We start from the raw sequence: 54,556 nt of genomic DNA, 5'->3' as shown, positions 1-54,556 counted from the left end.
GCCTCGTGATCCAGCGGCTTCGCCACGAACCAGGCGCGATTTGCCTCCAGCGCCAGCGGCGCGCGGCGGGAGATAATGCGGTAGAGATAATGCCGACGCACGGCGGAAAAGCGGGCGTCGAAATCGTCCGCCGCCTCAGTCGCGTCGAGGATCGCCACGCGCTCGCCCGCCTGCGCCAGATGTGCATTCAAGGCATTGCGCAGCGTGTGCTCCTCCCAGGGTCGTGAGAGATCGACATGGGCGACCTGGCCCATCGCGTGAACGCCGGAATCGGTGCGGCCGGCACCGCGGATCGAGACGGTCTCGCCGGTCAGCGACAGGATCGCCTTCTCGACCGCGCCCTGCACGGAATGTCCGTTCTCCTGCCGCTGCCAGCCGACATAGGGCGTTCCGTCATATTCGATGATCAGGCGATAGCGCGGCATCAGATAATCACCGTGCCTGGGGCGACGGGGGTGCCGCGCAGGAAGTCAGCGACGTCGAGCGGCCTGCCGCCGGCCTTCTGCAGCCGTGTCAGGGAGACGGCGCCGTCGCCGCAGGCGACAACGAACCCGTCGGAGGCCAACACCGTTCCCGATTGCCCCGATCCCGTGGCAAGTCGCGATCCGAGCACCTTGATCCGCTCCGGCTTGCCGGCGAGCGAAAGCTCGAACCAGGCGCCGGGGAAGGGGGAAAGCGCACGGATATGGTTGTGCACGTCGGTGGCCGGCCGGTCAAAGTCGATGCGCGTCTCGCCCTTGTCGATCTTGGCGGCGTAGAGCACGCCCTGTTCGGCCTGCGGCGTCAGCGGCAGGTCGCCGGCTTCGAGGCGCGCCATCGCCTCCACCATCAGATCGCCGCCGGCCTGCATCAGCGCATCGTGCAGCGCGCCGCCCGTCATGTCCGGGCCGATCGGCACACGCCTTGTCAGCGCCACCGGGCCGGTATCCAGCCCCTTGTCCATCTTCATCACCATCATGCCGGTTTCCGCGTCGCCGGCCATGATCGCGCGCTGGATCGGTGCCGCACCACGCCAGCGCGGCAGCAGCGAAGCATGGCCGTTGTAACAGCCGAGCCGTGTGCCGGTGAGGATCGCCTCGGGCAAAAGTAGGCCGTAGGCGACGACGACGGCGACATCAGCCTCCAACGCCCGAAAGACGGCGCGGTCTTCCTCCGCCTTGAAGTTCAGCGGCGTGAACACGGGGATCCCGAGCCTCTCCGCCGCCTGGTGCACCGGGGATTTCTGCAATTCCAGCCCGCGCCGTCCGCCCGGGCGCGGCGGTTGCGAATAGGTCGCGACGATCGTATGTCCGGCCTCGGCCAGCGCCGTCAGCGTCGGCACCGAAAACTCCGGCGTACCCATGAAGATGATGCGAAGCGCCATGCGGCGATGCTCCCGTTTTAGCTCGTCGGGTCCCTTCAAACGGGTTTGCGAGCGTCAATCAAGCCCTCGCGCGCGGTGATGTCAAACCGCAGTTCGGGTCAGATCGCCTTGGCGCCGCGTGTCTTTGCCGCCTTGGTGAACTTGCGGATCACCATGTCGCGCTTGAGCTTGGAAATGTGGTCGATGAAGAGCACGCCGTTCAGGTGGTCGATCTCGTGCTGCAGGCAGGTTGCGAGAAGTCCGTCGGCGTCGATCGTCTGCTCCTTGCCGTCGCGATCCAGATACCGGACGGTGAGCGTGGCGGGGCGCTCTACTTCGGCATAGTAATCCGGGATCGACAGGCAGCCCTCCTCGTATACCGACAGTGCATCCGAGGTCTGGACGATTTCGGGGTTGATGAAGACGAGCGGCGTCTTTTCTTCGCCGTCCTTCGACACGTCCAGCACCAGCATGCGGCGCGGCACGCCGATCTGGATCGCCGCAAGCCCGATGCCGGGCGCGTCGTACATCGTCTCCAGCATGTCGTCGGCGAGGCGCCGTGCTTCGTCGTTGATGGTCTCCAGCGGTGCGGAGACCTGCCGAAGGATGGGATCGGGAAGGATAATCAGCGGTTTGATCGTCATTCGCCTCACTTAGCGGTTTGCTGGATCGCTTTCAATTGCCTTGCGTCGAACGACAACCATGTTTGTTCACGTTATGATCTATTCTTGGCCGCAAATGCTGCTATGTTTGCCGCATGAATCCGGAACCATCCCTTCAGGCCGCGATGATTCGGCTTTTCGATGCGCTTGCCCGCGACCCGGCGCTGCAGCTTGCCTGCTTGTTCGCCGCGATCGTGGCGTCCGGCTGGATCATCCTCGTCCGCCGTGCTGCAAGCCGCCAACGGGCGACTGCGGCGGCCGAAGAAATGCGTCTGACCGAACTTTTGCGCGCGCAAAACGAGATGCAGGGTCGGATCGCAGCCATGGCCGAGGTATTTGGCGCGCGCCAGGCGGAGACAAACCAGGCGATCAACCAGCGTCTCGACGGGCTGACGCAGCGCCTCGGCCAATCGATCAGCGAACAGACCCGCGCCACGCACGAGAACCTTCGCCGGCTGCAGGAGCGGCTCGCGGTTATCGACACGGCGCAGACGAACATCCAGTCGCTGGCGAAGGACGTGGTCGGCCTGCAGGCGATCCTGGCAAACAAGCAGACCCGCGGCGCCTTTGGTCAGGGGCGAATGGAGGCGATCGTGGCCGACGGCCTGCCGACCGGCGCCTACCAGTTCCAGGCGCAGCTTCCAAACGGGGTGCGGCCGGACTGCATCATCCGCATGCCGAACGGCCAGCCGCCGCTGGTCGTCGACGCGAAGTTTCCGCTGGAGGCATGGAACGCCATGGGTGCGGCTGCCAACGCGGAAGCCTCCAAGCTGGCCGCACAGCAGTTCCGCCGGGACATGGAAGTTCATATCCGCGACATCGCCGAAAAATACTTGTTGGCCGGCGAGACGCAGGATACCGCCTTTCTCTTCGTCCCCTCCGAATCGATCTTCGCCACCATCCACGAGAGCTTCGAGGCGATTGTTCAGCGGGCGCACCGTGCCCGCATCGTCATCGTCTCGCCGTCGCTCCTGCTTCTGTCGATCCAAGTTCTGCAGGCGCTGCTGAAGGATCAGCGCATGCGCGAGCAGGCGCACGTGATCCAGGGCGAAGTGATCCGGCTGATGGAGGATCTCGGCCGTCTCGACGACCGTGTCCGCAAGCTGCACGGGCACTTCACATCGGCGCAGAAGGACGTCGACCAGATCCTGATCTCGACGGACAAGCTTGTCCGGCGCGGCGCGCGGATCGGTGAGATGGAGTTTGAGGCAATTGCGCCGCAAGGACCGGGACAAGCGCAAGCGCCGTCTGCCGCCGCCGCAGAGCGTGCGGTCGAAAGCCGCACCGGCCAATTGAAACTGAGAGTGGTTGACGAGGACTGATCCACTCGGGCAGTGTCGACCGAGGCATACCGGAGGAACACACCCCCATGATCACCGTCTTCGGATCCATCAACATGGATCTCATCGCCACGACCGAACGCCTGCCGAAAGCGAGCGAAACCGTGCCGGGACACAGTTTTACCACGGCGGCTGGCGGCAAGGGGGCCAACCAGGCGCTTGCGGCCCGGCGTGCCGGGGCAACGGTCCGCATGGCGGGCGCCGTCGGCGGGGATGCCTTTGCCGCCGAATCGCTGGTGCTTCTCACCCATGCGCGCGTGGATCTCGATCTTGTCAAGGTCGCGGACGAGCCGACCGGTACGGCCCACATTTTGGTGGCCGACGACGGCGAGAACGTCATCGTCGTCGTCGCGGGTGCCAATGGCGACGTGACCGCAGCGGATGCCAAGGTCGCCGTGTCGCAGATGTCGACCGGCGACATCCTGGCGCTGCAACTCGAAGTGCCGGCTGAGGCCGTCGAAGCGGCGCTCGATGTCGCCAAAGCGCGACGCGTGACGTCGGTGATCAACCTCGCGCCGATGACGGCGGATGCCCGCAGGCTCGGTGCCAAGGCGGACATCGTCGTGACCAACGAGATCGAGTTCGAACAGTATGCCGGCAAGTCCGGCCTCTCCGACGCGGAGCGGGAGGCGGAGATGCGCTCGCTCCACGAGCGGACCGGGCAGACGATCATCGTGACCCTCGGCGCCGACGGCGTCATCGCCATCCGCAAGGGCAATGTCTTCCGCGCTCCTGGCCTGAAGATCGAGCCGGTCGACACGGTCGGCGCAGGCGACAGCTTTTGCGGCTATCTGGTCGCTTCACTCGACGCGGGCCTGCCCTTTGCCGATTGCCTGCGCCGAGCCGCGATCGCCGGCTCGCTCTCCTGCCTCAAGCGCGGCGCCCAGCCGTCGATTCCCGAAGCGGCCGAAGTGGATGCGCGGATGCGAGAAGGCTGATATTGCCTTGAATGCATGCGAATGAAGATCGGCCGTTCGCTGAAGGGGCCGATCTTTGGACGGCGGGTGTTCGGCGGTCGTCAGACTTGATACGGTTGTCGATCGTGTGTCCGCCTTTAATCGGGTCATCGGGAGGAGACATCCTTTGCAGTTCGCCCGGATAAACGACATCAGCCTTCACCATCAGATCATCGGCGGCCCGCAGGACAAGCCGGTCCTTGTTTTCGCCAATTCGCTGGGAATGGACTTCCGCATCTGGCGTGACGTCATCGTGCGGCTTGCCGGCGATTTTCCCATGATCCTCTACGACAAGCGCGGCCACGGGTTGTCGGATGTCGGCCAGGTACCCTATTCCATCGATGACCACGTCAGCGACCTGTCCGGCCTGCTTGATCTTTATGCCGTAAAGGAGGCCGTCATCGTCGGGCTCTCCGTCGGCGGCCTGATCGCACAGGGTCTTTACGCGGCGCGGCCGGAACTGGTGAAGGCGCTGGTCCTGTGCGACACCGCCCACAAGATCGGTTCGGCCGAAAGCTGGAATGCGCGCATTGCCACCGTCGAGCGTGACGGCATCGAGAGCATCGCTGACGCCGTCATGGGGCTCTGGTTCACGCCCGCCTTCCGCCGGCCGGAGAATACCGCCTATCATGGCTATCGCAACATGCTGGTCCGTCAGCCGGCGATCGGATACGTCGCCACCTGCGCCGCCATCCGTGACGCGGATTTCACGGACGCGGTGACGCGCATCGCCGTGCCGACGCTGTGTGTCGTCGGTGATCAGGACGGCTCGACACCGCCGGCTGTTGTTCTGTCGACCGCCAAGCTCATCCCGGCTGCCCGCTACGAAGTCATTGCCGATGCAGGCCATCTCCCTTGCGTCGAGCAGCCCGAGGCTCTGACTGCGATCCTCCGGGCATTCATCGATCCGCTTGTTCATGGTGACAAGCCAAATGGCTGACGATGCGGCGTGATGACTGCCGAAGCACCGGTCGCCCTGCGCCACCTTACCTCCTTCGAGTGAACGGGGGCGATATCGACAGTTTCGCACGGCAAGCGCTACATTCTCGCCCTCTAATGTGAGAGGTGGAGAAAATGGCGACCTATACGGTTTTCTTTCCCAATGGGAAGTATCCGCAGAGCTATTCACCGGCGATCGCGGGGCTCGACTACAACCCGATGTTCGGGGAGTTGGTGGATCTTTCGACGGCAACAGTCGTGACCAGGACGTCGACCAAGATGGACCTGAAGCTGGACAACGGCCTTCGGTTGCGGTTCAGCGGGACCGATTTCGGCTTCGATTCCGAGGGGAATCCGATTGGCGGCAAGGTGGCCAGGATTGAACTGTTCCAGTCGGACGGCACCACTCTGGTGTCGAAGATCGAGGGGCTCAGCCTGTCCCTGGAGGCACTCGACAACGCCGCCCATACATTTGATCCCTGGAACCTCCAGGCCTGGATAATGAAGGGCAACGACAGGCTGAACGGGTCGGCCGGGAACGACGACCTTGAGGGCTTCGCCGGCAACGACATCATCAACGGCGGTGGCGGGGATGACTTCGTCATCGGCGGTGAGGGAAAGGACAGCTATGACGGCGGCGCGGGGTGGGACAATCTGAGCTTTCAGGATGCCCGCTATAATTCCAACGCGCGCGCCGGCATAAGGCTGGATGCCGCCGCCGGGACGGTGACGGATCCCTACGGCAATGCCGAGACCTTCCAGAACTTCGAGACCTTCCGCGGCACCCAGTTCCGGGACGTCATGAAGGGCTCCGCCCGAGACGAGGATTTTCAGGGCATCGGCGGTCGCGACGTCATCGATGGCCGCGGTGGTTTCGATACGGTCAGCTATCATCGCGACCAGAGCAACAGCGGCGGCAAGGTCGGCGTCACCGTTAACCTGCAGGCCGGAACGGCAGTCGACGGCTTCGGCAAGACCGACACGTTGACGAGCATCGAAGGGGTTCGCGGTACCGCGTTCGCCGACAAGCTGACGGGGAGCTCGGGCAGCAATTGGCTGCGCGGCGACGCTGGCAACGACAAGATCGCCGGCGGTCTCGGCAATGATCTGCTGCGCGGCGACAGTGGAAAGGACTGTTTCGTGTTCAACACGAAGCTCAGCGCCTCGAACAATGTCGACGAGATCGACGACTTCAACGTGGCTGCCGACACGATCTGGCTCGAAAATGCGATCTTCACCAAATTGACGGGCACGGGCGTGCTTAGCGCCGCGCAGTTCTGCGCCAACAATAGCGGCATGGCCGGCGACGCGAGCGACCGCATCATCTACGAAAAGGACGCCGGCAATCTCTACTACGACTCCAACGGAAGTGCGTCCGGCGGCCGCGTGATCTTTGCAACGCTGGACGCCGGACTCGCGATGACGGCAGCCGACTTCTTCATCATCTGACGCTGGCACGTTGAGGCAGGGCAGGGACGTCTGGAGAAGACGTCCCTCTCGGATCATGTGGGCAGGAAGCCGATCGCCCGTTGTCGGCACCAAAGCATGTCTCCCGAAAGTGGCCACCGGTTTCGGGGGCCAAGACGTGCGAAAGAACAAGGACCTAAAGCGCGGCAAGCGAATCTGAAAATTCGCGGCGCGCTCTAGACTGAAAATGCCGCCTCATACAGGTCGGGCTTGAAACCGGCGAGATACCTGCCGTCGAGATCGAGGATGGGGCGCTTGATCATCGAAGGCTGCGCGAGCATGAGTGCGGCAGCCTTTTGCGCGGTCAGGTCGGTCTTGTCGGCTGGCGCAAGGGCGCGGAAGGTCGTTCCGGCCCGGTTCAGCACGGTCTCCCAGCCGAGCGCCTCGATCCAGCGCTCGACGGAGACCGCATCGATGCCCTCCGCCTTGTAGTCGTGGAAGCGGTAGGCGATCTGTCGGTCGTCCAGCCAGGTCCGCGCCTTCTTCATCGTGTCGCAGTTCTTGATGCCGTAGAGGGTGATCGTCACCATATGCTCCTTTGGGTGCCTTTCGACGTCGGCGGCGACGAAGCTTCGCCGCCGGCCGCCATTTTGCTATGGCACCACGTCGTCAGAGGCTGAGGAACTTCTCAACGACGGCATCGACCTCGGCGGTCTTGAGACCGGCGATGTTGATGCGGCCGGAACCGGGCATGTAGATCCCATGCTCGGCGCGCAGGCGCATGACGTCGGCCTCCTCCAGCGGCAGCAGCGAGAACATGCCTTCCTGCCCGGCGATTGCCGTCATCACCTGCCAGCGGCGTGCAAGGCCGGCGGCAAGCCGCTCGCGGATCGATGCGACGCGGCCGCGCATCGTCTCCAGTTCCGCCATCCAGTCCGCCGTCAATGCGGCGTCGCCGAGGATCGCGCTGACGATGGCTGCGCCATGGTCCGGCGGCATGGAGTAGCTTGTGCGGGCGAGGCCGGCGAGGTTGGTGCGCACCGCATCCGCAGCCTCCTTGGACCTGGCGACGGCGAAGATGGCGCCGGTGCGCTCGCGGTAAAGCCCGAAGTTCTTCGAGCAGGAAATGGCGACAAGAGCTTCCGGCACGGCGGCAAGAAGGGAGCGCAACCCTTCCGAATCTGCCTCCAGCCCCTTGCCGAAGCCCTGATAGGCGCTGTCGACGAGCGGCAGCAAGCCGCGCTCGGCAATCAGCCTGGAAACGCCGGCCCATTGCTCGGGCGCGAGTACACCGCCGGTCGGGTTGTGGCAGCTCGCATGCAGCAGCACGGCGTCGCCCGCCTTTGCACCCTGCAGTGCCTCCATCATCCCGTCGAACAGAACAGTCTGCGAAGGGACATCGAAGAACGGGTAGGTAACGACCTCGAGGCCCGACCCCTTGAAGATGGCGGCGTGGTTTGGCCAGGTGGGCATACCGAGCCAGATTTTCTTGACACCCATCCGCACCAAAAGGTCGGCGGCAAGGCGCACCGCTCCCGATCCACCCGGTGTCTGCACGCCCGCAGTGGCAAGGCTGCGGCCGGCCGGTCCGGTGGTCAGGTTCCACAACCGCTCGAGGAACACGGGATCGCCCTCGGGGCCGACATAGGTCTTTGTGGTCTGGCCCTCCAGCAGGCGCCGCTCGGCCTCCTTGACCGCGCGGAAGATCGGTGTGGCGCCCTGTTCGTCGCGGTAGACGCCGACACCGAGGTCGACCTTGCCGGGTCTCGCATCGGCTCGGTAAAGGCCGATCAGGGCGAGTAGCGGATCATCGGGCTGGCGGGCGAGTGTGTCGAACATGGCGGAACCCCTGCTGCTTGAGACTGCTGACGGTTTACGGGAAATGGTCACGGATTTCGAGCGTGATCTTTCGTGCCCGTTCGGTTTGCCGTGAAGGCACATTTTATCGTTTCGCAGTTGCGGCGCGCCGAAGCGTTCCCTATCTTCGACCTGCACGACCGTGCAAAGGAAGGTTCGTTGAGAAAGCTGAACGAGAAGGTGAGCACCGCAGCCTTGTCTGCGATCCGCAACCGCCGTGGGCACCGGCCGCTATCCGCCAATCGCGGTGGTGGCGACACGGTCATCGCCTCCTACAACGTCCACAAATGCGTCGGTGTCGACCGAAAATTCGATCCGGAGCGCGTGGCCGAGGTCATTTCCGAAATTGATGCGGACATCATCGCGATTCAGGAGGCGGACAAGCGCTTCGGCTGCCGTTCGGGCTTGCTTGACCTTGCCAGCCTGGAGCGGGACTGCGGCCTCGTGCCGGTACCGATAACGACCTTGTCCAGCACCGGCCACGGCTGGCACGGCAATATGCTGATGTTTCGCAAGGGCACGGTTCTCAAGGTTCAGCAATTGAAATTGCCGGGCGTCGAGCCCCGCGGCGCGCTGGTGGTCCACATCGACTTTCCGACCGGCAGGCTCCGGGTCGTCGCCGCCCATTTCGGCCTTCTCAAGCGATCGCGCGAAATGCAGGCCAAGCACATTCTCGCATCCGTCGCCCAGGAAGAGGAGATGCCGACGATCCTGATCGGCGATCTCAACGAATGGCGCGTCGGGCGGCGCTCCTCGCTTTCGCCGCTTTCGCCGGTATTCGACCCCGCCTCCGGCGCCGTCCCGAGTTTCCCATCGCGCTTTCCGGTTCTGGCACTCGATCGCGTCCTCGGTCACCCACATGATCTCGTCGCAACCGTCGAGGTTCATGACAGTCCGCTCGCCAAGGTGGCCTCCGACCACCTGCCGATCAAGGCGCACATCGACCTGAAGGCGATCTGGGATCGCAACTATTGCTCGCCGGAGCCCGCCGCGCTGCGATCCGCATAACCTTTGTAACTGGCATTACAGGTAAGGCGACCCCAGCCAGGTGATCCGTTCGATCAGCCGGCGCGAGAAGGGGCGGGCGCGCAACGCATGCAGATCGACCGCTTCGGCGGTTTTCAGCACGGCGCCGATCCGCGCCTCGATCGCGGCGGCAAAGAAGGTGTCGAACACCTCGATGTCGATCTCGAAGTTCAGGCGGAGCGAGCGCGGATCGAAGTTCGACGAGCCGATATAGGACCACACGCCGTCGACGACGGTCAGCTTCGAGTGGTTGAAGCTGCCGCTCGAACGCCAGATGCGGCAGCCGGCTGTCAACAACTGGTCGAACTGCGCTGTCATCGCCAGGTCGACGAGCATCAGGTTGTTGGTGCCGGGCACGACGATGTCGATCCGAACACCGCGCCGCGCCGCGGTCACCAGGGCGCTGATCAGGTCTCGCTCGGGCAGGAAGTAAGGCGACATGATGCGGATGTGGCTCTTGGCGATCGATATCGCCCCCATCAGCATGCGCAGGTTTGTTTCGATGCTCTTGTCCGGACCGGAGGGCACCACGCGGGCCATCAGTTCCGTCCCCGGCTCGGCCTTTGGCGGTTCGATCCGCCAGGCATCGCCGTCGAGGGCCTCGCCGCCGGAGAAGCGCCAATCCTCGTAGGCGATATGAAAGAGGTCGCCGACGATCGGACCGGCAACGCGAAAATGGGTATCCTTGGCGACCAATTCACCCGCGAATTCGCTCGTAAAGTCCGAGCGAATGTTGAGGCCGCCGGTGAAGGCAATCTGCCCGTCGATCACCAGGATCTTCCGGTGGGTACGCAGGTTCGCATAGGGCAGCCGCAGTCCCATGATGATGTTGCCGTTGAACACCCGCACCGAAACGCCGGCGTGCCGCAGCGAAGGAACGATGCTGGGCGTCGAGTAGCGGGCGCCGACCGCGTCGATCAGCACATGAACGTCGACGCCGCGTGCGGTTGCCACGGACAGAGCTTCGACAAACCGCACTCCCATGCCGTCGCGATCGAAGATGTAGGTCTCCAGCAGAATGCTGCGCTTGGCGCTGCCGATGGCCGCGAGCATGGCCTCGTAGGCCACATCGCCGGATTCGAGCAATTCGATCCGGTTGCCGGAGGTGAGGGGGAAGCGCCCGACATTGTCGCCGAGATGCTTCATCGCCGCCAGCGCTCCGCCATATCGGGCATGCACCGTTTCGTCGGCGATGTCATAGGAAGCCGGATGATGACGGCCCTTTTGCGTTATCGGGCCAGCGCGTTGAAGCGTCAGCGTCTTGCGGTGAATGCGATTGACGCCAAACGCATAGTAGATGGCGGCCCCGATGATCGGCGAAAGCAGGATGACGCCGACCCAGCCGATCGCGGCGCGCACCTCTGCCTTCGTCATCGTTGCATGGATTGCAGCAGGCGGGCCGAGCAGGATCGACAGGACAACCAGAATGTGCGGCCAGTAGTCGGAGATCGTCTGCAACATATCGGCCCGGACACCGCCCCTAGTGATTGAACGCGTTGGTGAATTCACCTTAGAGCGGGGACGGGGGCAATGAAAGTCGCTTCTGCCAAGCGCCGGCAGACGGGACGGGCCGGTCAAAGCCGGCCCGTCCCGTCGTCTGTGCGCGTCTTGCAGTTGAGGAAAACAGTTCTCAGTCCTCGAGCGTGCCCGGCTTTCGGCCCAAACGGGTCGGCTCGCCGCAGGCAATCTTCATCAGATCGCCACCGCTGCGGACGAAGCGATCGGACGTGCGGGTTGCAATAAACCCGGCGCGGGCGGCACGTATCTCGACGGAGCCGTCCGCTGCACCCGGCTCTGTGATCAGGGTCGCAAGCAAGTCGTCCGCCTCGACCGTGTCGCCGATGTCCTTGTGGAACAGGACCGTGCCCGGTTCGACCGCACGAACCATCTCGATGTTGTCGAGCGGCACCGCCGGCCCGGTGTAGTCGGCCAGGCGCACGGTTTCGTCGCGAACGGCGCCACGTGCGGCAAGGAAGCGCCAGAGCCCGTGTGCGTCCGCTTTCGCCATGTCGGGATAGACGTCGCGCCGGCCGCGCAGCTCCACGGTCACGGCAAGCCGCCCCGGCACCCGTGCCAGCTTCTCTTCGCCCTGCCGCTTGAAGGCATAACCGACCGCCTCTTCAAAGGCGGTGCTTTCGCCGTCCGAGAGGAAGACCGCCTCCATCGCCAGCGCGCTGGCGAGATCAGAAGCCTCCGGCCAGAAGGCCTCGTCGATATAGGCGTACTGGACGGATTCATCGTCGCAGTGCAGATCGAGCACGAGATCGGCACCGAGCGCCATGTGCAGCAGGCTACGCTTCAGCCGGTTGACCGCCGTCTGCCCGCCGAGGTCGGCAAGCAGGCTGTCTCGTTCGGCAAGCGTGACCAGCGGGAAGTCGCGGTTGAAATTGGTTCGCGAGGCAAGGTCGAAGCGGCCCTGCATCTCACCGAAGTGCGATTGTGCGGCACCGATCGGGTTGGCCTGCGGCACGACCACGATGTCGCCGAGGATTGCCCCTTCGGCCTCCGCGCCGCGCAGGCGCTCGCAAAGGTAATGGACCAAGGCCGTGCCAGGCAGCTCGTTGGCATGCAGCGCAGCCTGGATATAGACCTTCGGTGCGGTGGCGGAGGTGCCGACGAAATGCAGCACCGGAATCCGCCATTCGATGCCGGGAGTGTCGCCGGGGATGATGAGTTCGGAAATGTTCATGTCTTTGTTCGCTGATGCTTGAGCTGACTTCGGCTGGACAATTGTCGCAGTGCTGCATGGTTAGCTGACCGAGCATCGGTCGACAAGAAGGTTCCATTCCTTGTGGTCGCGAAGTCAAGATTCGGCAACTTCAGCACGAATTACCGTCCCGGCGATCCGGCCTGCCTCGGAAATTGACCGGGCGGGGTTCGTCCGATGCTGGGCCGGAACGGGAACCAAGGTTTCGCCGCAGAGCCGTGCCGACAAGGGCCCATGCCGGCGGCGGCGGTAATCGGGTTGAACTCCTGTCGGGGAAGCCTAATCTGGGGACATACGCGAGCACGGAGCTTTTTCGCCATGTCCGACGCGGTTAGCTATCTGGTCTTCGAAACGCCGAGCGGTCATTGCGCCATCGCCTGGAACGCCGCCGGTGTCATGCGCTTCCAACTGCCGGGTCAGGATGCGGACACGACGCGCCGCCTGCTCCTGCGACGTCTGCCTGCCGCCGAACCCGCGGAGCCTCCGCCTGCCATTGCGGAGGCAGTCTCGGCGATCGGTCGCTATTTTGCCGGCGAGGCGGTCGACTTTACCGGCGTACCCGTCGACCTTTCCGGCCAGTCGCCCTTCATCAAGGCGATTTACGATGCCGTCCGGCAAGTCCGCTGGGGGGAAACAATCACCTACGGCGCGCTCGCCCGCCAACTCGGCGCCGGCCCGGAAGCCGCGCGGGATGTCGGTCAGGCCATGGCGAAAAACCCGGTCGCCCTCATCATTCCCTGCCACCGGGTGCTCGCCGCCGGCGGCAAGATCGGCGGCTTCTCCGCCCCGGGCGGCGCCTCGTCCAAGCTGAAGATGCTGGCGCTTGAGGGTATTTCCTTCGCCCCGCCGGAACCCGCCCAGCAGTCGTTCGGGTTCTAGGCAATGGGAAGGACGGGCGTCTAGGGGGTGCCCGTGCGTCATTGTCAGCCCGCCTGCCGCTTCATCAGGCGAGCGCAGGCGATAGATGTGACCGTCACCATGCGACGGCGTGCCGATGGCACGGCTGCGCTGACTCCCAGTCGATCGTGCCCTTCGCTTAACCGTACTGACGCTGGATTGACAACGGTACGCGCATCGACCAGATCACTACTAAGGCTTCGATGTTGAGCCGCAGAGTCCCCAGGTCGGGCAACCGAACGAACATCTGCGGAATCGGCGTCGGGCTGGCGGCCAGTAGAAGGATGATCCTGGGGCTTCGTGTCGTGCTCGCCCTGCTGGTCGCCACCATTTGCCCGGAGGTCGGGCTGGAGCGCCGGCAGGTGCGCTTGCGGATCAACCTTTCCAAGCCAACCGGCCTCCTGGCACGGGCAGTTGAAGGACGATCCTGCCCTTGCTGCGTCTACGTCAGCAGGTCTCTCCCAAGACAAAGATGCCCAGCATGAAAAAGCCCGCGATTTCGCGGGCTTAAGCTCAGGGCGTTCAGCCTAGAGTGAAGAAATTATTCGCTGAGTAGCTATTCTCACTCCCACTCGATCGTGCCCGGCGGCTTGCTCGTCACGTCGTAGACGACGCGGTTGATGCCGCGCACCTCGTTGATGATGCGGGTCGCGGCACGGCCGAGGAAGTTCATGTCGTAGTGGTAGAAGTCGGCCGTCATGCCATCCACCGAGGTGACGGCGCGGAGCGCGCAGACGAACTCGTAGGTGCGCCCGTCGCCCATCACACCAACGGTCTGTACCGGCAACAGCACGGCAAAGGCCTGCCAGATCTTGTCGTAGAGACCGGCCTTGCGGATCTCGTCGAGGTAGATGGCGTCGGCTTCGCGCAGGATCTCCAGCTTGTCGCGGGAGATGTCGCCCGGGCAGCGGATGGCCAGGCCCGGACCCGGGAAGGGGTGGCGGCCGATGAAGCTGTCCGGCAGGCCGAGCTCGCGGCCGAGCACGCGCACCTCGTCCTTGAAGAGCTCGCGCAGCGGCTCGACGAGCTGCATGTTCATGCGCTCGGGCAGGCCGCCGACATTGTGGTGCGACTTGATGGTGACGGACGGGCCGCCGGTGAAGGAGACGCTCTCGATCACGTCCGGATAGAGTGTGCCCTGCGCCAGGAACTCCGCGCCGCCGAGCTTTTTCGCCTCTTCCTCGAACACCTCGATGAACAGCCGGCCGATGATCTTGCGCTTGGTTTCCGGATCGGAGACGCCCTCCAGCTCGCCGATGAAGCGGTCGGAGGCGTCGACGTGGATCAGGTGCAGGTTGTAGTGCTCGCGGAACATGGCGACGACGTTCGCCGCCTCGTCCTTCCGCATCAGGCCGTGGTCGACGAGGATGCAGGTCAGCTGCTCGCCGACGGCCTCGTGAATGAGGAGGGCCGCAACCGAGCTGTCGACACCGCCCGACAGCCCGCAGATGACGCGCTTGTTGCCGACTTGCTCTCGGATCGCCTCGACGGCGCGGGCGCGATAGGCCGACATCGACCAGTCGCCGTTGATGCCGGCGATCTTGTGTACGAAGTTCGACAGCAGCTTCGCCCCGTCCGGCGTGTGCACCACCTCAGGATGGAACATGGTGGTGTAATACTTCTTCGCCTCGTTGACGCTGACCGCAAACGGCGCGTTTTCGGAGACGCCGATGACCTCGAAGCCTTCGGGGGCGACGGTGACGCGGTCGCCGTGGCTCATCCAGACCGGATACTTCTCGCCGACTTCCCAGACGCCTTCGAACAGCGGGCTATCCTTCAGGATCTCCACGTCGGCGCGACCGAATTCGCGGGCGTGTCCGCCCTCGACCTTACCGCCGAGCTGGGTTGCGAGCGTCTGCTGCCCGTAGCAGATGGCGAGGATCGGCAGGCCGGACTCGAACACGATCTGCGGCGCGCGCGGGCTGCCGTGATCGAGCACGGATGCCGGGCCGCCGGAGAAGATGATCGCCTTCGGCTTCATCCGGTGGAACGCCTCTTCGGCGGACTGGAACGGGATGATCTCGCAGTAGACGCCTGCTTCGCGCACGCGCCGGCCGATGAGCTGGGTCACCTGGCTGCCGAAATCAATGATGAGGACGCTGTCGGGATGGGGTGTCTGGGTCATGGCGAGCCTTTAATGAAATTTGCCGCAGCGCGCAACCGGGCAGCCCGGATTTGCGGTTTCAAACCGCGATCGATCCGTCCGCCACAGCCCGTTCCAGATCGTCGACGACATCGGCGAGTTTCTCATCGATGACGTGCAGGTATTCGGTCCAGTCGCCGACATGCTTCAGTTCGGCCTTGCCGTCGGAGATGCCGCGCAGGCCGATCAAGGGCACGCCGAAGGCCTGGCAGGCGCGGAGCACGGCGAAGGTCTCCATGTCCACCATGTTCGCGTCGATCGCGTCATAGGCGGCGCCGCTGACGACGTTCGCGCCCGTCGACAATGCGGCGCCGGCGATGCCGGGCACGCGCAGCGGCATCGGCACCACCACCGGAAGATCGAGAAGTGGCGTAGCGCCCTTGGTGAACCCGAGGGGCGAGGCGTCCATGTCGCGGTAGGAGACGCTGGTCGCCTGGTAGATTTCCGTCTGCTCCAGCGTGGCGGAGCCGGCCGAGCCGAGGCAGACGACGAGGTCCGGCAGGCTGTTGCTCGCGTCCAGCTGGGCGAGCGCCCGTGTCACCTGCACCGCAGCCTCGACCGGGCCAATGCCGGTCAGCAGCGGCGATATGCGGCTTTGCAGGTGCTCGCCATATTCCGAGGCGACCGCCATTACGTAGAGCAGCTTTCGCCCGGCGACGTTTTTCAGCTCATAGCTCATCCGGCCACGTCCTCCCGGCCGCGCACCACCATCATCGTTCCGGTCATCGAGGCGATCAGCTTGGCCGGTCCGTCACTGACGGCATATGCCCGTCCGTCCGCGACAATGATGTTCGATCCCGGCTTCGTCACCTCGCCGCGGAATAGGAACCAGTCGCCGCGGCCGGGCGACATGAGGTTCACCTTGAATTCGATCGTCAGAATGGAGGCGTCGGGGTCGATCACCGAATAGGCGGCGTAGCCGCATGCGGAATCGAGCGCGGCCGAGATGATGCCGGCATGCAGGAAACCGTGCTGCTGCGTCAGCTTTTCGTCGAAGGGGAGCTCGATTTCGACGGTGCCGTGCTCGATGCGCGTCAGTTGCGCCCCGATCAGGCGCATGGCCGCCTGGCGCTGGAAACTCGAGGTGATGCGTTCGCGGAAATCCGCGGGTGGAAGGTCTGTCATGTCGCTCGTTTCGCTTTACCGGATACGCCCGGCGCGAGACCCTCGCACGCGTGCTTTCGCATCGCAAGGCGTCAATTGCACGCAAATCCGGACGCGTCCCGACGGCGGGGAGATTTGCATGCGCGGGCCGGTGCCCTACATCTTTCAAATGGACGATGCGATCGAAATCCGGCACGGCCGGACCGCGGACGTGTTTGCAATCGGCCGGGTGCTCGTGGAGACCTGGAGGGCGACTTTCCGCGGCCAGCTCGACGATGCCTATCTCGACCGCATGTCGCCGGCGGAGCAGGCGGTGCGGCACATGTCCCGTCGTAACGCGACGGGCGTTGGGCATTACGTCGCGATCGATAACAGGAGCGATGCCCTGGTCGGCTTTGCGAACTATGGCCCCGCCCGCTACAACGCGTCGACGCCCGTCGGAGAGATCTATGCGCTCTATGTCCTGCCGGCCTATCAGGGCCGCGGCATCGGCGGCGCGCTGGTGCGGGCAGTGGCGAGGCGGATGGTCGAGGGCGGCACGGTCACGCTGATTGCCTGGGTTCTTTCGACCAATCCCAACCGCGCCTTCTACGAGCGCCTGGGGGCGACGCCGGTCGAAACCAGCATCATCGGACTGGGTGGCCACCGCTACGAACAGGTGGCTTACGTCTGGCGGGATCTGCACCTGCTGATTTCGCGGGACGCAGGCGCGGCCTGACCCTGCTTACGTCCGCCCGAGGCGGACGATGTGCTGGTCCCAGGCGAGATCGGCTTTCATCCCCTTGAACCGCCCATCATAGGAGGAGACGGCGAACCCGTGTTGCGACGGCGCGATCCCGGCTGCGTCGGCAATGGCCTCTTGGCGCAGGACCCGCCCGGTCGCGGCCTCGACCGTGACCGCCACCCCACCCTTCGGCGAGGTAAGCCCGACCAGTCCTTCCGCACGGTTGACGGCAATCGCGCCGACATAATTGGCAAGCCGCGTCGTCGTCTCCGGCGGCAGATCAAGGAAGCGGATGTCCTCGCCCCTGGCAAAATGGCCGGCGAGCGGCGGCAGATCGCTGCGTGATCCTTCGTACTGGCAGGCAAACCAGACGCGCCCTTTGTCGTCGATGTCGACGTGGCGGGTCGAAAGCTGGCGCAGCGCCGGCGGCAGTGCATGCCGTTCGATCAGCGCGCCGGCCGCGGCATCGACGAGAGCCAGCGACGGCTCCATGTGGTCGAGGTTCAGCTTGGTGCGGCCGAAATCCGGATGCGTCTCGATCCCGCCATTGGCGATGACCAGCGTCCGGCCGTCGTCCGACACCGTCATGTCGTGTGTGCCGAGGCCGTAGGTGTCGAATTCGCCGATGCGGCGATAGCGGTCGGTCGCGTCGTAGAGGCCGATCACCCCGCGGTTGGCGTCGAAATCGTTCTCGCTCGCATAGAGCAGCCGCCCGTCCGGCGAGAAGCTGCCATGGCCGAAGAAATGCCGCTCCGCACCGGCCGCGATGACGATCGGCTCTGCCTGCCGCCGTGTATCGAAGATCAGGGCGAAGGTGCCGGGCCTGCGGGCAAAGACGACGGCATGCCCGGTCGTGGCGCTGTAGGCCATGCCGTGGCCGCGCGCCGGCAACGGCACCCGGTCGATGATCGCACCGTCCTCGCTAAGGGTGGCGACGCCGTAGCTTCCATCTGGCGCCATGAAGCCGGAAGCAAACACGGCGTCGGCGCGCTCCAGCGCAAAAAGCGAGGAGGGCGCAAGTGTTGCTGCCCAGGCAGCGCCGGCCGCCTTCAAGAAGTGCCTGCGATCAAGTAGCGGTGTGCGCATGGCGCCTTTCCTGCATTCGCCGTAAAGAAAGCTTCTCTAATCAGTCGCCGTCCGAAAATGAAAAGCCGGCCCCCAGGCCGATCGCCCCGCCGTACTCGTTGCTCAACCGCAGAACGAGGTCGCGGGCATTGACGATGAGGAAGTCCATCTTCTTCCGCTCGGCCGGATCATGGACGGCGTTTTCGATATCAGGATCGATCTTCGGTACGACCCGTTCCAGCGACCGGATAACGAATTCGACGTTGCCTGCGATGGAGGCTGCCCCCGGATCCAGCAGACCTTCCATGCCGGATTTCGTGAACAAGGCGCGCAGTCCTTCGAAATTGCCGTGGATCGAGTTCCAGGTATTGCCGGATCGCCAGTAGACGGCCGACTTCGGCTTCGGGCTGGCATCCTCGCCCTTGTAGAAGGCCTCGATGCGCTGGTCGCGCACTGTTTCCGCGCCGTGGACGAGAATGCCGAGGAGGGCAGTGATGGCTTCCTTGCTGTCGCGGAACACCGGGTTGTCCGGTCCCGGGTGCTTCCAGTCGTTCTGGACGCCGGCGGCTCGTTCCCAATCGGCGCTGAGCGCGCCCGCCGTCGTGGCGATGTTTTCGGCAACAGCGGCGCCATAGCGGCAGCGAAAGCTGTCCTTGGTTTCGTCCAGCGTTTCCGAGCCTGTGCCGTAGAGGACGAATTCCAGCGCGCCCAGCCCCTGAACGGCAACGCTCTTTCCCGGCAGGGCGGCAGGATCGGCATCCTTCTCGTCCGCCTTCGCCAACAGCGCCTGCACCTGTTTCAGCCCCGTGTTCTTGCGGTCAGGATAGAAGAGGATGCGCTCGAAGCGGTTGTGCTCAAGCACCGGCCCGTCGCGGACGATCTCGATGAACGACCACTTCGCCACCACATCGTCGAAGGCGGCATGGGCGGCGGTCTTGCTCTCGGCGGACGGGGTCGCGCAAAAGGTCGAGACGGCTGCGGTCAGCGCGGTCGCCGATGCGTGCAGGTCGCGATAGCCGGGGCGAATGACTTCGTCGACTGCCCGCGCCATCACGGCGGAGACCGCTTCGTCGGTCAGGACGGCCGGCGGCAGCGGATTGGCGTCCTGGGCCTGTGCGGGCAACGCCAGGGCGGCAAAGGCAAGGCCGGCAAGAAGCATCCGGCGCAGGCCGGTGTGGTGCGGCAGGGTCATCAAAGGGTCTCCAGGAAGCTCAGCAAGGCGTCACGGTCGGCCTTCTCCAGATCGGCAAAGCGGTTTTGGGCGGCTTCCGCCTCGCCGCCGTGCCAGAGGATGGCCTCGGTCAGATTGCGCGCCCGCCCATCGTGCAGGAAATAGGTGTGGCCGCTGACCGTCTCCGTCAGGCCGATACCCCAAAGCGGCGGTGTCCGCCATTCGCGGCCATCGGCGAGACCCACCTGTTGCCCGTCGGCCAGTCCGTCGCCCATGTCGTGCAGCAAAAAGTCCGAGTAGGGCCAGATGAGCTGGAAGGACTGCGCCTTGTCGCGCGCGTCGCGGCGGGTGACGAATTTCGGATTGTGGCAGGCGATGCAGCCAATCTCGTAGAACACCTTCTTGCCGGCCAGCGTCTCGGCAAAGCTCGCCTTGCGGCGCGCCGGAACGGCGAGGTTCTCCGCATAGAAGGTCACGAGGTCGAGGACCGGGTCCGGCGCCTCGGTGTCGCCGAGCCGCTTCTGCACGCCTACGGGCATGGCGAGACAAGCCACCTGGGCCGGTGTGCAGTCGCCGTGGCTGGCAGGGGTGTCCGGCGTGGAAATGCCGATGTCGTTCATGAAGGCTTCGGCGCTCTGTTGCCGGACGGTCGGATTCTGCCCCTTCCAGCCGAACCGGCCAAGCAGGAGTTTCCCCGTCTTGTCGCGAACCAGCGCGGCCTTGCCGCTGATGCCGTTGCCATCCGCATCGTCCGGATCGGCGAGCGCCAGGATATCCGCCTCGTGGACCGCCTCGATCAGGCCAAGCCCGATCATCGGCGGTGTCATTCGCGGCGAAAGCGTGGTGGCCGGGTCCAGGTCGCCATAGGCGAGATCGGTCACGAAGTAACGGGGCTTGCGCAAAGAAACCGTCTCGCCGCCGCGAAGCGCCACGGCCTCCTCCGTGTACTCGACCTGCATCCGCCCTTCTGCCGCCAGGCCGGGAACGGCGAAATCCTGAAACTGGCCGCCATAGACCGGGTCGGGAAAGTTGAGAACGTCGAGCTTGTCCAGCCTCGCCTGTTCGGCCTCGTCTGCCGGCGGGCGGGCAAGGCGCAGGAAGGTGGTGCTCGTGTTGTCGCCGGGTTCCGGCGGGTGGCCGCGGCCGTCCTTCAGGTGGCAGTTCTGGCAGGCGCGCGAATTGAAGAGCGGTCCCAGCCCGTCGGAGGCCTGCGTCGACGAGGGCGAGGACACCCAGACCTTGCGGAACAGCGCGTTGCCGAGCTTGAACCCCTCTTCCTGCTGGAAGGTGAGGTTTTCGGAGAAATGGGAGAAGCTGTCTGCGTTGACGGCTGCCGTCGAGGTCGCCGCGCCGCCGGACATCGCCTCGTATTGTTCCTCCTTGGAGAAGTCCGCCGTCGGCTTCGTCACCGCTTCGACCCTTGCCTTGTCCTTGGCGGAAAGGTCTGTGCGGCCTTCGCTGCCGGGCAGTTCGCCCGAGCAAGCCGGTGCGGCGCCGGCGAGCGACAGCAGCAACGCGCCGAGTGCGGGCAAAAGGGCGTGGGGTGGCCTCATGGTTGAGATCGGGCCGCGTCGTGAACGTGCGCGGCCCGCCTTTGCATTCTTATTGGAAGACAGCGTTAGGATTATCCAGGCTGTCGGAACCTTCAAGCTCGATCTTACCCAGGTCCAGCGCCGAGATGACCCGCTCGATCGTCTTGGTCTGGTCGATGAGCCCGTCGATTGCCGCCTGCACCACCGCATTGCCCTCGGCATTGCCCTCACCGATCATCTGGTCATAAGCCTCGACCGACTCGGCGCGCTTTACCATCGCCTGCATGGCCGCAATGGTCGTGTCGAGCTTCGCCTTCATCTCGGTGTCGAGGCCCGCATCCTTCGCGGCAACCAGTTTAGAAAGCGACGGGCCGGTCAGCTTCGTGCCGTCGGGACGGATGTATTCGCCGGTATAGGCGCTCTGGATGCCGACCGCGTCGTAGTAGTGCGAGTTGTGCGTGTTGTCGGAGAAGCAGTCGTGCTCCTCTTCCGGGTCGTGCAGCAGGACGCCCAGCTTCATGCGTTCGCCGGCAAGTTCGCCATAGGACAGCGAGCCCATGCCGGTGAGGATGGCCGAGAGGCCGGCCTTCGGATCGGCATTGACGGTTTTCGCAGCCTCGCCCTCCGGTGCCCACTGCGCGACCATTTCCTCCAGGTCGCCGACCAGCAGATCGGTCGCGGATTTGAGATAGGCGACACGGCGGTCGCAGTTGCCGCCGGTGCAGGTCTTCGTGTCGAAGTCGGTTGCCGGACGATTGCCCGCGCCCGGGCCGGTGCCGTTCAGGTCCTGACCCCACAGCAGGAACTCGATCGCGTGATAGCCGGTCGCGACGTTTGCTTCCACGCCGCCGGCCTCCTGGAGGGTGCCTGCGAGGAATTCCGGCGTGAGGTTGGTGGCGTCCACGTCCTTGCCGTCGATCTTGATCTTGGCATTGGCGATCACGTTGGCGACGAACAGCGCGTTTTCGTCGCTTTCCGTGCCGTAGCTTGCGTCGACGTAGTCGATCAGCCCCTCATCGAGCGGCCAGGCGTTGACCTTGCCCTCCCACTCATCGACGGCGGCATTGCCGAAACGGTAGACTTCCGTCTGCTGGTAGGGCGCGCGGGCCTTGATCCAGGCGGCGCGCGCAGCCTTCAGCGTGTCCTCGGTCGGGTTGGCGATCAGCGCGTCAATAGCGGCTGCGAGGTCCTTGGCGGTGGAAAGCGAGTCGGAAAACTTGGCATGCGCGATCTCGCTGTAGTGCTTGACGACTGCAGCCGCGTCGGTCGCGGCGGAGGCGGGCTGGACGGCGAACGCGGAGGTGGCGGCCAGAAGCGCCAATGCGGCCGTGCGAAGAAAGGGCGTCTTCATGATGTCTCCCGGGATTCCATTTGAGTTTCGTTCCCTCCCGGCGCACCTGCCCAAGCGGGCACGAGGCGTCGGGACGTCGCCCGCGGCCGGGCGTACAAGCCGGAGTCTCTTCTCTCAAAATTAAACTGGTGTCAAAAGGTATAGTTTAGAATCGTTCGACAGTTCGGCCAGGAGGTTGCCGCCAAATTGCCGAATGTCAATTCTTGCGGCCCATGGCGCAGAAGAAGAAGCCGTCCGTGTCGGTCGAAGCCGGCGTCAGCGTCACCGTCTTCATGTCCGCCGACCATGGCTGCGGCTTGTCCGTACCGAACAGGTCCATCCACACTTCCGCGGCGGAAAGAATCTCGAAGGACGGATTGTCCTCGCAAAACCCGTAGACCTGGTTCTCGTTTTCCTCAGGCAGCACCGAGCAGGTAACATACAGCAGATAGCCGCCCGGGCGCACGAAGTCTGCAGCGCTCGCCAGCGCCTCTTCCTGCTGGGCGAGCCGCTCTTCGAGGTTTTTGTCCGTCAGCCGCCACTTCGTGTCCGGCCTGCGCCGCCAGGTGCCGGTGCCGGTGCAGGGCGCATCGACCAGCACGCGGTCGAAACGGCCGGCGAGCGGTGCAAGGCTGGAGAAATCCTCGTGCACCTGGACGTTGCGCGTGCCCGCGCGCTTCAGTCGCTCGATGATCGGCGCCAGCCGCTTGCGGTCCGCGTCGTAGGCGTGCACCTGTCCCTTGTTGTTCATGGTGGCAGACATCGCCAGCGTCTTGCCGCCGCCGCCGGCGCAGAAATCGAGGATCTGCTCGCCGTCCTGCGCGAAGACCAGGTCGGCCACGATCTGCGAGCCTTCGTCCTGCACCTCGAACCAACCGTTTTGGAAGGAGAGTTCGGCGGTAACGTTTGGCAGCCGTGCGGGGCCCTCGCCAGCGGGAATGCGGATGCCGTTGCGGGCGATCGTGGTCGGCACGGCGCCGCTGCCGTCGAGCGCCTTCAGCACCTTCTCGCGCGACGCTTTCAGCGTGTTGGCGCGGAGATCGAGGGTCGGACGCCCTGTGAGCGCCTTGGCCTCCTCGAGCCAGTCTTCGGAGAAATTCTCTTCAAAGGAGGGTTGGACCCAGGCGGGAATGTCGCCCTGCACATGCAGCGGCGCGTCCTTCAGTCGGCGCGTGGCGAAGGCCTTCAGCCGCTCGGTGGGAATTTCCGGGGCGAACTTGTCGCCGTCCAGTTCCCGAACCAGCGCCTCGGCGGTCAGGCGCCACTGCCGCAGCATGACACCCAGGGCCAGAGAAGTAGCGCTGTCATCGTCCATCAGGTAGGCGTGCGACAGCTTCATGCGCAGCGCGTCATAGACGATGTTGCCGATCGCCGCCCGATCCCCGGAGCCGGCGAAACGGTGGGCGTGGCCCCAGTCCTTCAGCGCGTCGGCCACCGGACGACTGCGCGTCTCGATATCCGCCAGAACCTCGATGGCTCCCGCGAGCCGTCCACCCAACCGCATTGCTCAACTCCATTTTGACGCCGTGGTAACGGCGATGGGCGGCAAGAGCAAGCCGAAGGTGGAGAAATGCGTCAGCTGACGATCTGGTAGCAGACCTTGGCGTGGCCGGCGCCGATCATGCCGATTTCAGAGGCGGCCGCCTTCGACAGGTCGAGCACCCGGCCGCGAATGAAGGGGCCGCGGTCGTTGATGCGGACGACGACGCTCTTGCCGTTGTTGGAATTGGTGACCTTGACCTTGGTGCCGAAGCGCAGGGTCTTGTGGGCAGCCGTCAGCTTGGTCGGGTTCATGCGTTCCCCGGAAGCGGTTTTCGACGTCAGGGCGTACCACGAGGCACCGCCGCAGCCGGCGGCTTCGGCGACGGATGCGAAGGTAACGGGCGCAGCGATGACGATTGCCGCAAGTGCTGCAGCAGAGGACTTGAAAGACATGTTGACCCCCTCAGAGCTGGTGTCCAGTTTCTTCTGACAGGTCTGTGTATTCGGGCCAAAAATGGCAAAAAATCGCACGCCTCGGGGCGGTTTACTTCGTTAAGATGTTGGTAACGATTTGAATAAAATGCCGATGACTTCCGTTTGACCACCGTCGGGTCGGAAAAAGTCGTTTAGAATCAGTGATGATCTTGAAGTGTTGACAAGCGTGGAATTTTCCGCCTCGATCGCCCGGGGGCGACGAAAAAAAATTGCACATACGTCGAAAAGAGTACCCTAAACCGAATCTAACGAGGACTCTTTTCCCGGAAAAGTGGTGCAAAAGAGACGAAACTTGGGCGGGTGCGGCCCCGTTTTGGCAACCTTTTGTTAACCGTCCTGGCGGCCTCAACCGCCCCAGACGTCGTCGGTCAACATCTGTGCCAGTGACATGCGGTAGTTCGGGTACCGGAAGGTGAAGCCGAGCGAGCGGATTTTCGCATTCGAGACGCGCTTGTTTTCGCCGTAGAACGACCGCGCCATCGGCGACAGCTCGGCCGTTTCGAAGGGAATCTCCGGGGGCATTTCGGCCCCCATCAGCCGGGCCGCTTCCGCCACGACATCCTGGGGCGGCCCGGGCTCGTCGTCGGTGATGTTGAAGATCCCGCCGTGCCCGCCCTGAGCCAGAAACAGCGCCGAGCCGCCGATGTCCTCGACACGGATCCGATTGAAGACCTGATCCTTCTTGATCAGCCGTCGTGCCGTGCCCTCGGCGACGTTGCGCAGCGCGTTGCGACCGGGGCCATAGATGCCGGCGAGCCGCAGGACCGCAACCGGAACACCGCTCTCCGCAGAAAAGGCGAGCCAGCGATTTTCCGCCCCGACCCGCTCCACCGAGCGCGTCGAAACCGGATGGATAGGCGTGTCCTCATCGACCCAGGCCCCCTTGTGGTCGCCATAGACGCCGACGGTCGAGAGGTAGCCGGCCCACTGCAGGTTCGGCATCAGATCCAGCAGTGGCATGACGCCCGGGCGGAAAAGCGGATCGCCGCTCTTGCCCGGAGCGATGGACTGGACAAGGTGGGTGGTTTCCCGCATGCACGCTGCAAGCTGGCTGGAGATCGCTTCCCCGTCGTAGACCAAAGGGACGATACCGAGCGCCTGCAGAGCCGCCGCCTTGTCTGCGGAGCGTGTCGTTCCCGCGGCTGAAAAGCCCGCGGATTTGAAGGTCTGCGCGATGGCGCGACCGGAAAAGCCAGCCCCCAGAACCAGAAGACGCATCAGATAGCCTCCATTGCCGCTTCATACTCCGATCGCACCTCGGGATCGGTTTCGCCGGCTGCTCGTCCGGCAAAAACTTGAAACTCGGTTTCACTCATCAGCCGGCGCAACGCCCACACCGCCATGCCGCGCACGGTCGGCGAGGGGTCGTCTGTCAGCCTCATGCAGATCGGTATCAACGTCGGATCGGCGCTGTTGCCAGCGGCGATCAGCACGTTGCGTATAAACCGGTCGCGCCCGACCCGCTTGACCGGCGAGCCGGAAAACAGCGTGCGGAAGGCGGCGTCGTCCAGGTCCAGCAATTCGGCGATACGCGGCGCCCGTAGGTCCGCGCGGGCGTGGAACTTCATTTCCGAAGCGGTCGCGGCAAACTTGTTCCAGGGACACGCCGCCAGGCAGTCGTCGCAGCCATAGATCCGGTTGCCGATCAGCGGCCGCAAATCCCGGTCGATCGCGCCCTTGTGCTCGATGGTGAGGTAGGAGATGCAGCGCCGTGCGTCGATCTTGTACGGCGCGGGAAAGGCGTTGGTCGGACAGGCATCGAGGCAGGCGCGGCAGGAGCCGCAATGGTCGCGCTCGGGTTCGTCCGGGGCAAGCTCGGCGGTGGTGAACATGCTACCGAGGAAGAGCCAGGAGCCGAACGTGCGGCTGACGAGGTTCGTGTGCTTTCCCTGCCAGCCGAGGCCGGCCTGCATGGAAAGCGGCTTTTCCATCACCGGAGCCGTATCGACGAACACCTTCACGTCCTCGCCGGCGCGCGCGGCAAACCGGGTGGCGATCTCCTTCAGCTTGCCCTTGACGACGTCGTGATAGTCGCGATTGCGGGCGTAGACCGAGATCGCCGCCCGGTCGGGCATGGTAAGCACGTCGCGCGGGTCCTCCTCGGGCCCGTAGTTCATTCCGAAAAGCACGACCGAGCGCACATCGCCCCAGAGCACCCGCGGATCGGCGCGCCGCTCGCTCGTCTCCGCCATCCAGTCCATCGTTCCCTGGTAGCCGGCGTCGATGAACGCCTTCAGCCGTTCTGGTGCATCCGGGATGGAATCCGGCCGTGCCACGCGGCAGATGTCGAACCCCTTCTCGATCGCCTCGGAGAGGAGGAACGCCTTCAGCTTTTGGCGTGCCTTGTCGGATCTGTCCGCGCTGTCGACGGCGCCGGGCATGGGTCCTGGCCTCAGAAATCAAGGTCCGCGTAGTGCGAGACCGGAGTTACGCCGCGCACACGCTCGGCCAGCATGGGGCGGAAGGAGGGGCGCGACTTGATCCGCTGATACCAGTCTTTTGCCTGCGGTGCGTCCTGCCAGTTGATCTCGCCGAGATAGTCGAGCACGGACACCGCCGCGGCCGCGGCGAGATCGGCATAACTGAGCCGGTCGCCAGCGAGATAGGTGCGCGACCCGGCGAGCCAGGACAGATACTTCATGTGCTGGCGGATGTTTGCGCGCGAATTGCGCAGGATCTTGCTGTCGGGCGGGCCGCCGCCCTGGTCCGGCGTCATCTGCAGTTTGAAGATGCGCTCCCGCACCAGCGGTCGTGTCACGTCCTGCTCCATCTTTTGCAGGAACCATTCGACCAGCCGGCGAATCTCCGCCCGCTGGAAAGGATCCTCTGCAAGCAGCCGCCGGTCGCGCTTCAAGACGCCATGGGTCTCGTCGAGATACTCGGAGATCACGGTGGCCCCGCACAGCGCGCGCATGCTGTCATCGACATAGACGGGCAGCGTGCCGGCCGGGTTGAGCGCCAGGAAATCGCGCCGGTTCTCCCAGGGCTGTTCCTCCGCGAAATCGGTCTGGTAGCCGTATTCGGCGAGAATCAGCCGGACAAAGCGCGAGGCGGAGGACATCGGGTGATGATAGAGGGTCGGCATTCTGGCTTTTCTTTAGATGACAGGCGGAGGAAGTGGACCGGCCGAAGGGCCGGAGCGGCGGTTTGCACTGGTCACGACTCCTGCCACAAAGCTATAGGAAGATGGCGACCTAAACACAAGCGAATCAGTTTCCGTGTTCGCGTGTGACACCATCTCTTCAAGGATTTTCCATGGCCGACCAATCGATAGTCAGTGCCCTCGTTCTCGGATTGATCGAGGGGCTGACCGAGTTCATCCCCGTTTCCTCAACGGCCCATGTCCTGCTTGCCGGGCATTTCCTCGGCTTCAAGTCGCCCGGCAACACCTTCGCAGTGTTGATCCAGCTCGGCGCCATCCTGGCCATCCTCGCCGTCTACGCGACGAAGCTGATCCAGATCGCGATCGCACTGCCGACCAGCGCAAAGGCGCGGCGGTTCGTGCTCTGTGTCCTGGTCGCCTTTCTGCCGGCAGCGCTCATTGGCGTGATCGCGCACGACTTCATCAAGACGGTGCTGTTCGAGACCCCACAGTTGATCTGTGTCGTGCTGATTGTCGGTGGCGTCATACTGTACGCGATCGATCGGTTGCCGCTGAACCCGCGCTACAAGGACGTCATGGATTATCCGCCGTCGCTGGCGCTCAAGATCGGCCTGTTCCAATGCCTGGCCATGGTGCCGGGAACCTCGCGCTCGGGCGCGACGATCGCCGGTGCGCTGCTGATGGGCACGGACAAGCGTTCGGCGGCGGAGTTCTCGTTCTTCCTCGCCATGCCGACCATGCTCGGCGCCTTCACGCTCGACCTCTACAAGAACAGGGATGCGCTGAGCTTTGACGATGGGATGCTGATCGTTGTCGGCTTCGTGGCCGCATTCTTCGCAGCGTTGCTGGTTGTCCGCTCGCTGCTCGACTTCGTCTCGCGGCGCGGCTTTGCACCTTTCGCGCTCTGGCGGATCGTCGTGGGCGTGGCCGGATTGATCGGCCTGGCGCTTTGGGGGTAGGGCGGGCCCTAAAGCAGACCCAATCTCGTAAAACGTAAAGCAAAGCCGGGCGTGATCGTCCGGCTTTTGTTTTGCCGGCTCAGCGGCCGATCGAAGCGGTCGTGCAGGGATCGACGCCATAGGCGGGCGCACAGCCATGCTTGCCGGCAGCGACAGTGGTCGGGGCCATGAAGGAGCCAGCCAGGATCACCAGTGCTGCGCAGCCGAAGAAGAGTGCAATTGCCTTGCCCATGTCGAAGAGGTCCTTAAAGGAGAGATCCGCGCCGGTTCTGCCGCACTGGCCCGTCACGCGAGGCGGTGTGTATGTGCCGCCCTGCAAAACATCAATAAGCGAATATGCTGAATGTCACGTAAATACAGTACGGACTTTTTTACTGCGGCAGAACTGCAACGTTCCGCCGTCCAAGCAAATGATGGGGTGGCTGCCGGATGCGCAAGGGGCGCCGGAACGGCTTCGGAAAGGGGCGTAAGCTCCCGACCCGTGGGTCCCGTTTCGGCTACAAGGTGCCGCGCGTGAACTGCCCCTTGGGGCGGTAGCGAACGAGATAGGACGGCAGGATCGCTTCGGCGAGCGCGGGCGTAATCCCGAGCGACTGGATCGTGCGCCCCTCTTTCTTTGCCTCGTCGGACACGATGTTGTCCGAGCGGAGCAGCTTCACCTGGTCGGCAGTCAGCGGCGGCGTGACGAAGGGGACGAGCGAGGAGATGGAGCCGATCAACGAGGCAATGCTGAAGGGAATGGAGACCATCGGCCGTTTGCGGTCGATGACCTGCAGCATCAATTCGAGACACTGGTGGAAGGTCAGCACTTCCGGACCGCCGAGTTCGTAGGTCGTCCCCTTCGCCACCTTGCCGTCGACCGAGAGCGCCACGGCTTCGGCGACGTCCGTGACATAGACCGGCTGGAACTTGGTGTGGCCGCCACCGATCAGCGGCAAGGCCGGCGCAAAGCGCGACATCTCGGCGAACTTGTTGAAGAAGCTATCCTCCGGCCCGAAGATGATCGACGGGCGCAGGATGACGGCGTCCGGCAGCGCCTGGCGGATGCCAAGTTCCCCGCGCCCCTTGGAACGGGCGTAGCCCGAGGCCGAATTCGCATTTGCGCCGATGGCCGAGATGTGCGTGAGGGTGGCGCCGCGGGCACGGGCGGCTTCCGCCACCGCGCGGGCGCCGAAATCCTGAACGGCGTCAAAGCGGTTGCGTCCGCTCTCGAAGAGGATGCCGACGCAGTTCACGACGTGGTCCGCATCCTGCACTGCGCGTTCGACCGAGGCGCGATTGCGCAGGTTCGCCTGCACGAAGGAGATCTGGCCGAGGCCGCCGATCGGCTGCAAGAAACCCGCCAGGTCCGGCCGCCGCACGGCGACGCGGATTCGGTAGCCCCGCTTCGCCAGTGCTCGCACCACATGACGTCCGACGAAACCGGAACCACCGAACACGGTGACCTGCGGCGGAAGGTTGGAGAGTGTCATGCGGGAAGCTCCTGGAATAGGCGAGGTGGGTGCGGCCTACATATCCCAAAGAAACCGGCAGGTGAAGGCTTGTCTGCACACACCCGCCAGCTTCGTCCGAAGATGTCCCGCGCTGGGTTTCAGACCCCTTCGACCACGACCATCTCGGCCTCGGCCACCTCCTGGCGGATGGCTGCGGCGATCTGGTATTCGGGCGAATTGTAGCAGTCGATCGCTGCCTGGAGGGACGGGAACTCGATCACCACGTTACGGGCGCGTGGCTGACCTTCCAGTTCCTGGAAAGTGCCGCCGCGGGCAAGGAAGTTTGCACCATACTTTTCGAAAGCGGGCTTTGCCGCTGCGACATAATCCTTGTAGCGTTCGGTATCGCGAACATCGACGCGCGCGATCCAGTACCCCTTGGCCATGTTTTCCTCCTCTTCGTTTGTCGATTATGTGCCGGGCACGCCGGTCATTTCGGCGAGAATCGCCTCGGCGGCAGCACGCGGATCCGCGGCATTGACGATCGGTCGCGCGACGACCAGGTGGCTCGATCCGGCCTTTAGTGCTTCCGCTGGCGTCATGACCCGCTTCTGGTCACCCCTGTCGGCGCCCGCGGGTCGAATGCCCGGCGTGACGATCGCCATGTCGGGGCCGATGACTTTGCGCACCGCGCCGGCTTCCTCGGCAGAGCAAACGATGCCGCCCATGCCGGCCGCGCGCGCCTGCTCGGCCCGGCGCAGCACCAGCGTGTGCGGATCGTATTCGTATCCGGCCTCGATGACGTCCTGCGCGTCCATCGAGGTGAGCACGGTGACACCGAGCAAGCAGAGATCGGAGCCCCTGGCTGCCTCCACGGCCGCCCGCATCGCTTTCGGATAGGCGTGCAGCGTCAGCATCGACATGCCCATCTTGACGATGTTTTCCACGCCCTTCGCCACCGTGTTGTCGATGTCGAGCAGCTTCATGTCGAGGAAGACCTTCTTGCCGTCCTTGGCCAGGTCGTGGGCGAATTCCAGCCCGCCGGCGAAGACGAGCTGGTAGCCGATCTTGTAGAACAGCACGCTGTCGCCGAGCGCGCGGACTTTCGCCTCGGCCTCCGTGATGGTCGGGACGTCCAGCCCGACGATCAGGCGTTCGCGTGCGTTCATGATCCCATGCCTTTCCAGAACTCCATTGCCGTCCAGTCGCATGTGACGGTTCGATCCGCAAGCCGGAAGGCGAAAAGATCGCCGCCGCTGGTCGGCTCGTGGACCCGGGCCGTCAGTGCGTTCGGCGATAGGTCCAGAGCTGCGCCGGCGGAATGTTGCGCACGACGAAATCCAGATGGCTGATCCGGTAGCGGCCAGGCATGGCGGGGACCGGTGAGACGGGTCCGTAGGAGATCTGCACCACCGGACGTCCAACGGGAATTCGCCGCAGCAGATCCTCGATCAGGGCCACCCGGCGGTGCATGGGGAAGTTCAGGAGCGGGACCGCGGAGATGACGCTGTCGAACTGCTGGTCCTTCAGTGCGCCAAGGGTGTTGTCGAGGTCGAAAGCATCACCGTTGATGAACTTCACGCCCTCGAACCGCTCGACCAGATGGTTGTAGAAGTCCGTTGAATATTCGACCGAGACGATCTTGGCCGATGCGACGCCCGCCTCCAGGATCGCCTTCGTGATTGCGCCCGTTCCCGGCCCGAGTTCCAGAACAGGCAGGCCCGAACTCGGGTTGATCACGCTGGCCATCCGCCGCGCGGTGACCGAAGATGTTGGGATGATGGAGCCGACGGCACGCGTGTTGTTGATCCAGCCCTTGAAGAAGCGGATCTCCTCGCCGAATTTCCGTCCGAGGTGTTCTTTGACCTTACCACGCAAATTCATGTCCACTCCCCCGACTATGACGGCTGCTGCTTAGGCGCCTTCCTGGTGATTCGGAAGATGCTTCTGGAGTATTTGTTTCCGCGTGCGGCAAAAACAAGTCATCTTGCGACGGTTTCACGCTCCGCTTGCGACTGTTCAGGTGCGCGCTCACCCCGTTTTGCGGCAGCCAGACCCGGAGAAACGCCCAGTCGCCTTGCCAGAGACGATGCATCGAACGGCGCTCTGAGTTTTGCGTCCGTATTGTCGAAATAGGCGAACACATCGCGCCCGTGGCGCAGCAGTCCGTAGAAGGTGCCGTTGATCTCGATCGATCGGAACTGCCTGGAGGCGTAGAAGAGTTCGCTACTTTGGACGAGAGAATGCGGATAGAAGACGCCGCGCCAGGAGTTGTAGAAGCAGCAGAGATGCCGATCCGAACCGTCCCGGTCTTTCCCACGCCCGCTCCTCAGCCACTACTGCGCTAGACCGCCGGCGGCAAACGAGAAACCGGCTTGCGCATCTCTTCGTTCCGAGGCGCGGATCAGACGCGCATCGGCATCAGCACGTAGAGCGCATCGTCGCCGGCAAGGTCGCGCACGAGCGTCGGCGAACCGGGATCCGCCAGCAGGAACACGGCTTCCTCGCCGGAAAGCTGGGCGGTGATGTCGAGCAGGTATTTCGCGTTGAAGCCGATCTCCAGCGGGTCGCTGTCGTACCCGACCGGGACTTCTTCCGTGGCGCTGCCCGAATCCGGATTGTTGACCGTCAGTGTCATCTGGCCTTCGGCGAGCGACAGTTTGACCGCGCGGCCGCGCTCGGACGAGATGGTCGACACCCGGTCCACCGCTTGGGCAAAGGACTGGCAATCGATCCGCAGTTCCTTCTCGTTGTTGGTCGGGATGACGCGCTGGTAGTCCGGGAAGGTCCCGTCGATCAGCTTCGAGGTCAGCACGACCGAGCCGATGGTGAAACGGATTTTTGCATCCGACACCTCGACCGTCACAACCAGGTCCGGATTGTCGACCAGCTTCTGCAGCTCGCCGACGGTCTTGCGCGGGATGATGATGCCCGGCATGCCCTCCGAGCCGGAGGGCGCCTCGACGTCGGCGCGCGCCAGGCGGTGGCCGTCGGTGGCGACGGCCCGCAGCTTCAACTGGCCGGCGTTTTCGATCGTGTGGATGAAAATGCCGTTCAGGTAGTATCGCGTCTCCTCCGTCGAGATCGCAAACTGCGTGCGGTCGATCAGCATCTTCAGGTCCGTCGCCTTGAGGCGGAACGTATGGCTGAAGCTGCCCGCGGTCAGGTCGGGGAAATCGGACTGCGGCAGGCACTGCAGCGAAAACTTGGAGCGGCCGGAAGTGACGGTCATGGCCGCGCCGTCCGGCGTATTGGCGAGCAACACTTCCGAACCGTCAGCCAGCTTGCGGACGATGTCGTACAGCAGGTGCGCGGGCACGGTCGTGGCGCCGGCCTGTTCGATCTGTGCCGGCGTTGCCTCGGTGACCTCGAGGTCCAGGTCGGTGGCCTTCATCTCGAGGCTCCCCCCATCCGCGCGCAAGAGCACGTTGGAGAGGATCGGTATCGTGTTGCGCCGCTCGACCACGCGATGGACGTGGTTCAGCGATTTCAGAAGGTTGGACCGTTCGATGGTGATGCGCATGGACGTACCGCTTTCGACCCTGCCCGCCGGCTCGCCGGCGCGGCGTCTTTTCTGTTGCCGGCTGGCGCCGGAAGATGTGGAGGGGCAAATTGGCAGATTTTCGTGTGCAAATGCAAGAGGCTCGGCGATCGTCACCGGGGAAACCGATGCCGCGCGCAAACCTTGCGGGCTTGCCGCGCGCTCCGGCCTCGCCCATAAGGAGGCGGGATCGCGCATTTGCGCCGGATGATAGCAGGAACGCACGCTTCAGATGCAGGAAGAACCGCACAAGGGGAGCGCCTCCGCGGCCCGCAGTTACCGCCTCCACGGGGTGATGGTCCCGGCGCGCCCACTCGAGCCGGCGCTCTATCTGGTGGCGACGCCGATCGGCAATCTGGGCGACATCACGCTGCGCGCGCTGGAGACGCTGGCCGGGGCCGACGTGCTTGCCTGCGAGGATACCCGCGTCAGCCGCGTGCTGCTGGATCGCTACGGCATCGCCACGCGTCCTTACGCCTACCACGAGCACAACGCCGATGAGGTCGGTCCCAGGCTGGTCGCGGCGCTCGAACAGGGAAAATCGGTGGCACTCGTCTCCGATGCGGGCACGCCGCTGGTGTCCGATCCCGGCTACCGTCTGGGCCAGCTGGCGCTTTCCGCCGGCTGCAAGGTCGTGCCGATTCCCGGGCCGTCGGCGCCCCTGGCCGCCCTAGTCGGATCCGGCCTGCCGAACGACGCCTTTCTCTTTGCCGGCTTCCTGCCGGTCAAGGACAAGGCGCGCCGCGATCGCCTCGGCGAGTTTGCCCGTGTGGATGCGACCTTGATTTTCTTCGAGTCGCCGCATCGGATCGCGGCGACGCTCGCTGCCGCGGCTGAGGTGCTTGGAGATCAAAGACAGGCGGCCGTCTGCCGCGAACTGACCAAGACGTTCGAGGAGTTTCGCCGGGGATCGCTCGCCGAGCTTGCCGCGCACTACCAGGCAAATCCGCATGTCAAGGGTGAAATCGTGCTGGTGGTCGGCCCGCCGACCGAAGCGGCTGTCCCCGAAATCGCCGACGTCGATGCGCTGCTTGCCGCCCTGGCGCAGGAGATGCCCGCCGGCAAGGCCGCAACAGAAGCAGCGCGCCAGACCGGCCTGCCGCGCCGCGATCTCTACCAGCGCCTGGTCGGCATGAAGGCGCGCGATGGGGACTGAAGCGGAACGCAAGCTCCGCCGAAGGGCCTTTCGCCGTGGCCATGTCGCGGAATTCGTCGCCGCCCTCTATCTGCTTGCCAAAGGCTACCGCGTGCTGGCCGTCCGTTACCGCACGAAGGTCGGAGAGATCGACATCATCGCCCGCAAGCGCGACCTCGTCATTTGCGTCGAGGTGAAGGCGCGGCGGAGCGAGGAGAGCGCGGTCTTCGCGGTGACGGGGACGGCCCAGCGACGCATCCGCGCCGCAAGCGACCTGTGGCTCGCCCGCCAGCGCGATGCGCATCGGCTGTCCGTCCGATACGATATCATCGCGGTTCTGCCGTGGCGTGTCCCGCGGCACCTGCCGGATGCGTTCTGACTGCCGGCGACGACCGATGCGCCGATCGATAAAATGCGACCGAACATCTGCACTCCGTCCTTACCTCCGCCCGCTATGGTTGCCGATGAACCATCGTGCGGAGTTGTAATGGTCTGGAAACTGATGCTTGCGGGCGTGATCGGCATGGCGGCCAAGACGCTGCCGCTGCCAATGGCGCCGTCGCGGCCGCTGATCGCGGCCTCCATGGACGAGATGGAGATGGTCGATGCGCCGATCGAGCCGTCGTTGATCGTGGCCGGTGAGCCGCACGCCCGGGTCGCGCTGCATTCGCGCGGCCATGACGATCAGTCGACCACGGCAGTCTGGGATTGCACTGCGGGCACCTTCCGCTGGTATTTCGGCTGGGACGAGACGGTGATGATCCTTGAGGGCGAGGTGCATGTCATCGCCGAGGACGGCAGCGAACGCACGCTTCGCGCCGGCGACATCGCCTATTTTGGCGGCAAGACCTGGGCGACATGGCAGGTCGATACATACGTTCGCAAGATCGCCTTCTGCCGCAAGCAGTTTCCAGCCCCGATCGCCACGGCGCTGCGGCTGCGCGACATGATGCGCGCCGGACGTGGCCGGGGCGGGCTCGCCGCCTGAGGCATCGATCGTGCCATTTGAGGGCAGGCGGCGTGCAGGCGCCGCCCGTTGCGTTTGCCGGGGCGCAAGCCTAAATGTGGGCGGCAATCCGTGAGGAAAACATTCCATGGCAAAGATCAAGAACGTCGCGGTCCAGATGGACCACGTGTCCACCATCAATATCAGCGGCGATTCCACCTTCGCCATGAGTCTCGAAGCCCAGGCTCGCGGCTACCAGCTCTTCCACTACACGCCCGACAAGCTCAGCCTTCGCGACGGCAGGGTCTTTGCGACCGTCGAGCCGATGCAGCTTCGCGACGTCAAGGGTGACCACTACGATTTGGGCGAACCCGAGCGGGTCGACCTGTCGACGATGGACGTGGTGCTGTTGCGCCAGGACCCGCCCTTCGACATGGCCTACATCACCTCCACCCATCTGCTGGAGCGCATCCATCCGAAGACACTGGTGGTGAACGATCCCGCCTGGGTGCGCAATTCGCCGGAGAAGATCTTCGTCACCGAATTCGCCGACCTGATGCCGGCAACGCTGATCACCCGCGACCCGGCCGAGATCCGCCGCTTCCGCGAGGAGATGGGCGACATCATCCTCAAGCCTCTCTATGGCAATGGCGGCGCCGGCGTCTTCCACTCGACCCGCGACGACCGCAATCTCTCCTCGCTGCTCGAAATGTTCGGGCAGATGTTCCGCGAGCCCTTCATCGCCCAGGCCTATCTGCCGGACGTGCGCAAGGGCGACAAGCGCATCCTGCTCGTCGACGGCGAGCCGGTCGGCGCGATCAACCGCGTGCCCGCCGAGCACGATGCCCGCTCGAACATGCATGCCGGCGGCCGCCCCGAGGCGACCGAGCTGACCGCCCGCGAGATCGAGATCTGCAAGCGGATCGGCCCGTCGCTGCGCGAACGCGGCTTCCTGTTCGTCGGCATCGACGTCATCGGCGACTACATGACCGAGATCAACGTCACCTCGCCGACCGGCATCCGCGAGGTGCGGAAATTCGGCGGCGCCGACGTCTCGAGCCTCCTGTGGGATGCGATTGAACGCAAACGCGCCTGAGCGACTTGCGCCGGCGTCTGATCGAAGAGGCGCCGGCACCACTATCCATCCGCTCTCCGCGATCCCCTATTCGCTTCGGTCGTAGGAGAACTGGATCCCCGCCGTGCCGCCCGTTTCGATGAACAGGTTCATGAAGGCGGGCACTGTTTCCTTGCGCGACCAGTCGCGTTGCAATTCACAGAAGAGTTGCGGCACGCTGATCATCTTGCCGCCCGCCTGCTCTATGCGGTGCAGGCCCGCCTCGTGCGCGGCGACGACATAGACCTCATAGCCCGCCTCCAGCGCGTCGATGGCCGGAAACGTGAGGCACGCCTCGGTCCACAGTGCCGTCATGATCAGTTTCTTTCGACCGGTTTCCTCGACCGCGCGCCGGAATTCCACGTCTTCCCAGGAGATGATCGTCGTGCGATCGTAGGTCGGGTATCGTTCCAACGCCTTGCGCACTTGCGGAATTGGCGGCTTGTTCAGGCCGGTTTTGACATTGACCGTCGAGTGCACGATCGGCAGCCCGTACACGACAGCCGCCTTGGCAGCGCCGACGACGTTGTTGACCAGAAGTTGACGGTCCATTGAGGCGATGGAGTTCACCTGGACCGGCTGGTAATCGATAAGATGAAGGCTGAATTCTTTGGTGTCAGAAGGTGATCGGTGCTCGGATCGCGGATAGGTTCACTGACCATGACTTCCTCCCTTGGGTATGCGGTGGATGTCTGTTGGATACGCGGGGGCTTGACTTGGAGCATTCCGCCACGGGCGATGGCCGTATAGCTCTTGGATATTACGCTGCCTTCTTGTTCTCGAATGCATTGCTCCGGTCGCATTTCGCCCGCGGACTTGAATAGGCGGTCGCGTTTGTTCTCATGCGTGCGGTGTTTGCAACCGGGCGCAACCGGTTTGCACGGCCTGGCTGAAAATTGTTCCGTAAATGTTCTTGTTCCATTCCATTTTCTATGACAGATTGTGATGACGTCGGGTGAGGCGATCGGCGGCAGACTGTTTGGGGGACGGTCATGGTGGCACGGGTCAGTACGGTGGCGTTTCAGGGCATTGACGGCGTTCCCGTCGAGGTCCAGGTGATGGTGGCGCCCGGCAGGGTCGGCATGCAGATCGTCGGGCTCCCTGACAAGGCCGTCGCCGAGAGCCGGGAACGAGTCCAGGCCGCGCTGCACGCATCGGGTCTCGCCTTGCCCGCCAAGCGGGTCACCGTCAACCTGGCGCCGGCAGACCTGCCCAAGGAGGGAAGCCATTTCGATCTTCCGATCGCGCTCGGCCTGATGGCGGCGCTCGGCGCCATTCCGGCCGACGCTCTGGAAGGTTACGTCGTCATCGGCGAACTCAACCTCGACGGTACGATCGCGGCAATCGCCGGCGCTCTGCCGGCGGCCATCGGCGCCAATGCGCTCGGCAAAGGCCTGATTTGTCCAGCCGACAGCGGTGCCGAGGCGGCCTGGGCCGGCGCGGAGATCGACATTCTGGCGCCCCGCAGCCTGATTGCGCTCGCCAATCATTTTCGCGGCACCCAGGTGCTCAGCCGGCCTGAGCCCGCCATTCGCGCCGCACCCGCCAACCTGCCGGATCTTGCCGACATCAAGGGACAGGAGAGCGCGAAGCGCGCGTTGGAGGTGGCTGCGGCCGGTGGACACAACCTCCTGATGGTCGGGCCGCCCGGCTCCGGCAAGTCGATGCTGGCCGCCCGCCTGCCGTCGATCCTGCCGCCGCTCGCACCGGCCGAACTGCTCGAAGTCTCGATGATCCATTCGATCGCAGGCCAACTCGCTGGCGGCAAGCTGTCCGATCGCCGCCCCTATCGGGCGCCGCATCATTCGGCGACGATGGCCGCACTTGTCGGCGGCGGCTTGCGCGCCCGGCCCGGAGAGGCGTCACTCGCCCACCACGGCGTTCTCTTCCTCGACGAGTTCCCGGAGTTCTCGCCGCAGGTGCTTGATGCGCTGCGTCAGCCGCTCGAAACCGGCGAATGCGTGATTGCCCGTGCCAATCATCGCGTCAGCTATCCGGCGGCGATCCAGCTAGTCGCGGCCATGAACCCCTGCCGGTGTGGCATGGCGGGTGAGCCGGGTCAGGTCTGCGCGCGCGGGCCGCGCTGCATGGCGGATTACCAGGGTCGCATCTCCGGTCCGCTGATGGACCGCATCGATATCCGCATCGACGTGCCGGCCGTATCGGCGAGCGATCTCATCCGCCCGATGCAGGCAGAATCGAGCGCGACGGTGGCGGCTCGCGTCGCGCGTGCCCGCGAGGTCCAGCGCGATCGTTTCGTGGCCCTTGGCAGCGCGGAGGTTTCCATCAATGCGCGTGCTTCGACCGCGCTGATCGAGCGCATCGCGGAGCCGGACCCCGGCGGCCTGCAGCTCTTGCGGGATGCTGCGGAGAAGATGCGGTTTTCTGCCCGCGGCTACCATCGCGTGCTCAAGGTCGCCCGCACCCTGGCCGACCTCGACGGAAAGGATAGTGTCGGCCGCATCCATCTTGCCGAGGCGATCTCCTATCGTATCGCCGGCGAACGGCTGACGGCCGCCGCCTGAGGCCAGTTTTGACGCCGGGACGCGGCCGTCGCAGGCGGGTCACGACAGGCTAGGCCCGCAGCCACGACGGGGCTGGTATGAAGGCAGACTTGCGCGCGTTCTCGGAAGGCATTGTCCGGACGGATTGTGTTGCCGGCTTGAGAGCACCTTCGGGAACCGCGCCGCTTTCAGGCAACGATTGGCACACAATGCCCGACACACAGTAATCAGCACACAACGGTCGCGCCGACCGCAATGACAATGGCGGTACGTGCATGGCTGCGACCGCGCAATGGCCAGCAGGGCACACCGACGGTGTGCCCTGCAATCGTTCGTCGCTTGCTGAAGCGATCAGCCGCCAAGGCCCTCGAACAAAGCGGTCGAGAGATAGCGCTCGGCAAAGGAGGGAATGATGACGACGATGGTCTTGCCTTCGTTCTCCGGCCGTTTGCCGACCTTGATGGCGGCGGCGAGTGCTGCACCGGCGGAGATGCCGACCGGCACGCCCTCGAGCCTTGCCACCAGGCGGGCGTTCTCGAACGCCTCGTCGTTGGCCACGGTGACGACTTCGTCATAGATCTTGGTGTCCAGTATCGCCGGTGCAAAGCCTGCACCAATCCCCTGGATCTTGTGCGGGCCGGGATTTCCGCCGGACAGAACGGGGCTGTCCGCAGGCTCGACGGCCACCACCTTGACGCTCGGCTTCTTCGCCTTCAGCACCTGTCCGGCGCCGGTGATCGTGCCGCCTGTGCCGATGCCGGAGACGAGAATGTCGACCTGACCCTCGGTGTCGTTCCAGATTTCTTCCGCTGTCGTCTTGCGGTGAATCTCCGGATTGGCCGGGTTCTCGAACTGGTGGGGGATGATCGCGTCGGGAACCGTCGCCGCCAGTTCCTCGGCCTTGGCGATCGCGCCCTTCATGCCTTTCGACCCTTCCGTCAGCACGAGCTCCGCGCCGAGCAGCGCCACCATCTTGCGCCGCTCCACCGACATGGTTTCCGGCATGGTCAGGATCAGCCGGTAGCCCTTGGCCGCTGCGGCGAAGGCGAGGGCGATGCCGGTGTTGCCGGAGGTCGGCTCGATCAGCGTCGATTTTCCGGGGGTGATCTTACCCTGCGCCTCGAGCGCTTCGATCATCGCCACCCCGATACGGTCCTTGACCGAAGCGATCGGGTTGAAGAATTCGAGCTTTGCCAGAAGGTTCGCCTTCACGCCCTTTTCCTTGGCCAGCTTGTCGAGCCGCACGATCGGAGTGTCGCCGATCGTCTCGATGATCGAGGCGTAGACGCGGCCACGGCCGGGTTTGCGGGGTTCAGACATATTCGGCTCCCTTTCAATCTTCGAATGTTGTGCGGAGAATAGGTTCTAAGACGTGCGGAAGCCAGTGCCGCATCATCCACGGATTGTCCGCGAATTGAAAAAATCGCATTCCAATGCGGTTGAAGACGGATCTTTATTTCACGCTGCGCGGGTTGCGATGTAGGCTGCGGTGCTTGCCAGTATGCCTGCCGCCACGCGGTTGAGGCTCCGAAGGGCGCTCGGCCGCTTCAGAAGCGTCCGGGCGCGCGATGCCAGCGCCATGTAGGGAATGAGCACCACCAGGAGCACGATGAAGGTCGCGCCGAGCAGCAAGCCGTAGTCTTCGAGACCGATCGCGCCGAGGTCGATCAGCGTTGGCACCAGCGCCACGTAGAAGAGCATCGTCTTGGGATTGCCGGCCGTTACAAGCAGTCCGGACAAAAACGACATGGCCATGCTGGAGGAGCGGCGGGCCTCGATCTCCTGCGGCACCAGGCCCGTGGTCCAAAGCTTCCAGGCGATGTAGCAGAGATAAAGCGCGCCGGCGATCTTGATCGCCATGAAGGCCGTTGTGAAGGTCTGGGCAATGAAGGCCAGGCCAAGGATGACGGCCGTCAGGTAGATCATGTCGCCGAGGATCAGGCCGAGTCCCATGAAGAAGGTTTCGCGGAAGCCGGAGCCGAGCGCACGCGCGACGATGGCGGTGATGCCCGGACCCGGGATCACCGCAGCGATGAAGAGCGCGCCGCTGTAGGCAAGCAAGGCTGCAAGTGTCATGAGATACCTCGCTTTCGCGCGATCTCTACGCCTGTACGAACGCGCATTCAAGCCGGTCGCCGAGACGCGCGGTTGACGATCGGGCGCGCCGCTCTAGCTTCTCCATCGCCACCGCAAGCACGGCTTTGCCGGGATAGGCAGAGCTTCGTCGCGCCGATCGACGTCTTTTACCCGTCCTCAAAAGGAGGAACCGCATGTCGCCGACCTCAGCCGAAAAACGCAGGCTCGCGCCCCTGAAGACGCCTTCGGGCCTCGCTTCGAACGCGATCACCGACATTTCGCACGCGCTGACGGCGCTTCTCGCCGATATATTCGCGCTTTACCTTAAGACCAAGAATTTCCACTGGCACGTGTCTGGTCCGCATTTTCGCGACTATCACCTGCTGCTGGACGAACAGGCCGAGCAAATCTTCGCGACGACCGATGACATCGCCGAGCGTGCCCGCAAGATCGGCGGCACGACGCTGCGCTCGATCGGTCACGCCGCGCGCCTCCAGCGGATCCCGGACAACGATGCCGACTACGTCACCCCGGAAGACATGCTGGCCGAACTTCTGGAGGACAACAAGCACCTCGTTTCGCTTTTGCGCGAGACGCATGGTCTGTGCGACGAGCACGGCGACGTTGCGACCGCGAGCCTGCTCGAGAACTGGATCGATGAGGCCGAGCGCCGCACCTGGTTCCTGTTCGAAACGACGCGGCAGGCCAAGTAGCACGACCGTTCGTGGGTCAATGCAAGGTGCGCCGTAGGCAGGCGCAGCCGCTCTCCACCTAACTGGCGTTCCGCCGCAGCACGCGCGCCGGCGACCAGCCGAGATTCATGCCCATCGCCGCAATCAGGATCACGGCCGCGCCGGCAACCTGCATCGGCTGCAGGGCATGGCCGAAGGCCACGCGGTCGACGAGGATCGCTGCCACGGGGTAGATGAAGGAAAGTGCGCCGGTCAGATGAGTCGGCAGCTTCTGGATCGCCCCGTAGAGCAGCACATACATCAGTCCCGTGTGGACGATGCCGAGCGTTGCAAGGCTCGACCAGGCGGCAGGGGACGACGGCAGCGCCGAAAAATCGGCAGACGGCAACAGCATCACGACGCCGGTGGCGACCTGGATCAGGGCGATCAGGTGTGGCGGCGTGCCCTTCAGCCCCTTGGCGGCGATGGCGGCCAGCGCGTAGAAGAAGGCGGCACCGAGCGAATACGCGATCCCCAGAGCGTAGTCGGCGCCGACGAAATCGCCAGCCGGCTTGGCCTGGACGATGGCCACCATTCCGGCAAAGGACAACGCCAGCCAGGACAGTTTGGCCGCCGTGATCTGCTCCCTGAAGAACGGCGCGCCGAGCGCCAGCAGCATGAACGGCTGGGTATTGTAGACGGTGGTGGCAATCGAGATCGAAGCCAGCGGATAGGCGGCGAACAGCAGCAGCCAGTTAGCGACGATCGCGACGCCGCCAAGGACGGCAAGGGCAAACCGTCGCCGCGTGAGCAGACCGGGGCGCAACAACCCGAGGACCCCGCAAATGGCAGCAAGGGCGACCGTGCCGATCGCGCAGCGCCAGAACACCACGTTCAGCGTCGGCTGGCCGGAGACCAGCACGAACCAGCCGATCGTTCCGGAAATCAGCATGGCCGCGGTCATTTCGACCGAGCCGGTGCGAATTGTCTTGTCCATGGGGCCGTGTCTCCTTCAATGTGATGTGCGAAGAATAGGAGTCGCGGTATCAGATCTCCATGGAGTTTATTAGGGTATATGCTATCATCGCTTCATAATCTTAGGCGTTTTGAGCGGATTTATGATTATGGATGATACAGACAGGCGAATTCTGTTGCTTCTGGCGGAGAACGCCCGGTTGTCGTTGAAGGAGTTGGCCGCAGCGACGGAGCTGTCGTCCCCGAGTGTGGCCGAGCGGCTGCGCAAGCTGGAGGATCGCGGGGTCATCGACGCCTTCACCATCGACGTCAATCCACAGCATTTCGGCTATTCGCTGCAGGCGATCGTGCGGGTACGCCCGCTGCCCGGCCAGTTGCATATCGTCGAGCGCCTGATCCAGGAGATGCCGCAATGCGTCGAGTGCGATAAGGTCACCGGCGACGACTGTTTCATTGTCCGGCTCTACCTGCGCTCGATGGAGGAGCTCGACACGTTGCTCGACGGCATCGCCGAACGGGCGCAGACGAACACTTCGCTGGTGAAGGCCACGCCCGTCAGGCGGCGGCTGCCGGGACTGTTGCCGTAGCCACGGCCTCGGGGGGCCGTGGCGATCAGAACTCGGCCATTGGCGATAGCCGGCCGGGTCCTGATGGCATGGGTCCGGCCTTGCTGCGGAGCATGAACCGCAGTTCACCCTCTTCGGCCACCGCCTCGCCCTGCCAGTCGAGCCTGTCGGGCGGAAACGCCACGTCGACCTTTGCCGGTCGGATGCCGAGCGCCTGCAGGATCGCCGTCAGTGCAGGGAGCTGCGCGGCGACGACGTCGAGCAGTTCGAAGGTGCCATCTTCCCGATCGCGCCAGGCGACGATCGCATGTTGCTCCGGCAAGTGGCTTAGCTTTAGTCCGTCGAGCATCGCGGCGTTCAGCAGGAACATGGTGGACTGCTGCGTGACGGCAAAGCGCTGTGAAACCGCTACGCGATCCGCCAGAAGACGCCGAGCCAGCGCGAGGTCATCCGCATGGCCGAGGTTGATCGTCCGCGCCGATGGCGGTTCGTCTGGAATTTGCGGTGCCGGGCCGAAAAAGCGGTGCTCCTGCACGATCGCAAATCCATAGGGCTCATAGAGGGCCGGCTTGTCGGTGTAGAGCGCAACTGCCTCGAAACCGTGTGCATCGCAGCGTTCGAGGGTGCGGCGAATGAGGTCCCTGAACAACCCGCGGCCGCGATACTCCGTCCGCACGGCGCCGGACTGCAGGCCGGCCGCCTTCACCATCCGCCCGTCGATCATGAGCGGCATGGAAAATGCGGTGAAGTTGGCGATACACCGTCCGCCCGCATCGAAATAGGCCGACGGCATGCTGCTGGGGTCTGGACCGCCCAGCTGGTCGAGCGGGTCAAGATCGATGCCGAACACGTCATCGAGCAGATCCTTAAGGGCTGCCCATCCGGCGGGGTCGGCCAAAAAGTCCTCGCGATAGATCAAGCCGGTGCGGTCGTTCATTGCACGCCGGTCGAGCCGAAGCCGCCGGCGCCGCGGCCGGTCTCACCGGCCATGTCGGCCTCCCGCACCGCCACCTGCACCACCGGCGCGATTACCATCTGGGCGATGCGCATGCCGCGTTCGACGACGAACTTCTCGTCGCCCAGATTGATCAGTAGCACCTGGACCTCGCCGCGATAATCGTTGTCGATGGTGCCGGGCGTGTTGAGGCAGGTGATGCCGTGCTTGAAGGCCAGCCCGGAGCGTGGCCGAACCTGCCCTTCGTACCCCGCGGGGATTTCGAAGACGAAGCCGGTCGGCACCAATACCCGCTTGCCCGGACGGATCACCAGGCGGTCGCCCTCGCTGATCGCTGCCCGCAGGTCCATCCCCGCCGCGCCGGCGGATTCATAGGCCGGCAGGTCGAGGCCGTCGCCATGCGGCAGGCGGACAAGATTGAGGGTCGGAATGGCGGTCGCTTTGGTCATGGTCATGAATGCATAAACCGTCCGCGGGTTTCCTCCGTCAATTTGCAAATCGACGAGGAAACCAGTAGAAGGCGCGCGATCAACAGGAAATTCAGAGAGCATGGCCGAAAGTCTCGCCGAGGCGGTCTCCCGCCGCCGCACATTCGCTATTATTGCGCATCCGGATGCCGGTAAAACGACCCTCACAGAAAAGCTGCTCTTGTTCGGTGGCGCGATCCAGCTTGCCGGCGAGGTCAAGGCGAAGAAGGACCGCATCCAGACCCGTTCGGACTGGATGAAGATCGAGCGCGAGCGCGGCATCTCGGTCGTCACCTCGGTGATGACCTTCGAGTACGAGGGCAATGTCTTCAACATCCTCGACACGCCCGGCCACGAGGACTTCGCCGACGACACCTACCGCACTCTGACGGCGGTCGACGCGGCCGTCATGGTCATCGACGCCGCCAAGGGCATCGAGCCGCGGACCTTGAAGCTGTTCGAGGTGTGCCGCATGCGCGACATCCCGATCATCACCTTCATCAACAAGATGGACCGCGAGAGCCGCGACGTCTTCGAGATCCTCGACGAGGTGGAGGAGAAGCTGGCGCTCGACTGCGCGCCCGTCACCTGGCCGATCGGCCGCTCGAAGACCTTCTGCGGATCCTATCATCTAGCCACCAACGAAGTGCGCGGTGCGGACACGCAGGAACGCCTCACCAAGGTCAACGACCCGGAAATGGCGTCGCATCGCCTGCCCGAGAACGAGCGCGAAGCCTTCATCGAAGAACTGACGCTGGCGATCGAGGCCTGCAAGCCCTTCGACAAGAAGGCCTTCCTCGAAGGCCACCTGACGCCGGTCTTCTTCGGCTCGGCTCTGCGCAATTTCGGCGTGCGCGATCTTATCAACGCGCTCGGCGCCTATGCGCCGCCGCCGCGCGACCAGGTGGCGGACACCCGCACCGTGCATGCGGCGGAAGACAAGATGACGGCCTTCGTCTTCAAGATCCAGGCGAACATGGACCCGAACCACCGCGACCGCATCGCCTTTGCCCGCGTCTGCTCCGGCAAGCTGGAACGCGGCATGAAGGCGCGGCTTGCGCGCACCGGCAAGCAACTCGGGCTTTCCGCGCCGCAGTTCTTCTTCGCCTCGCAGCGGCAACTGGCGGATACGGCCTATGCCGGCGACGTGGTCGGCATTCCGAACCACGGCACGTTGCGCATCGGCGACACGCTAACCGAAGGCGAGGCGCTCGTCTTCGAGGGCGTTCCGAACTTCTCGCCGGAAATCCTGCGCCGCGTGCGGCTCGAGGACGCGATGAAGGCAAAGAAGCTGAAGGAAGCGCTGCACCAGATGGCGGAAGAAGGCGTCGTTCAGCTCTTCTCGCCGGAGGACGGTTCGCCGGCGATCGTCGGCGTCGTCGGTGCGCTGCAGCTCGACGTCTTGAAGGAGCGTCTGCAGCAGGAATACGGGCTGCCGGTTTCCTTCGAGATGTCGCGCTTCTCGGTGTGCCGCTGGATCTCCGCCGACAATCCGGCCGACCTGGAAAAGTTCGTCACCGTGCGCCGCGGCGATATCGCCCGCGACCTCGACGGCGATCCGGTGTTCCTGGCGCAGGACGCGTTCTCGCTGCGCTACGAGCATGAGCGTTATCCGGCGATCAAGATGGCCGCGATCAAGGAATACCACGTCGCCAAGGCGGCGTGAGTCTAGGGTTACTGAAGCACCCTGACGATGACCCAGACGCCGGCGCCGACGAGAAGCGCGCCGGCGATCCGCCCGATCCGGTCGCCGCGGGGCAAGAGCTTTTCCGCCAGGACGAAGAACGCGATCGCGGCGATCCAGAGGATGTTCATCACTCCGCCGACGAACAAGAGCAGCATCAGCGGCCAGCAGCAGCCGACGCAATAGGCGCCATGGCGCACGCCCATGGCAAAGGCTCCTGCCGCGTCGCGCCGGAAGCCGCCGGTCGCCTGCAGGAAAGCGACCGGAGCCCGGCATTTCGAAAGGCAGGCGTACTTCAGCGGGGTCCACTGGTAGGCGCCGGCGATGATCAGCAACACTCCGTCGAGGACGGTGCTGCGGCTTTCCATCATCGGTGTCAGCAGAAGTGAGCGCTCCAGCAGCCACTGGCCGAACGTGGCGGCGAGCGAGAACAGGAGCCAGACCGCGAGATAGCCGGCGGCGAAGATGCCGGTCGCAGCGAACGGCGTGCCCTGCGCCTCAGCATGCCGCCCGACCCGTGCATAGAGAAGGACCATCGGCGCGGCGGACGGCAGCATCATGCCGACCATCATCACGAACCACATGGTGAACACGAGCGCGGCGTCGCCGGGGCTCCAGGCGAACCGGCTTGCCACCGTCGCTGCCATGCCGGGCATGTCCATCCCCGGCATATCCGGCATCGCCTCCATCCCGGACATGCCTACCATGCCATCCACCGGTATGCTGCCGTCACTCATCGAAGGTGCCAGGGAGAAAAGGTAGAGCCACGCAAGCGCCGTGATCGCTGCAAGGCATAGAGCAACGATGGTGCGGTCTCGCTTGAGGATCGCGTCGAGTGCTGAAACCGCCATGGCCGCACCGGGTCAGTGGACGACACCAGTTTCGGTCATATGGAGGCGGGCGAAATGGGCGTGGCTGTCGGCTAACGACAGCGTCAGCGGTCCCTTGATTTCCGCCCAGCCGCGGCCGACTTCGCAGATGTCATACTCGAACCCCTGCGGTAGGTTGACGCGGACACGGTGTTCGTCACCGGTTACCGGGTTGCGGATCGGCTCGCCCCGCGCGTCGATCCACCCCGGAACGCCGATCCGCGCCGTCCGCTTGTCCACGTCGACGTCGAAGTCGATCTGCGCGAAGACCGGGTCGTGCACCGTGTCGAAGGTCGTGGCAAAGACGGCGAAAAAGGTGGCGCCAGGTTCGGTGTCCTGACCGCTCATGATGCGCAGCAGGGCGTCACGCTGTTCCGGCGTGGCGCGCTCGTCGATGATCGGCACGCACTGGCCATGGCCCTCGTGGATCGCGCCCGGCCAGGACGCGATCATTGCGATGCGCAGCCCGTCGAGGCTGGTATTCCCATGAAAACCGCTTTCGATGTCGATCGCCCCGGCGGCTTGGCAATTGCCGTTTGAGGGAAGGTCGTTGAACTGGCAGGGACAACTATAGTCGCAATTGCACTGAATGAATTCACGCCCCTGGAGTTTCCATTTGACGCTCGCCATGACGCCCTCCAATGCCTGGGAATGTGAATTTTAGGGGATACTGATTAAATACCTGCGGCTTCTGCTTGTCCAGCAATTGAGTTGTAAGAGACGGCCGCACAGCCTGCGGCCTGAGCGCGTTGCCAAACGCCCTGGGGGCGCAAGGATCACACCAACTTCAAGCGTCGATACGCTCGCGTTCAGGCACTAATCCTTTTGCTGCTTGGGAAAATGCCGCAGGTCCTCAACCCACGGCAATGCCGAGCTGCACCAGATCTGCATCGTCGGCACCAGTGCCCGACGCTGGTTGATCGTGCCGACGCGGATTGTGACCTCATCCGGAGGATCGCCTTCTCCGGTCCGATAACACGGCGAGCCGCAGCGGGGGCAGAAATACTGCAGGCTTCTGTTGCCGCTTTCGCCGATCTTCACGTAGATGGAGGGCTCGCCGCTCGTCAGGCGGAAATCCTCGTGTGCGGCCACCGTGCTGACGCGATAGGCAGAGCCGGTGAGTCTCTGGCAGTCGCTGCAATGGCAGATCGACACCATTTCGGGCTCGATCTCCGCCTCGTAGGTGATGTAGCCGCAGTGGCATTGGCCGTCGATTTCCATCCCATCCTCCCGCCAAGCATGGGGAGGAGGATAGGTCGAAGGGCCATCAGTTCAATGCGTGGGCCTGAGGAAGTACGCCGTTCGCACCTTGCGCATGCTTGTCGGCATTGCTCGCGCCTCCGACGCTGCCCTGCGCCAAGCCATTGACTGGCGTGCCGTCAATCGTCGATCCTCACCGTTCTGGCGCCGACATGAAGCTTTCGTCCGGCGCCCCAGCCGAAGATGCCAGCGCCGACGCCGAGAAGCACGAAGAGAACCGCGCTGGCTTGGAAGCTTCCGGTCCAACTGTGAATGAGGCCGACGATCAGCGGGCCGATGGCAGCAAGCAGGTAGCCCACGCACTGCGCCATGCCGGAGAGATGCGCGGCGACATGCGCATCGGGCGAGCGAAGCACGATCGCCGTCATTGCGACGGCAATCAATCCGCCCTGGCCGACGCCTTGCAGCGCGGCCCAGAACCACGCGCTCGACAGCGGGGCAAAAAGCAGGCCCAGCAGGGCGATCACGGCGATGGCGCAAAGCGCCACGTGGATCAGCCGCTGGTCCTTGCCTCGGACGGCGATCTGCGGTGCGACGATGCAGGCTGCGGACTGGACCATGACGGACATCGAGACGATTGCGCCGGCGGTCACGCCGTCGAGCCCGCGCTCCCGCAAGATTGGCACTAGCCAGCCGAAAACGCAGTAGGCGAGGGCGGACTGCAAGCCCATGAAAAGGGTGACCTGCCAGGCCAGGCGGTCACGCCACAAGCCCTCGACACGAAAGCCGGTGCGCCGTCCGGCCCGGTCGACGGACAACGCCTGGGGAAGCCAGATCAGGCCGACGATGACGGCGGGGGCGGCCCAGATCGCCAACGCCGCATTCAGCGAGCCTCCGAACGCCTGCGCGACGGGGATGGAAAGGCCGGCGGCGGCGGCGGCGCCGCCACACAGGGCCATCGTGTACAGGCCGGTCATCGAGGCCGTGCGGTCGGCGAAATCGCGTTTCACCAGGCCGGGCAGAAGGACGTTGCCAACGGCAATGCAGGCGCCGGCGAGCGCCGTTCCAAGGAAAAGGAGGGGGATCGAGGATAGGCCGCGCAGGGCGGTGCCCAGCGCCAGCAGCAAGAGAACCGCGAGCAGCGTGCGCTCGCTGCCGATCCTCTGCGCGAGGCGTGCTGCGATCGGCGAGAACAGGCCGAGGCAGACAACCGGCAAGGTGGTCAGCAGGCTCACGCCGAGTGGGGAAAGCTGCAGCGTGCTGCGGATCTCCGGCAGAAGTGCCGAGGCGCTGGAAAAGACCGGCCGCAGGTTGAATGCGATCAGCACGAGACTGGCCCCGAGAATGACGCGGGAAAGGCCGTTGCCCCGTGCTGGCGGCGCAGGCGGCGGAACGCTGTCCGCCTCCGCGTCGATCAGTTGGCGGTCGATATCGTCCACGGTGGTGTCCGCGTCCTTGAGATGTAGGTTCATGATTTCGCCATTTGATCGAGAGCGGCAGTTATGGGGTGCATGAAGCGTCGCACGGCGGCATCTGCCTTTTCGGGCTCGCCGGTTTCTATGGCGTCGACGATGTCGGCATGGGCCTGCATGTCGGGTTCGGGCAGGTCGTCGCCCAGCGTGGCCTCGATCGTTTCCGCGATCGATTGCGAGAAGAATTCGTAGATCTCGACCATCGCCCGGTTGCCCGAAGCAGCGATCACCGCCTTGTGGAAGGCAAGATCACGTTCGATGAACCCCGCGCGATCCGTGCCGTCGAAGTTGCCGCGGCGGGCGAGAAGCGTCCGAAGCCTCGCGATAATCTCGGGCGTCTGCCGGAGAGCCACAAGGCGGGCTGCTTCCACGTCGAGGGCCAGGCGTGCTTCGAACTGGTCGCGCAGGCTTGCGCTTCGCGCCACATTCATACGGGGTGCGGGATCGACGGTCGTGAGCACATAGGTGCCAGAGCCCTGGCGTGTTTCGAGGTAGCCCTGCGCGGCAAGGGCGCGGACAGCCTCGCGCACCGTTCCGCGGCTTACCGCCAGCATGGCCGACAACGAGGCCTCGTTCGGCAGTCGGTCGCCGACGCGCCATTGCTTGGCGACGATCTCCTTGCGGATCGCCGCGGCTGCGGTTTCCGCCAAGTTGCTTCGGTGCACCGTTTCCATAGCACATTCATCAAGTCATCAGATGACTCGATGAATAGAGATGCTGCGCGGATCGGTCAATTGCCCACCAAAGAGAAAAGGGCCGCGTGCGACCCTTTTCGTTTGGGTTGTAACCGGGCCTGCCGTTGCTCCACTCAAGACATGGCAACGCAGGAACGCGGCAGTCCAGTCAATGCGCGGGCTTGATGAAGGTGCCGTTTTGCAGCTCGCGCATCGCCTGCTGCAATTCCTCCCGCGTGTTCATCACGATCGGTCCGTGCCAGGCGACCGGCTCCTGGATCGGCTTGCCGGTGACAAGCAGGAAGCGGATGCCCTTTTCGCCGGCCTGGACCGTCACGTGGTCGCCGGTGTCGAAGACGACCAGCGTGCGGTTTCCGGAGAGGTCGCGGATGTTCAGCTCCTCGCCCTGGTACTCCTTCTCGACCTTGACGCCGAACGGCTTCGAGGCGTCGCGGAAAGTGCCGGAGCCGGCGAAGATGTAAGCGAAGGCCGACCGATAGGTGTCGATCGGAATCGTCTTCTTCTGGCCCGGCGCAACCGAGACGTCGAGATAGACCGGCTCGGCCGCGATGCCGTCGACCGGACCCTTCCTGCCCCAGAAGTCGCCGCTGATGATGCGCACCGCCGTACCGTCATCGTCGACGACCACCGGAATGTCGGCGGACTTGATGTCCTGGTAGCGCGGCGCGGTCATCTTCAGCGACGACGGCAGGTTGGCCCAGAGCTGGAAGCCGTGCATGCGCCCGGCGAAATCGCCCTTCGGCATCTCCTGGTGCAGGATGCCGCTGCCGGCGGTCATCCACTGCACGTCGCCGGCGCCCATGGTGCCTTGGTTGCCCAGGCTGTCGCCATGCTCGACGGTGCCGGCGAGCACATAGGTGATCGTCTCGATGCCGCGATGGGGATGCCAGGGGAAGCCGCGGATGTAGTCGTTGGGATCGTCGTTGCGGAAGTCATCCATCATCAGGAAGGGGTCGGTCATCGACGGGTCACCGAAGCCGAAGACGCGATGGAGCTTGACGCCGGCGCCTTCCATGGCGGGACGGGCGATGCTCTCGTGCTTGACGGGGCGTATGGACATGCAAGGGGTCCTTTCAATGGTTCATCACTTGCAGGCGAATATAGTGCGGCTCGGACGGGTAAGAAATTGTGGACGACTGAAACGCAGTGTTCACCGAACGCCCCTCTCGCAGGGCGCGGAAATGGCGACGGAACCGGTCCAGAATGGCGCATATGGTTTCCGGCCCGTTTACTTTCGTTAACGCATTTTTACCTTTTTTCGGTGATTCTGCTCCGAGCACCGGGTCAATGCGTTCGTCCACCTTTCGGCCGGAAGGCCGGCAGAAAGCGAGTGAAGCCAATGTGCCGATGGGCAGCCTATCGCGGTAAACCGCTTTATCTCGAGGAACTCGTCTCCTCGCCGGCCCATTCGCTGATCGAGCAGTCCCATTGCGCGACCCGGGCGAAGACGGCGACGAACGGCGACGGTTTCGGGATTGCCTGGTATGGCGAGCGGCCGGAGCCGGGGCGCTACCGCGACATCCTGCCGGCCTGGTCGGACTGCAACCTGAAGAGCATCGCCCGGCAGATCCGCTCGCCGCTGTTTCTCGCCCATGTGCGCGCGGCAACCGGCGGCGGCACGCGGCGCGACAACTGCCATCCCTTCGTCCACGGCGTCTGGTCGTTCATGCACAACGGCCAGATCGCCGATTTCGAGCACCTGCGCCGGCCGATGGAGTCGATGCTCGACAACGACCTCTATGCCGCCCGCACCGGCGCGACCGACTCGGAGCTGCTGTTTTTGCTCGCCATGCAGTTCGGCCTCGAACGCGACCCGCTCGCCGCCATGGCCGAGACGATCGGCCTGGTCGAGCGGCTGGCGGCGCAGCTTGATCGCAAGGTCCTCGTCCGCTTCACCGCCGCCTTCTCCGACGGGCGCACCCTTTATGCCGTGCGATACGCAACCGATTTCCGCGCCCCGACGCTGTATGCCGCGCCGATGGACCGGACGGGCGGCTACTGTCTCGTCTCCGAGCCGCTCAACGACGACACCGATGCCTGGGTTGAAATCCCCGACGGCAGCGCCGTCGTGCTTGGCGAGGACGGGATCGACGTGCAACTCTTCGCGCCTGACAGCCGCGCCGGCCCGGCCGAACTCGCCGTTGTCGGCTGACGCATCGCGCCGGGCGGCGATCCGTAGCCGATGGGGCGGTGCGTCACGGCAGGGAGGCGAGCCTTTCGGCAATCAGCGCCGCCAGGCGCGTGGCGACCTCGGTCTTGGAAAGGTCGGGCCAGGCGTCGATGCCGTCCTTGGATACGATCCTGACGCTGTTGCGGCTGCCGCCCATGATGCCGGTTTCCGGTGAAACATCATTGGCGACGATCAGGTCGGCGCCCTTGCGTTTCAGTTTTTCGCGCGCGTTCGCCTCCACGTCCTGTGTCTCGGCGGCAAAGCCGACGACCAGCTTCGGGCGCTGGGCGTGGTGGCCGACCGTCTTCAGGATGTCGGGGTTCTCGGCGAGCTGCAGCGGCGGCGGGGCCTCGCCCGGCTTCTTCTTGATCTTCTGCGCGCCAGCCGCAGCGACGCGCCAGTCGGCGACGGCCGCCACCATCACGGCGATGTCGGCTGGAAGCGCTGCGACGACCGCCTCCAGCATCTCCTCGGCCCGCTCGACATGCACCGTCGTGACACCGGCGGGGTCCGCGATCTCGACCGGACCGGAAACGAGGGTGACATCCGCGCCAAGTTTCGCGAGCGCGGCCGCGATCGCGTGGCCCTGCCGGCCGGAGGAGCGGTTGGCGATGTAGCGCACCGGGTCGATCGGCTCGTGCGTGGGGCCGGAGGTGACGATCGCCTTCTTGCCGGCAAGCGGCTTCGGGCCGCCGTCCAGCTGCGCCTCGATGGCGGCAACGATCTCCAGCGGTTCGGCCATGCGGCCGAGCCCTGCCTCGCCGCCCTCGGCCATCTCGCCGGCATTCGGCCCGACGAAGCGGATGCCGTCGCCGGCAAGCGTCTCGGCGTTGCGCAACGTGGCGGGATGCGTCCACATCTTCGGGTTCATCGCCGGCGCGATCAGCACCGGGCGGTCGGTCGCCAGAAGCACGGTCGAGGCGAGGTCGTCGGCCAGGCCGTTCGCCATCTTCGCCATCAGGTCGGCCGTGGCCGGCGCCACGACGACGAGGTCGCAATCGCGCGCCAGCCGGATATGGCCTACGTCCTGCTCGTCCTCGCGGGAAAACAGCTCGGCGAAGACATGGCCGGCGGAAAGCGCACCGACGGCGAGCGGCGTCACGAACTGCTGCGCGCCAGCCGTCATGACCGGCACCACTGTCGCGCCGCGCTCGCGCAGCCTGCGGATCAGGTCGAGGCTCTTGTAGGCGGCGATGCCGCCCGAGATGATCAGAAGAATGCGCTTGTCCTTCAAGGTCATGAGCCGGTTCCATCCATGGCGATCAGGCCCCGCCGCCGGGCGGGGGTAGCGAGGTTCCTAGCGCATAACCGCACAAACAGGAACGGATTTCCACCATGTCCCGGATCGGGTCATCGGGCGGCGCTGCATCGCAAGGCAGGCGGGTCAAGGCAAAGCGCTTCGCCATCAGCTGCCCTCGTCGGGAATGTTCAGCAGGTAGCCGCAGGCCTTGCAATGAACCGCATCGGCATCATGGCGGCGCAGCCCGCATTGCGGGCATGGGAAGGTGACCTTGGGCGGGCGCACGATCGTCTGCGCCAGGCGGACGAACAGCGAGATGCCGATGATCATCGTGGCGATCGATGTCAACTTGCCGAGCGGGCCTGGCAGGGTGATGTCGCCGAAGCCGGTGGTCGTCACGGTGGCGACGGTGAAGTACAGCGCATCGATGAAGCCGCTGACATGTTCGCCATAGAAGAAGGTCGAGTAGACGAAGCCGGTGATGATGAACAGGAAGATCAGGAAGTTGAGGCAGGCCTGGATCGTGTCCTCGTACTCGCTATAGCCCCGTCGCCTCAGCATCAGCGAGAACAGCCGGCTCTTGCTGATCGCCCAGATGCGCA

General features: G+C 64.4%; 57 protein-coding genes and 3 pseudogenes (2 of these 60 running past the window's edge). 17 read left to right on the top strand and 43 right to left on the bottom strand.

The window, feature by feature from the left end:
• From truA to def, 3 genes are all read right to left on the bottom strand, one after another.
• On the bottom strand, window positions 1-425 hold the 5' portion of the coding sequence (gene truA, locus J2Y48_RS01900) for a tRNA pseudouridine(38-40) synthase TruA (RefSeq protein WP_310411854.1). Its footprint begins 319 nt before the window's first position; the window shows 425 of its 744 coding nt (coding positions 1-425); its start codon is at window positions 423-425; the stop codon falls past the left edge of the window.
• On the bottom strand, window positions 425-1,363 hold the full coding sequence (fmt, locus tag J2Y48_RS01895; RefSeq protein WP_310411851.1) for a methionyl-tRNA formyltransferase: 939 nt from the start codon (window positions 1,361-1,363) through the stop codon (window positions 425-427). Before fmt ends, truA begins: the two co-directional genes overlap by 1 nt.
• Before the next feature lie 98 nt (window positions 1,364-1,461).
• The gene (gene def / locus J2Y48_RS01890; RefSeq protein ID WP_310411848.1) at window positions 1,462-1,986 is read right to left on the bottom strand and encodes a peptide deformylase; all 525 of its coding nucleotides are present in this window, start codon (window positions 1,984-1,986) and stop codon (window positions 1,462-1,464) included.
• A 143-nt stretch (window positions 1,987-2,129) separates the two neighbouring features.
• Between def and J2Y48_RS01885 the strand changes: the two genes are divergently transcribed.
• The 4 genes from J2Y48_RS01885 to J2Y48_RS01870 all read left to right on the top strand — a co-directional run bounded on the left by J2Y48_RS01885 (window position 2,130) and on the right by J2Y48_RS01870 (window position 6,688).
• A complete protein-coding gene (locus J2Y48_RS01885) occupies window positions 2,130-3,326 on the top strand; it encodes a DNA recombination protein RmuC (protein ID WP_310411846.1) in 1,197 nt (398 codons plus the stop codon).
• A gap of 47 nt (window positions 3,327-3,373) precedes the next feature.
• Window positions 3,374-4,282 carry a ribokinase gene (locus tag J2Y48_RS01880; protein ID WP_310411842.1) on the top strand — a complete coding sequence of 303 codons (909 nt, stop codon included), beginning with the start codon at window positions 3,374-3,376 and terminating at the stop codon, window positions 4,280-4,282.
• Between the two features lie 145 nt (window positions 4,283-4,427).
• On the top strand, window positions 4,428-5,240 hold the full coding sequence (gene pcaD / locus J2Y48_RS01875; RefSeq protein ID WP_310411839.1) for a 3-oxoadipate enol-lactonase: 813 nt from the start codon (window positions 4,428-4,430) through the stop codon (window positions 5,238-5,240).
• Between the two features lie 134 nt (window positions 5,241-5,374).
• A complete protein-coding gene (locus tag J2Y48_RS01870) occupies window positions 5,375-6,688 on the top strand; it encodes a calcium-binding protein (protein ID WP_310411836.1) in 1,314 nt (437 codons plus the stop codon).
• 194 nt (window positions 6,689-6,882) lie between these two features.
• Here the strand turns inward: J2Y48_RS01870 and J2Y48_RS01865 are convergent, their stop codons facing one another.
• Window positions 6,883-7,233 carry an ArsC family reductase gene (locus J2Y48_RS01865; protein WP_310411833.1) on the bottom strand — a complete coding sequence of 117 codons (351 nt, stop codon included), beginning with the start codon at window positions 7,231-7,233 and terminating at the stop codon, window positions 6,883-6,885.
• Window positions 7,234-7,315: 82 nt separating this feature from the next.
• Window positions 7,316-8,485, bottom strand: coding sequence for an amino acid aminotransferase (locus J2Y48_RS01860; RefSeq protein WP_310411831.1), 1,170 nt, complete (start codon window positions 8,483-8,485; stop codon window positions 7,316-7,318).
• A 177-nt stretch (window positions 8,486-8,662) separates the two neighbouring features.
• Between J2Y48_RS01860 and J2Y48_RS01855 the strand changes: the two genes are divergently transcribed.
• On the top strand, window positions 8,663-9,511 hold the full coding sequence (locus J2Y48_RS01855; RefSeq protein WP_310411827.1) for an endonuclease/exonuclease/phosphatase family protein: 849 nt from the start codon (window positions 8,663-8,665) through the stop codon (window positions 9,509-9,511).
• Between the two features lie 15 nt (window positions 9,512-9,526).
• On the opposite strand, the gene J2Y48_RS01850 is transcribed toward J2Y48_RS01855, so the two are convergent.
• Window positions 9,527-10,990: a phospholipase D-like domain-containing protein gene (locus J2Y48_RS01850; RefSeq protein WP_310411824.1), complete on the bottom strand. Its 1,464-nt coding sequence runs from the start codon at window positions 10,988-10,990 to the stop codon at window positions 9,527-9,529.
• A gap of 169 nt (window positions 10,991-11,159) precedes the next feature.
• Window positions 11,160-12,218, bottom strand: coding sequence for a succinylglutamate desuccinylase/aspartoacylase family protein (locus tag J2Y48_RS01845; protein ID WP_310411821.1), 1,059 nt, complete (start codon window positions 12,216-12,218; stop codon window positions 11,160-11,162).
• Between the two features lie 336 nt (window positions 12,219-12,554).
• Between J2Y48_RS01845 and J2Y48_RS01840 the strand changes: the two genes are divergently transcribed.
• Complete coding sequence (locus J2Y48_RS01840; protein WP_310411818.1) at window positions 12,555-13,115, top strand: methylated-DNA--[protein]-cysteine S-methyltransferase; 561 nt, start codon at window positions 12,555-12,557, stop codon at window positions 13,113-13,115.
• 157 nt (window positions 13,116-13,272) lie between these two features.
• On the opposite strand, the gene J2Y48_RS01835 is transcribed toward J2Y48_RS01840, so the two are convergent.
• The 4 genes from J2Y48_RS01835 to J2Y48_RS01820 form a co-directional block, all read right to left on the bottom strand.
• Window positions 13,273-13,521, bottom strand: coding sequence for a hypothetical protein (locus tag J2Y48_RS01835; protein ID WP_310411816.1), 249 nt, complete (start codon window positions 13,519-13,521; stop codon window positions 13,273-13,275).
• Window positions 13,522-13,695: 174 nt separating this feature from the next.
• A complete protein-coding gene (gene guaA / locus J2Y48_RS01830) occupies window positions 13,696-15,258 on the bottom strand; it encodes a glutamine-hydrolyzing GMP synthase (protein ID WP_310411814.1) in 1,563 nt (520 codons plus the stop codon).
• A 58-nt stretch (window positions 15,259-15,316) separates the two neighbouring features.
• A complete protein-coding gene (locus tag J2Y48_RS01825) occupies window positions 15,317-15,955 on the bottom strand; it encodes a 5'-methylthioadenosine/S-adenosylhomocysteine nucleosidase (protein ID WP_310411812.1) in 639 nt (212 codons plus the stop codon).
• Window positions 15,952-16,401, bottom strand: coding sequence for a PaaI family thioesterase (locus J2Y48_RS01820; protein WP_310411809.1), 450 nt, complete (start codon window positions 16,399-16,401; stop codon window positions 15,952-15,954). Before J2Y48_RS01820 ends, J2Y48_RS01825 begins: the two co-directional genes overlap by 4 nt.
• A gap of 118 nt (window positions 16,402-16,519) precedes the next feature.
• Between J2Y48_RS01820 and J2Y48_RS01815 the strand changes: the two genes are divergently transcribed.
• Window positions 16,520-17,098: a GNAT family N-acetyltransferase gene (locus J2Y48_RS01815; protein WP_310411807.1), complete on the top strand. Its 579-nt coding sequence runs from the start codon at window positions 16,520-16,522 to the stop codon at window positions 17,096-17,098.
• Window positions 17,099-17,104: 6 nt separating this feature from the next.
• Here J2Y48_RS01815 and J2Y48_RS01810 read toward each other — a convergent pair whose 3' ends face one another.
• From J2Y48_RS01810 to J2Y48_RS01770, 9 genes are all read right to left on the bottom strand, one after another.
• Window positions 17,105-18,190: a DUF1513 domain-containing protein gene (locus J2Y48_RS01810; protein WP_310411804.1), complete on the bottom strand. Its 1,086-nt coding sequence runs from the start codon at window positions 18,188-18,190 to the stop codon at window positions 17,105-17,107.
• Between the two features lie 40 nt (window positions 18,191-18,230).
• The gene (locus J2Y48_RS01805; protein ID WP_310411801.1) at window positions 18,231-19,361 is read right to left on the bottom strand and encodes an imelysin family protein; all 1,131 of its coding nucleotides are present in this window, start codon (window positions 19,359-19,361) and stop codon (window positions 18,231-18,233) included.
• On the bottom strand, window positions 19,361-20,893 hold the full coding sequence (locus tag J2Y48_RS01800; RefSeq protein WP_310411799.1) for a di-heme oxidoredictase family protein: 1,533 nt from the start codon (window positions 20,891-20,893) through the stop codon (window positions 19,361-19,363). Before J2Y48_RS01800 ends, J2Y48_RS01805 begins: the two co-directional genes overlap by 1 nt.
• Window positions 20,894-20,942: 49 nt before the next feature.
• A complete protein-coding gene (locus tag J2Y48_RS01795) occupies window positions 20,943-22,223 on the bottom strand; it encodes an imelysin family protein (RefSeq protein WP_310411796.1) in 1,281 nt (426 codons plus the stop codon).
• A gap of 196 nt (window positions 22,224-22,419) precedes the next feature.
• Window positions 22,420-23,706 carry an RsmB/NOP family class I SAM-dependent RNA methyltransferase gene (locus J2Y48_RS01790; protein ID WP_310411793.1) on the bottom strand — a complete coding sequence of 429 codons (1,287 nt, stop codon included), beginning with the start codon at window positions 23,704-23,706 and terminating at the stop codon, window positions 22,420-22,422.
• A gap of 71 nt (window positions 23,707-23,777) precedes the next feature.
• Window positions 23,778-24,137: a septal ring lytic transglycosylase RlpA family protein gene (locus J2Y48_RS01785; protein ID WP_310411791.1), complete on the bottom strand. Its 360-nt coding sequence runs from the start codon at window positions 24,135-24,137 to the stop codon at window positions 23,778-23,780.
• Between the two features lie 387 nt (window positions 24,138-24,524).
• Entirely contained in the window at window positions 24,525-25,397 is an 873-nt protein-coding gene (locus J2Y48_RS01780; RefSeq protein ID WP_310411788.1) for an SDR family oxidoreductase, read from the bottom strand.
• Window positions 25,397-26,560 (bottom strand): tRNA epoxyqueuosine(34) reductase QueG, encoded by a 1,164-nt coding sequence (queG, locus tag J2Y48_RS01775; RefSeq protein WP_310411785.1) that lies wholly within the window; start codon window positions 26,558-26,560, stop codon window positions 25,397-25,399. Before queG ends, J2Y48_RS01780 begins: the two co-directional genes overlap by 1 nt.
• An 11-nt stretch (window positions 26,561-26,571) precedes the next feature.
• Window positions 26,572-27,264 (bottom strand): glutathione S-transferase family protein, encoded by a 693-nt coding sequence (locus tag J2Y48_RS01770; RefSeq protein WP_310411782.1) that lies wholly within the window; start codon window positions 27,262-27,264, stop codon window positions 26,572-26,574.
• 170 nt (window positions 27,265-27,434) lie between these two features.
• Here J2Y48_RS01770 and J2Y48_RS01765 point away from each other — a divergent pair, with 170 nt between their 5' ends.
• Window positions 27,435-28,241: an undecaprenyl-diphosphate phosphatase gene (locus tag J2Y48_RS01765; protein WP_310411777.1), complete on the top strand. Its 807-nt coding sequence runs from the start codon at window positions 27,435-27,437 to the stop codon at window positions 28,239-28,241.
• Window positions 28,242-28,320: 79 nt separating this feature from the next.
• Here J2Y48_RS01765 and J2Y48_RS01760 read toward each other — a convergent pair whose 3' ends face one another.
• The 8 genes and pseudogenes from J2Y48_RS01760 to dnaN all read right to left on the bottom strand — a co-directional run bounded on the left by J2Y48_RS01760 (window position 28,321) and on the right by dnaN (window position 33,197).
• On the bottom strand, window positions 28,321-28,473 hold the full coding sequence (locus J2Y48_RS01760; protein ID WP_310411774.1) for a hypothetical protein: 153 nt from the start codon (window positions 28,471-28,473) through the stop codon (window positions 28,321-28,323).
• Between the two features lie 265 nt (window positions 28,474-28,738).
• Window positions 28,739-29,713 carry a complex I NDUFA9 subunit family protein gene (locus J2Y48_RS01755; protein WP_310411771.1) on the bottom strand — a complete coding sequence of 325 codons (975 nt, stop codon included), beginning with the start codon at window positions 29,711-29,713 and terminating at the stop codon, window positions 28,739-28,741.
• Between the two features lie 119 nt (window positions 29,714-29,832).
• Window positions 29,833-30,120 (bottom strand): DUF1330 domain-containing protein, encoded by a 288-nt coding sequence (locus J2Y48_RS01750; protein ID WP_310411768.1) that lies wholly within the window; start codon window positions 30,118-30,120, stop codon window positions 29,833-29,835.
• Window positions 30,121-30,144: 24 nt separating this feature from the next.
• Window positions 30,145-30,843, bottom strand: a complete 699-nt coding sequence (gene pyrF, locus J2Y48_RS01745; protein ID WP_310411764.1) for an orotidine-5'-phosphate decarboxylase — start codon at window positions 30,841-30,843, stop codon at window positions 30,145-30,147.
• Window positions 30,840-30,938 (bottom strand): annotated as a pseudogene (locus J2Y48_RS01740) (histidine phosphatase family protein); the annotation flags it as partial. The gene pyrF and the pseudogene J2Y48_RS01740, both read right to left, overlap by 4 nt.
• A gap of 17 nt (window positions 30,939-30,955) precedes the next feature.
• Window positions 30,956-31,558, bottom strand: coding sequence for a phospholipid N-methyltransferase PmtA (pmtA, locus tag J2Y48_RS01735; RefSeq protein ID WP_310411761.1), 603 nt, complete (start codon window positions 31,556-31,558; stop codon window positions 30,956-30,958).
• A gap of 272 nt (window positions 31,559-31,830) precedes the next feature.
• Window positions 31,831-31,994 (bottom strand): annotated as a pseudogene (locus tag J2Y48_RS01730) (DUF72 domain-containing protein); the annotation flags it as partial.
• An 84-nt stretch (window positions 31,995-32,078) separates the two neighbouring features.
• The gene (dnaN, locus tag J2Y48_RS01725; protein ID WP_310411758.1) at window positions 32,079-33,197 is read right to left on the bottom strand and encodes a DNA polymerase III subunit beta; all 1,119 of its coding nucleotides are present in this window, start codon (window positions 33,195-33,197) and stop codon (window positions 32,079-32,081) included.
• Window positions 33,198-33,447: 250 nt separating this feature from the next.
• Here dnaN and rsmI point away from each other — a divergent pair, with 250 nt between their 5' ends.
• The 4 genes from rsmI to gshB all read left to right on the top strand — a co-directional run bounded on the left by rsmI (window position 33,448) and on the right by gshB (window position 36,392).
• The gene (gene rsmI / locus J2Y48_RS01720; RefSeq protein ID WP_310411755.1) at window positions 33,448-34,371 is read left to right on the top strand and encodes a 16S rRNA (cytidine(1402)-2'-O)-methyltransferase; all 924 of its coding nucleotides are present in this window, start codon (window positions 33,448-33,450) and stop codon (window positions 34,369-34,371) included.
• Window positions 34,361-34,729: a YraN family protein gene (locus J2Y48_RS01715; protein WP_310411751.1), complete on the top strand. Its 369-nt coding sequence runs from the start codon at window positions 34,361-34,363 to the stop codon at window positions 34,727-34,729. The genes rsmI and J2Y48_RS01715 overlap by 11 nt, the downstream gene beginning before the upstream one ends.
• A 108-nt stretch (window positions 34,730-34,837) precedes the next feature.
• A complete protein-coding gene (locus J2Y48_RS01710) occupies window positions 34,838-35,338 on the top strand; it encodes a cupin domain-containing protein (RefSeq protein WP_310411748.1) in 501 nt (166 codons plus the stop codon).
• A 106-nt stretch (window positions 35,339-35,444) separates the two neighbouring features.
• Entirely contained in the window at window positions 35,445-36,392 is a 948-nt protein-coding gene (gene gshB / locus J2Y48_RS01705; RefSeq protein WP_310411745.1) for a glutathione synthase, read from the top strand.
• A 66-nt stretch (window positions 36,393-36,458) separates the two neighbouring features.
• On the opposite strand, the pseudogene J2Y48_RS01700 reads toward gshB, so the two are convergent.
• Window positions 36,459-37,072 (bottom strand): annotated as a pseudogene (locus tag J2Y48_RS01700) (isochorismatase family protein).
• 330 nt (window positions 37,073-37,402) lie between these two features.
• Between J2Y48_RS01700 and J2Y48_RS01695 the strand changes: the two are divergent.
• A complete protein-coding gene (locus J2Y48_RS01695) occupies window positions 37,403-38,935 on the top strand; it encodes a YifB family Mg chelatase-like AAA ATPase (RefSeq protein ID WP_310411742.1) in 1,533 nt (510 codons plus the stop codon).
• A 330-nt stretch (window positions 38,936-39,265) separates the two neighbouring features.
• Here J2Y48_RS01695 and cysK read toward each other — a convergent pair whose 3' ends face one another.
• Together cysK and J2Y48_RS01685 are read right to left on the bottom strand one after the other, a co-directional pair.
• Window positions 39,266-40,234, bottom strand: a complete 969-nt coding sequence (cysK, locus tag J2Y48_RS01690) for a cysteine synthase A (protein WP_310411740.1) — start codon at window positions 40,232-40,234, stop codon at window positions 39,266-39,268.
• Between the two features lie 138 nt (window positions 40,235-40,372).
• Window positions 40,373-40,990, bottom strand: a complete 618-nt coding sequence (locus J2Y48_RS01685) for a LysE family translocator (RefSeq protein ID WP_310411736.1) — start codon at window positions 40,988-40,990, stop codon at window positions 40,373-40,375.
• Window positions 40,991-41,184: 194 nt separating this feature from the next.
• On the opposite strand from J2Y48_RS01685, the gene J2Y48_RS01680 reads away from it, so the two are divergent.
• The gene (locus tag J2Y48_RS01680; RefSeq protein ID WP_310411733.1) at window positions 41,185-41,703 is read left to right on the top strand and encodes a DNA starvation/stationary phase protection protein; all 519 of its coding nucleotides are present in this window, start codon (window positions 41,185-41,187) and stop codon (window positions 41,701-41,703) included.
• A gap of 58 nt (window positions 41,704-41,761) precedes the next feature.
• Here J2Y48_RS01680 and J2Y48_RS01675 read toward each other — a convergent pair whose 3' ends face one another.
• Window positions 41,762-42,658 carry a DMT family transporter gene (locus J2Y48_RS01675; RefSeq protein ID WP_310411730.1) on the bottom strand — a complete coding sequence of 299 codons (897 nt, stop codon included), beginning with the start codon at window positions 42,656-42,658 and terminating at the stop codon, window positions 41,762-41,764.
• A gap of 124 nt (window positions 42,659-42,782) precedes the next feature.
• On the opposite strand from J2Y48_RS01675, the gene J2Y48_RS01670 reads away from it, so the two are divergent.
• Window positions 42,783-43,223: an Lrp/AsnC family transcriptional regulator gene (locus J2Y48_RS01670; RefSeq protein WP_310412695.1), complete on the top strand. Its 441-nt coding sequence runs from the start codon at window positions 42,783-42,785 to the stop codon at window positions 43,221-43,223.
• A 25-nt stretch (window positions 43,224-43,248) separates the two neighbouring features.
• Here the strand turns inward: J2Y48_RS01670 and J2Y48_RS01665 are convergent, their stop codons facing one another.
• Entirely contained in the window at window positions 43,249-44,139 is an 891-nt protein-coding gene (locus tag J2Y48_RS01665; protein WP_310411727.1) for a GNAT family N-acetyltransferase, read from the bottom strand.
• Window positions 44,136-44,612 (bottom strand): dUTP diphosphatase, encoded by a 477-nt coding sequence (gene dut, locus J2Y48_RS01660; RefSeq protein WP_310411724.1) that lies wholly within the window; start codon window positions 44,610-44,612, stop codon window positions 44,136-44,138. Before dut ends, J2Y48_RS01665 begins: the two co-directional genes overlap by 4 nt.
• Before the next feature lie 94 nt (window positions 44,613-44,706).
• Here dut and J2Y48_RS01655 point away from each other — a divergent pair, with 94 nt between their 5' ends.
• Complete coding sequence (locus J2Y48_RS01655) at window positions 44,707-46,290, top strand: peptide chain release factor 3 (protein WP_310411721.1); 1,584 nt, start codon at window positions 44,707-44,709, stop codon at window positions 46,288-46,290.
• An 8-nt stretch (window positions 46,291-46,298) separates the two neighbouring features.
• On the opposite strand, the gene J2Y48_RS01650 is transcribed toward J2Y48_RS01655, so the two are convergent.
• The 7 genes from J2Y48_RS01650 to J2Y48_RS01620 form a co-directional block, all read right to left on the bottom strand.
• On the bottom strand, window positions 46,299-47,159 hold the full coding sequence (locus J2Y48_RS01650; protein ID WP_310411718.1) for a DUF2182 domain-containing protein: 861 nt from the start codon (window positions 47,157-47,159) through the stop codon (window positions 46,299-46,301).
• A 12-nt stretch (window positions 47,160-47,171) separates the two neighbouring features.
• Window positions 47,172-47,807, bottom strand: coding sequence for a DUF1326 domain-containing protein (locus tag J2Y48_RS01645; protein WP_310411715.1), 636 nt, complete (start codon window positions 47,805-47,807; stop codon window positions 47,172-47,174).
• A 186-nt stretch (window positions 47,808-47,993) separates the two neighbouring features.
• Window positions 47,994-48,398 carry a GFA family protein gene (locus J2Y48_RS01640; RefSeq protein ID WP_310411711.1) on the bottom strand — a complete coding sequence of 135 codons (405 nt, stop codon included), beginning with the start codon at window positions 48,396-48,398 and terminating at the stop codon, window positions 47,994-47,996.
• A 158-nt stretch (window positions 48,399-48,556) separates the two neighbouring features.
• Complete coding sequence (locus J2Y48_RS01635; RefSeq protein ID WP_310411708.1) at window positions 48,557-49,849, bottom strand: MFS transporter; 1,293 nt, start codon at window positions 49,847-49,849, stop codon at window positions 48,557-48,559.
• Complete coding sequence (locus tag J2Y48_RS01630) at window positions 49,846-50,523, bottom strand: FadR/GntR family transcriptional regulator (RefSeq protein ID WP_310411705.1); 678 nt, start codon at window positions 50,521-50,523, stop codon at window positions 49,846-49,848. The genes J2Y48_RS01635 and J2Y48_RS01630 overlap by 4 nt, the downstream gene beginning before the upstream one ends.
• A gap of 169 nt (window positions 50,524-50,692) precedes the next feature.
• The gene (locus J2Y48_RS01625) at window positions 50,693-51,604 is read right to left on the bottom strand and encodes a pirin family protein (protein ID WP_310411702.1); all 912 of its coding nucleotides are present in this window, start codon (window positions 51,602-51,604) and stop codon (window positions 50,693-50,695) included.
• Window positions 51,605-51,617: 13 nt separating this feature from the next.
• Window positions 51,618-51,845 carry a hypothetical protein gene (locus tag J2Y48_RS01620; protein ID WP_310411697.1) on the bottom strand — a complete coding sequence of 76 codons (228 nt, stop codon included), beginning with the start codon at window positions 51,843-51,845 and terminating at the stop codon, window positions 51,618-51,620.
• 38 nt (window positions 51,846-51,883) lie between these two features.
• Between J2Y48_RS01620 and J2Y48_RS01615 the strand changes: the two genes are divergently transcribed.
• A complete protein-coding gene (locus J2Y48_RS01615; protein WP_310411694.1) occupies window positions 51,884-52,696 on the top strand; it encodes a class II glutamine amidotransferase in 813 nt (270 codons plus the stop codon).
• A gap of 43 nt (window positions 52,697-52,739) precedes the next feature.
• On the opposite strand, the gene coaBC is transcribed toward J2Y48_RS01615, so the two are convergent.
• On the bottom strand, window positions 52,740-53,954 hold the full coding sequence (gene coaBC / locus J2Y48_RS01610; RefSeq protein ID WP_310411691.1) for a bifunctional phosphopantothenoylcysteine decarboxylase/phosphopantothenate--cysteine ligase CoaBC: 1,215 nt from the start codon (window positions 53,952-53,954) through the stop codon (window positions 52,740-52,742).
• 165 nt (window positions 53,955-54,119) lie between these two features.
• Window positions 54,120-54,556 carry the 3' portion of a potassium channel family protein gene (locus J2Y48_RS01605; protein ID WP_405030141.1) on the bottom strand. 364 nt of this gene lie beyond the right edge of the window, so the window shows 437 of its 801 coding nt (coding positions 365-801); its start codon lies beyond the right edge, outside the window; the stop codon is at window positions 54,120-54,122.

This window comes from Mycoplana sp. BE70 (assembly GCF_031455855.1).
Lineage (GTDB): Bacteria > Pseudomonadota > Alphaproteobacteria > Rhizobiales > Rhizobiaceae > Mycoplana.
Note: the sequence above shows the minus strand (reverse complement) of the source record. Positions and strands in the feature narration are given on the sequence as shown.

Bases quoted from the DNA above. Each gene is read 5' to 3' on its own strand.
- fmt (WP_310411851.1), bottom strand. From the start codon at position 1,363: ATGGCGCTTCGCATCATCTTCATGGGTACGCCGGAGTTTTCGGTGCCG.
- def (WP_310411848.1), bottom strand. From the start codon at position 1,986: ATGACGATCAAACCGCTGATTATCCTTCCCGATCCCATCCTTCGGCAG.
- J2Y48_RS01885 (WP_310411846.1), top strand. From the start codon at position 2,130: ATGATTCGGCTTTTCGATGCGCTTGCCCGCGACCCGGCGCTGCAGCTT.
- J2Y48_RS01880 (WP_310411842.1), top strand. From the start codon at position 3,374: ATGATCACCGTCTTCGGATCCATCAACATGGATCTCATCGCCACGACC.
- J2Y48_RS01870 (WP_310411836.1), top strand. From the start codon at position 5,375: ATGGCGACCTATACGGTTTTCTTTCCCAATGGGAAGTATCCGCAGAGC.
- J2Y48_RS01860 (WP_310411831.1), bottom strand. From the start codon at position 8,485: ATGTTCGACACACTCGCCCGCCAGCCCGATGATCCGCTACTCGCCCTG.
- J2Y48_RS01850 (WP_310411824.1), bottom strand. From the start codon at position 10,990: ATGTTGCAGACGATCTCCGACTACTGGCCGCACATTCTGGTTGTCCTG.
- J2Y48_RS01845 (WP_310411821.1), bottom strand. From the start codon at position 12,218: ATGAACATTTCCGAACTCATCATCCCCGGCGACACTCCCGGCATCGAA.
- J2Y48_RS01840 (WP_310411818.1), top strand. From the start codon at position 12,555: ATGTCCGACGCGGTTAGCTATCTGGTCTTCGAAACGCCGAGCGGTCAT.
- guaA (WP_310411814.1), bottom strand. From the start codon at position 15,258: ATGACCCAGACACCCCATCCCGACAGCGTCCTCATCATTGATTTCGGC.
- J2Y48_RS01825 (WP_310411812.1), bottom strand. From the start codon at position 15,955: ATGAGCTATGAGCTGAAAAACGTCGCCGGGCGAAAGCTGCTCTACGTA.
- J2Y48_RS01820 (WP_310411809.1), bottom strand. From the start codon at position 16,401: ATGACAGACCTTCCACCCGCGGATTTCCGCGAACGCATCACCTCGAGT.
- J2Y48_RS01815 (WP_310411807.1), top strand. From the start codon at position 16,520: ATGCGCGGGCCGGTGCCCTACATCTTTCAAATGGACGATGCGATCGAA.
- J2Y48_RS01810 (WP_310411804.1), bottom strand. From the start codon at position 18,190: ATGCGCACACCGCTACTTGATCGCAGGCACTTCTTGAAGGCGGCCGGC.
- J2Y48_RS01805 (WP_310411801.1), bottom strand. From the start codon at position 19,361: ATGACCCTGCCGCACCACACCGGCCTGCGCCGGATGCTTCTTGCCGGC.
- J2Y48_RS01800 (WP_310411799.1), bottom strand. From the start codon at position 20,893: ATGAGGCCACCCCACGCCCTTTTGCCCGCACTCGGCGCGTTGCTGCTG.
- J2Y48_RS01795 (WP_310411796.1), bottom strand. From the start codon at position 22,223: ATGAAGACGCCCTTTCTTCGCACGGCCGCATTGGCGCTTCTGGCCGCC.
- J2Y48_RS01790 (WP_310411793.1), bottom strand. From the start codon at position 23,706: ATGCGGTTGGGTGGACGGCTCGCGGGAGCCATCGAGGTTCTGGCGGAT.
- J2Y48_RS01785 (WP_310411791.1), bottom strand. From the start codon at position 24,137: ATGTCTTTCAAGTCCTCTGCTGCAGCACTTGCGGCAATCGTCATCGCT.
- J2Y48_RS01780 (WP_310411788.1), bottom strand. From the start codon at position 25,397: ATGCGTCTTCTGGTTCTGGGGGCTGGCTTTTCCGGTCGCGCCATCGCG.
- queG (WP_310411785.1), bottom strand. From the start codon at position 26,560: ATGCCCGGCGCCGTCGACAGCGCGGACAGATCCGACAAGGCACGCCAA.
- J2Y48_RS01770 (WP_310411782.1), bottom strand. From the start codon at position 27,264: ATGCCGACCCTCTATCATCACCCGATGTCCTCCGCCTCGCGCTTTGTC.
- J2Y48_RS01765 (WP_310411777.1), top strand. From the start codon at position 27,435: ATGGCCGACCAATCGATAGTCAGTGCCCTCGTTCTCGGATTGATCGAG.
- J2Y48_RS01760 (WP_310411774.1), bottom strand. From the start codon at position 28,473: ATGGGCAAGGCAATTGCACTCTTCTTCGGCTGCGCAGCACTGGTGATC.
- J2Y48_RS01755 (WP_310411771.1), bottom strand. From the start codon at position 29,713: ATGACACTCTCCAACCTTCCGCCGCAGGTCACCGTGTTCGGTGGTTCC.
- J2Y48_RS01750 (WP_310411768.1), bottom strand. From the start codon at position 30,120: ATGGCCAAGGGGTACTGGATCGCGCGCGTCGATGTTCGCGATACCGAA.
- pyrF (WP_310411764.1), bottom strand. From the start codon at position 30,843: ATGAACGCACGCGAACGCCTGATCGTCGGGCTGGACGTCCCGACCATC.
- pmtA (WP_310411761.1), bottom strand. From the start codon at position 31,558: ATGAATTTGCGTGGTAAGGTCAAAGAACACCTCGGACGGAAATTCGGC.
- dnaN (WP_310411758.1), bottom strand. From the start codon at position 33,197: ATGCGCATCACCATCGAACGGTCCAACCTTCTGAAATCGCTGAACCAC.
- rsmI (WP_310411755.1), top strand. From the start codon at position 33,448: ATGCAGGAAGAACCGCACAAGGGGAGCGCCTCCGCGGCCCGCAGTTAC.
- J2Y48_RS01715 (WP_310411751.1), top strand. From the start codon at position 34,361: ATGGGGACTGAAGCGGAACGCAAGCTCCGCCGAAGGGCCTTTCGCCGT.
- J2Y48_RS01710 (WP_310411748.1), top strand. From the start codon at position 34,838: ATGGTCTGGAAACTGATGCTTGCGGGCGTGATCGGCATGGCGGCCAAG.
- gshB (WP_310411745.1), top strand. From the start codon at position 35,445: ATGGCAAAGATCAAGAACGTCGCGGTCCAGATGGACCACGTGTCCACC.
- J2Y48_RS01695 (WP_310411742.1), top strand. From the start codon at position 37,403: ATGGTGGCACGGGTCAGTACGGTGGCGTTTCAGGGCATTGACGGCGTT.
- cysK (WP_310411740.1), bottom strand. From the start codon at position 40,234: ATGTCTGAACCCCGCAAACCCGGCCGTGGCCGCGTCTACGCCTCGATC.
- J2Y48_RS01685 (WP_310411736.1), bottom strand. From the start codon at position 40,990: ATGACACTTGCAGCCTTGCTTGCCTACAGCGGCGCGCTCTTCATCGCT.
- J2Y48_RS01680 (WP_310411733.1), top strand. From the start codon at position 41,185: ATGTCGCCGACCTCAGCCGAAAAACGCAGGCTCGCGCCCCTGAAGACG.
- J2Y48_RS01675 (WP_310411730.1), bottom strand. From the start codon at position 42,658: ATGGACAAGACAATTCGCACCGGCTCGGTCGAAATGACCGCGGCCATG.
- J2Y48_RS01665 (WP_310411727.1), bottom strand. From the start codon at position 44,139: ATGAACGACCGCACCGGCTTGATCTATCGCGAGGACTTTTTGGCCGAC.
- dut (WP_310411724.1), bottom strand. From the start codon at position 44,612: ATGACCATGACCAAAGCGACCGCCATTCCGACCCTCAATCTTGTCCGC.
- J2Y48_RS01655 (WP_310411721.1), top strand. From the start codon at position 44,707: ATGGCCGAAAGTCTCGCCGAGGCGGTCTCCCGCCGCCGCACATTCGCT.
- J2Y48_RS01650 (WP_310411718.1), bottom strand. From the start codon at position 47,159: ATGGCGGTTTCAGCACTCGACGCGATCCTCAAGCGAGACCGCACCATC.
- J2Y48_RS01645 (WP_310411715.1), bottom strand. From the start codon at position 47,807: ATGGCGAGCGTCAAATGGAAACTCCAGGGGCGTGAATTCATTCAGTGC.
- J2Y48_RS01640 (WP_310411711.1), bottom strand. From the start codon at position 48,398: ATGGAAATCGACGGCCAATGCCACTGCGGCTACATCACCTACGAGGCG.
- J2Y48_RS01635 (WP_310411708.1), bottom strand. From the start codon at position 49,849: ATGAACCTACATCTCAAGGACGCGGACACCACCGTGGACGATATCGAC.
- J2Y48_RS01630 (WP_310411705.1), bottom strand. From the start codon at position 50,523: ATGGAAACGGTGCACCGAAGCAACTTGGCGGAAACCGCAGCCGCGGCG.
- J2Y48_RS01625 (WP_310411702.1), bottom strand. From the start codon at position 51,604: ATGTCCATACGCCCCGTCAAGCACGAGAGCATCGCCCGTCCCGCCATG.
- J2Y48_RS01615 (WP_310411694.1), top strand. From the start codon at position 51,884: ATGTGCCGATGGGCAGCCTATCGCGGTAAACCGCTTTATCTCGAGGAA.
- coaBC (WP_310411691.1), bottom strand. From the start codon at position 53,954: ATGACCTTGAAGGACAAGCGCATTCTTCTGATCATCTCGGGCGGCATC.